The organism is Pseudomonas sp. PB120 (genome assembly GCF_009761815.1).
GTDB lineage: Bacteria > Pseudomonadota > Gammaproteobacteria > Pseudomonadales > Pseudomonadaceae > Aquipseudomonas.
In genome coordinates this window covers 1-54,948 of record NZ_RWIN01000117.1, presented here as the reverse complement: position 1 = coordinate 54,948, position 54,948 = coordinate 1, and the positions used below count along the sequence as shown (strand labels likewise).

General features: G+C 60.8%; 45 protein-coding genes and 1 riboswitch. Of the genes, 34 read left to right on the top strand and 11 right to left on the bottom strand.

The features are described 5' to 3' along the window. Both EJA72_RS21515 and aceE read right to left on the bottom strand, forming a co-directional pair. The coding region (locus tag EJA72_RS21515; protein ID WP_372240730.1) for a biotin/lipoyl-containing protein at positions 1-927 on the bottom strand (927 nt) is incomplete at its 3' end. 11 nt (positions 928-938) lie between these two features. Beyond that, positions 939-3,584 carry a pyruvate dehydrogenase (acetyl-transferring), homodimeric type gene (gene aceE / locus EJA72_RS21510; RefSeq protein ID WP_157713402.1) on the bottom strand — a complete coding sequence of 882 codons (2,646 nt, stop codon included), beginning with the start codon at positions 3,582-3,584 and terminating at the stop codon, positions 939-941. A gap of 190 nt (positions 3,585-3,774) precedes the next feature. On the opposite strand from aceE, the gene EJA72_RS21505 reads away from it, so the two are divergent. The 13 genes from EJA72_RS21505 (at position 3,775) to EJA72_RS21445 (ending at position 19,125) form a co-directional block, all read left to right on the top strand. Then, positions 3,775-3,972 (top strand): hypothetical protein, encoded by a 198-nt coding sequence (locus tag EJA72_RS21505; protein ID WP_157713401.1) that lies wholly within the window; start codon positions 3,775-3,777, stop codon positions 3,970-3,972. Next, a complete protein-coding gene (gene glnE / locus EJA72_RS21500) occupies positions 3,969-6,908 on the top strand; it encodes a bifunctional [glutamate--ammonia ligase]-adenylyl-L-tyrosine phosphorylase/[glutamate--ammonia-ligase] adenylyltransferase (protein ID WP_157713399.1) in 2,940 nt (979 codons plus the stop codon). Before EJA72_RS21505 ends, glnE begins: the two co-directional genes overlap by 4 nt. A 342-nt stretch (positions 6,909-7,250) precedes the next feature. Next, positions 7,251-8,285 (top strand): lipopolysaccharide heptosyltransferase II, encoded by a 1,035-nt coding sequence (gene waaF / locus EJA72_RS21495; protein WP_157713397.1) that lies wholly within the window; start codon positions 7,251-7,253, stop codon positions 8,283-8,285. A 1-nt stretch (position 8,286) separates the two neighbouring features. After that, complete coding sequence (gene waaC, locus EJA72_RS21490) at positions 8,287-9,348, top strand: lipopolysaccharide heptosyltransferase I (protein ID WP_157713395.1); 1,062 nt, start codon at positions 8,287-8,289, stop codon at positions 9,346-9,348. Continuing rightward, positions 9,348-10,469 carry a glycosyltransferase family 4 protein gene (locus tag EJA72_RS21485; RefSeq protein WP_157713393.1) on the top strand — a complete coding sequence of 374 codons (1,122 nt, stop codon included), beginning with the start codon at positions 9,348-9,350 and terminating at the stop codon, positions 10,467-10,469. Before waaC ends, EJA72_RS21485 begins: the two co-directional genes overlap by 1 nt. After that, positions 10,469-11,275 carry a lipopolysaccharide core heptose(I) kinase RfaP gene (rfaP, locus tag EJA72_RS21480; RefSeq protein WP_157713391.1) on the top strand — a complete coding sequence of 269 codons (807 nt, stop codon included), beginning with the start codon at positions 10,469-10,471 and terminating at the stop codon, positions 11,273-11,275. Before EJA72_RS21485 ends, rfaP begins: the two co-directional genes overlap by 1 nt. Continuing rightward, the gene (locus EJA72_RS21475) at positions 11,275-12,009 is read left to right on the top strand and encodes a lipopolysaccharide kinase InaA family protein (RefSeq protein ID WP_157713389.1); all 735 of its coding nucleotides are present in this window, start codon (positions 11,275-11,277) and stop codon (positions 12,007-12,009) included. Before rfaP ends, EJA72_RS21475 begins: the two co-directional genes overlap by 1 nt. Next, a complete protein-coding gene (locus EJA72_RS21470) occupies positions 12,006-12,758 on the top strand; it encodes a lipopolysaccharide kinase InaA family protein (RefSeq protein ID WP_157713387.1) in 753 nt (250 codons plus the stop codon). Before EJA72_RS21475 ends, EJA72_RS21470 begins: the two co-directional genes overlap by 4 nt. Beyond that, positions 12,758-14,206, top strand: a complete 1,449-nt coding sequence (locus tag EJA72_RS21465) for a lipopolysaccharide kinase InaA family protein (RefSeq protein WP_157713385.1) — start codon at positions 12,758-12,760, stop codon at positions 14,204-14,206. The genes EJA72_RS21470 and EJA72_RS21465 overlap by 1 nt, the downstream gene beginning before the upstream one ends. Positions 14,207-14,432: 226 nt before the next feature. Further along, positions 14,433-14,768 carry a YceK/YidQ family lipoprotein gene (locus EJA72_RS21460; protein WP_157713383.1) on the top strand — a complete coding sequence of 112 codons (336 nt, stop codon included), beginning with the start codon at positions 14,433-14,435 and terminating at the stop codon, positions 14,766-14,768. Positions 14,769-14,943: 175 nt separating this feature from the next. After that, positions 14,944-16,698: a carbamoyltransferase gene (locus EJA72_RS21455; RefSeq protein WP_178129511.1), complete on the top strand. Its 1,755-nt coding sequence runs from the start codon at positions 14,944-14,946 to the stop codon at positions 16,696-16,698. Next, positions 16,691-17,596, top strand: a complete 906-nt coding sequence (locus EJA72_RS21450) for a glycosyltransferase family A protein (protein WP_157713381.1) — start codon at positions 16,691-16,693, stop codon at positions 17,594-17,596. Before EJA72_RS21455 ends, EJA72_RS21450 begins: the two co-directional genes overlap by 8 nt. A 68-nt stretch (positions 17,597-17,664) precedes the next feature. After that, complete coding sequence (locus EJA72_RS21445; protein ID WP_178129510.1) at positions 17,665-19,125, top strand: hypothetical protein; 1,461 nt, start codon at positions 17,665-17,667, stop codon at positions 19,123-19,125. Between the two features lie 3 nt (positions 19,126-19,128). Here the strand turns inward: EJA72_RS21445 and EJA72_RS21440 are convergent, their stop codons facing one another. Beyond that, the gene (locus EJA72_RS21440) at positions 19,129-19,782 is read right to left on the bottom strand and encodes a lipopolysaccharide kinase InaA family protein (RefSeq protein WP_157713379.1); all 654 of its coding nucleotides are present in this window, start codon (positions 19,780-19,782) and stop codon (positions 19,129-19,131) included. A gap of 126 nt (positions 19,783-19,908) precedes the next feature. Here EJA72_RS21440 and msbA point away from each other — a divergent pair, with 126 nt between their 5' ends. The 7 genes from msbA to EJA72_RS21405 all read left to right on the top strand — a co-directional run bounded on the left by msbA (position 19,909) and on the right by EJA72_RS21405 (position 28,183). Then, positions 19,909-21,729, top strand: coding sequence for a lipid A export permease/ATP-binding protein MsbA (msbA, locus tag EJA72_RS21435; RefSeq protein ID WP_157713377.1), 1,821 nt, complete (start codon positions 19,909-19,911; stop codon positions 21,727-21,729). Beyond that, entirely contained in the window at positions 21,723-22,619 is an 897-nt protein-coding gene (locus EJA72_RS21430; protein WP_157713375.1) for a GNAT family N-acetyltransferase, read from the top strand. The genes msbA and EJA72_RS21430 overlap by 7 nt, the downstream gene beginning before the upstream one ends. A gap of 4 nt (positions 22,620-22,623) precedes the next feature. Further along, complete coding sequence (locus tag EJA72_RS21425) at positions 22,624-24,024, top strand: PIG-L deacetylase family protein (protein ID WP_157713373.1); 1,401 nt, start codon at positions 22,624-22,626, stop codon at positions 24,022-24,024. 64 nt (positions 24,025-24,088) lie between these two features. After that, entirely contained in the window at positions 24,089-25,510 is a 1,422-nt protein-coding gene (gene hldE, locus EJA72_RS21420; RefSeq protein ID WP_157713371.1) for a bifunctional D-glycero-beta-D-manno-heptose-7-phosphate kinase/D-glycero-beta-D-manno-heptose 1-phosphate adenylyltransferase HldE, read from the top strand. A gap of 111 nt (positions 25,511-25,621) precedes the next feature. Further along, a complete protein-coding gene (locus tag EJA72_RS21415) occupies positions 25,622-26,596 on the top strand; it encodes a glycosyltransferase (protein WP_157713369.1) in 975 nt (324 codons plus the stop codon). After that, positions 26,597-27,304 (top strand): hypothetical protein, encoded by a 708-nt coding sequence (locus EJA72_RS21410; RefSeq protein WP_157713367.1) that lies wholly within the window; start codon positions 26,597-26,599, stop codon positions 27,302-27,304. Between the two features lie 69 nt (positions 27,305-27,373). Next, a complete protein-coding gene (locus EJA72_RS21405; RefSeq protein ID WP_178129512.1) occupies positions 27,374-28,183 on the top strand; it encodes a hypothetical protein in 810 nt (269 codons plus the stop codon). A gap of 30 nt (positions 28,184-28,213) precedes the next feature. On the opposite strand, the gene EJA72_RS21400 is transcribed toward EJA72_RS21405, so the two are convergent. The 4 genes from EJA72_RS21400 to EJA72_RS21385 form a co-directional block, all read right to left on the bottom strand. After that, positions 28,214-29,176 carry a metal ABC transporter ATPase gene (locus EJA72_RS21400; RefSeq protein ID WP_157713365.1) on the bottom strand — a complete coding sequence of 321 codons (963 nt, stop codon included), beginning with the start codon at positions 29,174-29,176 and terminating at the stop codon, positions 28,214-28,216. 33 nt (positions 29,177-29,209) lie between these two features. Next, positions 29,210-30,022, bottom strand: coding sequence for an aldo/keto reductase (locus tag EJA72_RS21395; protein WP_157713363.1), 813 nt, complete (start codon positions 30,020-30,022; stop codon positions 29,210-29,212). Further along, positions 30,019-31,194: an FAD-binding oxidoreductase gene (locus tag EJA72_RS21390; protein ID WP_157713361.1), complete on the bottom strand. Its 1,176-nt coding sequence runs from the start codon at positions 31,192-31,194 to the stop codon at positions 30,019-30,021. Before EJA72_RS21390 ends, EJA72_RS21395 begins: the two co-directional genes overlap by 4 nt. 234 nt (positions 31,195-31,428) lie before the next feature. Further along, entirely contained in the window at positions 31,429-31,761 is a 333-nt protein-coding gene (locus EJA72_RS21385; protein WP_157713359.1) for a multidrug efflux SMR transporter, read from the bottom strand. 102 nt (positions 31,762-31,863) lie between these two features. On the opposite strand from EJA72_RS21385, the gene EJA72_RS21380 reads away from it, so the two are divergent. Together EJA72_RS21380 and waaA are read left to right on the top strand one after the other, a co-directional pair. After that, the gene (locus EJA72_RS21380; RefSeq protein WP_157713358.1) at positions 31,864-32,784 is read left to right on the top strand and encodes a LysR family transcriptional regulator; all 921 of its coding nucleotides are present in this window, start codon (positions 31,864-31,866) and stop codon (positions 32,782-32,784) included. Continuing rightward, a complete protein-coding gene (waaA, locus tag EJA72_RS21375) occupies positions 32,777-34,051 on the top strand; it encodes a lipid IV(A) 3-deoxy-D-manno-octulosonic acid transferase (protein ID WP_157713357.1) in 1,275 nt (424 codons plus the stop codon). The genes EJA72_RS21380 and waaA overlap by 8 nt, the downstream gene beginning before the upstream one ends. Positions 34,052-34,206: 155 nt before the next feature. Here the strand turns inward: waaA and EJA72_RS21370 are convergent, their stop codons facing one another. Next, positions 34,207-35,640 (bottom strand): TolC family outer membrane protein, encoded by a 1,434-nt coding sequence (locus tag EJA72_RS21370; protein ID WP_157713356.1) that lies wholly within the window; start codon positions 35,638-35,640, stop codon positions 34,207-34,209. 191 nt (positions 35,641-35,831) lie between these two features. Next, a riboswitch (TPP riboswitch) is annotated at positions 35,832-35,937 on the top strand. A gap of 168 nt (positions 35,938-36,105) precedes the next feature. On the opposite strand from EJA72_RS21370, the gene thiC reads away from it, so the two are divergent. Continuing rightward, on the top strand, positions 36,106-37,995 hold the full coding sequence (gene thiC, locus EJA72_RS21365; RefSeq protein WP_157713355.1) for a phosphomethylpyrimidine synthase ThiC: 1,890 nt from the start codon (positions 36,106-36,108) through the stop codon (positions 37,993-37,995). 152 nt (positions 37,996-38,147) lie between these two features. Further along, the gene (gene cytX / locus EJA72_RS21360; protein WP_157713354.1) at positions 38,148-39,440 is read left to right on the top strand and encodes a putative hydroxymethylpyrimidine transporter CytX; all 1,293 of its coding nucleotides are present in this window, start codon (positions 38,148-38,150) and stop codon (positions 39,438-39,440) included. On the opposite strand, the gene EJA72_RS21355 is transcribed toward cytX, so the two are convergent. Next, positions 39,409-40,155, bottom strand: coding sequence for an RsiV family protein (locus tag EJA72_RS21355; RefSeq protein WP_157713353.1), 747 nt, complete (start codon positions 40,153-40,155; stop codon positions 39,409-39,411). The genes cytX and EJA72_RS21355 overlap by 32 nt on opposite strands. Positions 40,156-40,361: 206 nt before the next feature. On the opposite strand from EJA72_RS21355, the gene EJA72_RS21350 reads away from it, so the two are divergent. The 9 genes from EJA72_RS21350 to EJA72_RS21310 all read left to right on the top strand — a co-directional run bounded on the left by EJA72_RS21350 (position 40,362) and on the right by EJA72_RS21310 (position 49,799). After that, positions 40,362-40,979, top strand: coding sequence for an NUDIX domain-containing protein (locus EJA72_RS21350; RefSeq protein WP_157713352.1), 618 nt, complete (start codon positions 40,362-40,364; stop codon positions 40,977-40,979). Then, the gene (locus tag EJA72_RS21345) at positions 40,970-41,422 is read left to right on the top strand and encodes a DUF1249 domain-containing protein (protein ID WP_157713351.1); all 453 of its coding nucleotides are present in this window, start codon (positions 40,970-40,972) and stop codon (positions 41,420-41,422) included. The genes EJA72_RS21350 and EJA72_RS21345 overlap by 10 nt, the downstream gene beginning before the upstream one ends. Before the next feature lie 98 nt (positions 41,423-41,520). Next, positions 41,521-42,336 carry a 3',5'-cyclic-AMP phosphodiesterase gene (gene cpdA, locus EJA72_RS21340; protein ID WP_157713350.1) on the top strand — a complete coding sequence of 272 codons (816 nt, stop codon included), beginning with the start codon at positions 41,521-41,523 and terminating at the stop codon, positions 42,334-42,336. A 219-nt stretch (positions 42,337-42,555) separates the two neighbouring features. Then, positions 42,556-43,164: a YqiA/YcfP family alpha/beta fold hydrolase gene (locus tag EJA72_RS21335; RefSeq protein WP_157713349.1), complete on the top strand. Its 609-nt coding sequence runs from the start codon at positions 42,556-42,558 to the stop codon at positions 43,162-43,164. A gap of 54 nt (positions 43,165-43,218) precedes the next feature. Next, entirely contained in the window at positions 43,219-45,123 is a 1,905-nt protein-coding gene (gene parE / locus EJA72_RS21330) for a DNA topoisomerase IV subunit B (RefSeq protein ID WP_157713348.1), read from the top strand. Next, positions 45,123-46,112 (top strand): esterase-like activity of phytase family protein, encoded by a 990-nt coding sequence (locus tag EJA72_RS21325; protein ID WP_157713347.1) that lies wholly within the window; start codon positions 45,123-45,125, stop codon positions 46,110-46,112. The genes parE and EJA72_RS21325 overlap by 1 nt, the downstream gene beginning before the upstream one ends. Beyond that, complete coding sequence (locus EJA72_RS21320) at positions 46,109-46,633, top strand: TIGR02281 family clan AA aspartic protease (RefSeq protein ID WP_178129509.1); 525 nt, start codon at positions 46,109-46,111, stop codon at positions 46,631-46,633. The genes EJA72_RS21325 and EJA72_RS21320 overlap by 4 nt, the downstream gene beginning before the upstream one ends. A gap of 7 nt (positions 46,634-46,640) precedes the next feature. After that, positions 46,641-48,908 (top strand): DNA topoisomerase IV subunit A, encoded by a 2,268-nt coding sequence (parC, locus tag EJA72_RS21315; RefSeq protein ID WP_157713346.1) that lies wholly within the window; start codon positions 46,641-46,643, stop codon positions 48,906-48,908. Positions 48,909-49,085: 177 nt separating this feature from the next. Next, positions 49,086-49,799 carry a membrane integrity-associated transporter subunit PqiC gene (locus EJA72_RS21310; protein WP_157713345.1) on the top strand — a complete coding sequence of 238 codons (714 nt, stop codon included), beginning with the start codon at positions 49,086-49,088 and terminating at the stop codon, positions 49,797-49,799. 236 nt (positions 49,800-50,035) lie between these two features. On the opposite strand, the gene EJA72_RS21305 is transcribed toward EJA72_RS21310, so the two are convergent. Next, positions 50,036-51,559: an AhpA/YtjB family protein gene (locus EJA72_RS21305; RefSeq protein WP_178129508.1), complete on the bottom strand. Its 1,524-nt coding sequence runs from the start codon at positions 51,557-51,559 to the stop codon at positions 50,036-50,038. Between the two features lie 135 nt (positions 51,560-51,694). On the opposite strand from EJA72_RS21305, the gene serB reads away from it, so the two are divergent. After that, the gene (gene serB, locus EJA72_RS21300; protein WP_157713344.1) at positions 51,695-52,909 is read left to right on the top strand and encodes a phosphoserine phosphatase SerB; all 1,215 of its coding nucleotides are present in this window, start codon (positions 51,695-51,697) and stop codon (positions 52,907-52,909) included. A gap of 129 nt (positions 52,910-53,038) precedes the next feature. Here serB and EJA72_RS21295 read toward each other — a convergent pair whose 3' ends face one another. Then, entirely contained in the window at positions 53,039-54,802 is a 1,764-nt protein-coding gene (locus EJA72_RS21295; RefSeq protein WP_157713343.1) for a molecular chaperone, read from the bottom strand. Between the last annotated feature and the right edge of the window lie 146 nt (positions 54,803-54,948).

Genomic DNA, 54,948 nt, shown 5'->3' with positions numbered 1-54,948 from the left:
AGGAGCAGCAGCGGCTGGCGCAGGAGCGCTCGCAGCAGCGGCAGCGGGAGCCGGGGCCGCAGCAGGCGCCGCGCCTTTGACTTTCAGCTTCAGGATCAGGTCGCCGGTACCGACTTCGTCATCCAGCTTGACGGAAACGCTTTCCACCACGCCAGCGGCTGGCGATGGAATTTCCATGCTCGCCTTATCGGATTCCAGGGTGATCAGCGACTGGTCGGCTTCAACGGTGTCGCCGGCCTTGACCAGGACTTCGATGATCTTGGCCTTGCCGGCCGAGCCGATGTCCGGGACATGGATGTCCTGAACGCTGTCGGCAACCGGAGCTGCCGGAGCGGCAGCCGGTGCAGCAGCACCCGCCACTTCCAGATCCAGGATCAGGTCGCCGGTGCCGACTTCGTCGTTGAGCTTGACGCTGATGCTCTTGACCACGCCAGCGGCAGGAGAAGGGATTTCCATGCTGGCCTTGTCGGATTCCAGGGTGATCAGCGACTGATCAGCCTCGACGCTGTCGCCGACCTTGACCTGGATCTCGATGATCTGGGCCTTGCCCGCCGAACCGATGTCCGGCACGTGCACTTGCTGAACCGAGGCGGCAGCCGGAGCTGCGGCAGGCGCGGCGGGTGCAGGCGCGGCAGCGGGGGCAGCCTCTGCTTTCGCAGCAGGAGCAGCGGCAGCCGCAGGGGCAGCAGCGGCACCTTCGACTTCCAGTTCCAGCAATTCGTCGCCTTCTTTCAGGCGATCGCCCAGCTTCACTTTCAGGCTCTTGATGATACCGGCCTTCGGCGCAGGCACTTCCATGCTCGCCTTGTCCGACTCAAGTGTCAGGATGCTCTGGTCGGCTTCGATACGGTCGCCGACCTTCACAAACAGTTCAATTACTTCACCTTCACCGCTGCCGATGTCAGGTACGCGAATGAGTTCGCTCACAGAATCTCTCCTCAGCAGTCCAGTGGGTTGCGTTTTTCCGGGTTGATACCGAACTTGGCGATGGCTTCAGCCACCACTTTAGGTTCGATGTCACCACGGTCAGCCAATGCTTCCAGGGCTGCCAACACCACGAAATGACGATCGACTTCGAAGAAGTGACGCAGCTTCTTGCGGCTGTCACTGCGGCCGAAACCGTCGGTGCCCAGGACTTTGAATTCCTTGGACGGGACCCACTGACGAATTTGCTCAGCGAACAGCTTCATGTAGTCGGTAGACGCGATGACCGGACCTTTACGGCCGTTCAGGCACTCTTCGACGTAGCTCAGTTTAGGCTTCTGGCCCGGGTGCAGACGGTTGGTGCGCTCGACGGCCAGGCCATCGCGACGCAGTTCGTTGAAGCTGGTCACGCTCCATACGTCCGCACCGACGTTGAACTCTTCACGCAGAATCTTCGCCGCTTCACGGACTTCACGCAGGATGGTGCCGGAGCCCATCAGCTGTACGTGGTGCGCCGCTTCGCGGGTGTCTTCTTCGAGCAGGTACATGCCCTTGATGATGCCTTCCTCGACACCGGCCGGCATGGCTGGCTGCTGGTAGGACTCGTTCATCACGGTGATGTAGTAGAAAACGTCCTGCTGCTCTTCGGTCATCTTCTTCATGCCGTCCTGAATGATCACCGCCAGCTCGTAGCCGTAGGTTGGATCAAAGGTGCGGCAGTTCGGGATGGTGGCAGCCAGGATGTGGCTGTGACCGTCTTCGTGTTGCAGGCCTTCGCCGTTCAGCGTGGTCCGGCCGGCGGTGCCGCCGATCAGGAAGCCACGGGTACGGCTGTCGCCAGCGGCCCAGGCGAGGTCGCCGATACGCTGGAAGCCGAACATCGAGTAGAAGATGTAGAACGGCAGCATTGGCTGGTTGTGGCTGGAGTACGAAGTACCGGCAGCGATGAAGGAGCTCATGGCGCCCGCTTCGTTGATGCCTTCTTCGAGGATCTGGCCCTTCTTGTCTTCCTTGTAGAACATCACCTGGTCTTTATCGACTGGCTCGTAGAGCTGGCCGACGGAGGAGTAGATGCCCAACTGACGGAACATGCCTTCCATACCGAAGGTACGGGCTTCGTCCGGGATGATCGGAACGATGCGTGGGCCGATGTCCTTGTCCTTGACCAGCTGCGCGAGAATCCGCACGAAAGCCATGGTGGTGGAGATTTCACGGTCGCCCGAGCCGTCCAGGATTGCCTTGAGGGTATCGAGCGACGGGGTCGGCACGCTGAAGCTTTGCGCGCGGCGCTGTGGCACGAAACCGCCCAGTGCAGTGCGGCGCTCGCTCAGGTAGCGGGCTTCGGCGCTGTTCGGCTCCGGCTTGAAGAACGGCAGGTTTTCCAGTTCGGAATCCTTGACCGGAATGTCGAAACGATCGCGGAACAGCTTCAGGCTTTCAACATCCACTTTCTTGGTGTTGTGCGCGGTGTTCTTCGCTTCGCCGGCACCGGTGCCATAACCCTTGATGGTCTTGGCCAGGATAACGGTCGGTTGTTCTTTGTGGTTGACCGCTTCGTGGTACGCCGCGTAGACCTTGTACGGGTCGTGGCCGCCACGGTTGAGTTTCCAGATCTCGTCGTCGGACAAGTCTGCAACCATCGCCTTGAGTTCTGGCGAGTTGAAGAAGTGTTCACGCACGAACGCGCCGTCTTTGGCTTTGTAGTTCTGGTACTCGCCGTCGATGACTTCGTCCATGCGACGTTGCAGGATACCGTCGACGTCCTTGGCCAGCAGTGGGTCCCAGAAGCGGCCCCAGATGACTTTGGTCACGTTCCACTGAGCACCGCGGAACACGCCTTCGAGTTCCTGGATGATCTTGCCGTTGCCGCGAACCGGGCCGTCGAGGCGCTGCAGGTTGCAGTTGATGACGAAGATCAGGTTGTCGAGCTTCTCGCGGCCAGCCAGCGAGATCGCGCCCAGGGATTCCGGCTCGTCGCACTCGCCGTCGCCCAGGAAGCACCAGACTTTCTGCTTGCCTTCCGGGATGAAGCCTCGCGCTTCCAGGTACTTCATGAAGCGTGCCTGGTAGATCGCCTGGATCGGGCCCAGACCCATGGATACGGTCGGGAACTGCCAGAAGTCAGGCATCAGCCAAGGGTGCGGGTAGGACGACAGGCCCTGACCGTCGACTTCCTGGCGGAAGTTGTTCATCTGGTCTTCGGTGATGCGGCCTTCCATGAACGCACGGGCGTAAACGCCTGGCGAGGTGTGGCCCTGGAAGTAGATCAGGTCGCCGCCGTGTTCGTCGGTCGGGGCCTGGAAGAAGTAGTTGAAGCCGATGTCATACAGCGTGGCGCTGGAGGCGAAGCTGGAAATGTGACCGCCCAGGTCCGAATCTTTCAGGTTCGTACGCATCACCATGGCCATCGCGTTCCAGCGCACCAACGAGCGAATGCGGCGTTCCATGAACAGGTCGCCAGGCATGCGTGCTTCGTGGGTCACAGGGATCGTGTTGCGGTACGGCGTGGTGATGGCATAAGGCAACTGCGAGCCGCTGCGGGTCGCGAGTTCGCCCATACGGGTCATCAGATAGTGAGCGCGGTCTTCGCCTTCTTTGTCGAGAACCGATTCCAGGGCGTCCAGCCATTCCTGGGTTTCGACGGGATCGAGGTCTTGCATGGCTTGCTCCAGGGCGGAAAGGCTTCCAGAATCGGTTGCCTGAGTTTGCGACTGGCCTTGTGGGCAGACGATATAAATTCTTGGATTGCCGAGAGGTAGGTGTCGGCGGCGTGTAGTTTTACTACAAATCATCGGGCATTTCAGCTATCCGAATGTATATACGAGTAGTAAAACTACAGATGAGCGGCTTGTGGCCTCCGGCTACGTTGTGAGAATAATCGTTAAGGTTGGTCTTTTACCAACCGAAAAAGGTGAAAGCTTGATGCTGCCTGCCAAAATAAAAGAAATTTCAGCTATTTCTAACCTTTGTTCGACAGTCGATCAGGTAGTGCATTTTGAAAATTCACTACATGCCGTCATCTACACGCCGATCAAGGATAGACCATGAGCCTTCCCTCGCTTGCCGAACTGCCCGGCATTCTCCTGCCGTTTGTCACCCGCGCCGAGCAGTCGTTCCGTACGGCCGCCGCCGGGCTGGACGACGACCATGGCCTGTCGACCTGGACACCTGAACGCTGGGCGCAATTCGCCCGCGTCACCGCCGCCAGCGACTTCGTGATTGAACAGTGCATCCGTGACCCTTTGATGTTGCTGTCGCTGGTGCAGTCCGGCGAACTGGATCGCCGTTTTGCCCCCGGCGAGTTGTGTGCGCAGATTGCCGCGGCCGCGAATGCGGCGGAAACCGAAGATGAGCTCGGTCGCGTCCTGCGCCGCCAGCGCACCCGTCATCAAGTGCGGATCATCTGGCGCGATTTGACCCGTCAGGCCGATCTGGTCCAGACGTGCCGCGACCTCTCGGACATGGCCGATGCCAGCATCGATCAGGCATATCAGTGGCTGTACTCGCGGCATTGCCAGCAATTCGGCGTGCCGACCGGCCGGCGCAGCGGCGAGCCGCAGCAGATGGTCATCCTCGGCATGGGCAAGCTCGGCGCGGTGGAGTTGAACCTGTCGTCCGACATCGACCTGATCTTCGCCTACCCCGAGGGCGGTGAAACCGTCGGCGTGAAACGCTCGCTGGATAATCAGGAATTTTTCATTCGTCTCGGCCAGCGCGTGATCAAGGCGCTGGACCCGATGACAGTCGACGGTTTCGTGTTCCGCGTCGACATGCGCCTGCGGCCCTACGGTTCGGCTGGCGCCCTGGTGCTGAGCTTCAATGCGCTGGAGCAGTATTACCAGGATCAGGGCCGCGACTGGGAACGCTACGCGATGATCAAATCGCGGGTGGTGGCCGGCGATCAAGTGGCCGGTGCGCAATTGCAGGACATGCTGCGCCCGTTCGTTTACCGGCGTTATCTGGACTTCTCGGCCATCGAAGCGCTGCGCACCATGAAGCAGCTGATCCAGCAGGAAGTGCGGCGCAAGGGCATGGCCGACAACATCAAGCTCGGCTCCGGCGGCATCCGTGAAGTGGAATTTATCGCCCAGGCGTTCCAGCTGATCCACGGCGGCCGCGACCTGAGCTTGCAACAACGTCCGCTATTAAAAGTCTTGAGCACGCTGGAAGGTCAGGGTTACCTGCCGCCGGCGGTGATCAGTGAATTGCGCGAAGGTTACGAGTTCCTGCGTTACACCGAACACGCGATCCAGGCGATTGCCGACCGCCAGACCCAGATGCTGCCGGACGGCGCTCAGGACCAGGCGCGCATTGCCTTCATGCTGGGCTTCGCCGATTGGGACGCCTTCCATGAGCAACTAATGTATTGGCGCGGCCGTGTGGCCTGGCACTTTGGCCAGGTCATCGCCGATCCTGATGAAGAGGAAGGCACCGAAAGCGAAGTCGTCGTCGGCGGCGAATGGCTGCCGCTGTGGGAAGAAGCCCAGGACGAAGACGCGGCTTGCCGCCAATTGGAAGAGGGTGGTTTCGCGGACGCCGGCAAAGCGCTGAAAGCCTTGGCGAGCTTGCGCAGCAGTCCACAACTGCGCGCCATGCAGCGTCTGGGGCGTGAGCGTCTTGATGCGTTTATCCCGCGGTTGCTGGCTCAGGCCGTGGAGCACGCCAATCCTGATCTGGTGCTTGAGCGGGTGCTGCCACTGGTTGAAGCCGTGGCGCGACGCTCCGCGTACCTGGTGCTGCTGACCGAAAACCCGGGTGCCTTGCGACGTTTGCTGACCCTGTGCGCCGCGAGCCCGTGGATCGCTGAGCAAATCACCCGTTTCCCGCTGTTGCTCGACGAATTGCTTAACGAAGGTCGGCTCTTCAAGCCGCCCTTGGCGCCGGAACTGGCGGCCGAGTTGCGCGAGCGTCTGACGCGGATTCCCGAGGACGACCTCGAACAGCAAATGGAAGCCTTGCGCCACTTCAAGCTGGCGCACCGCTTGCGGGTTGCCGCCTCGGAAATCGCCGGCAGCCTGCCGTTGATGAAGGTCAGCGATTACCTGACCTGGCTGGCCGAAGCGATCCTCGAGCAAGTGCTGGCCCTGGCGTGGCGGCAGACGGTGGCCAAATACGGCACGCCGCTGCGGACCGATGGCACTTTGTGCGATCCGGGTTTCATCATTGTCGGTTATGGGAAAGTCGGTGGCCTGGAGCTGGGCCATGGTTCGGATCTGGATCTGGTGTTCATTCACGATGGCGATCCGCAGGCGGAAACCGACGGGGCAAAGCCCATCGATGGCGCGCAATTCTTCACCCGGCTCGGGCAGCGGATCATCCACTTGCTGACCGCCCAGACCAACTCCGGCCAGTTGTATGAAGTGGACATGCGCCTGCGACCGTCCGGTGCGTCGGGCCTGTTGGTGAGTTCGCTCGGGGCGTTTGCCCGTTATCAGGAAAACGAAGCCTGGACCTGGGAGCATCAGGCGCTGGTACGGGCGCGGGTGCTGGTGGGTAGTCAGGACGTCGGCCAGGCGTTCGAGAAGGTGCGCGCGGCAATTTTGGGCAAGCACCGGGATTTGCCGACCCTGCGTCAGGAGGTCAGCGAGATGCGGGCCAAGATGCGCGATAATCTTGGCAGCAAGAGCACCGCGGCGGGCACCGGGGCAAACGCCTTCGAGGCCACGGTGCCGTTCGATCTCAAGCAGGACGCCGGAGGTATCGTCGATATTGAATTTATGGTGCAATACGCGGCCTTGGCGTGGTCGGAAACACACCCGCCACTGCTGCGCTGGACTGACAATATCCGCATTCTGGAAGAGCTGGAGCACGAAGGGCTGATGCCCGCCGAGGACGCCAGCCTGTTGCGAGAGGCCTATAAAGCCTACCGCTCCGCTGCCCATCGGCAAGCCTTGCAGAAGAACCCCGGGGTGATCCCGGGCGATCAGTTTGCGGACGAACGGCGGCAGGTATTGCGGATCTGGAAAGAGTTGGGTTTGAACTGAAATCGGGTACTTGAAACACCGATACCCCCTGTAGGAGCGAGCTTGCTCGCGATGGTCGTTAACGATAACTCGGCTAATCTGATGCCCCGCAGCGATCTCAGGTTCATCGCGAGCAAGCTCGCTCCTACAGTTGGATCTGCATTGTTTTGTAGATCGAGGCAGCTAAGCTGCACCGCACTGGATGTGCACCAATACCCAATGTGGGGGCGGGCTTGCTCGCGATAGTGGAGTGACAGTCGACAGCAATGTTGAAGGTAATGACCCATCGCAAGCAGCCCCGCTCCCACAGTGATTATCGAGGCGGGGAGGCGTATGCCTCCCCGGTTCGTTTTTGGAAACCACATGAAAATTCTGATCGTTGGGCCCAGCTGGGTCGGTGACATGGTGATGGCGCAGACACTGTTTCAGTGTCTCAAGCAGCGCCACCCGCAATGCGAAATCGACGTGCTGGCCCCCGAGTGGAGCCGGCCGATTCTTGAGCGCATGCCCGAAGTGCGTCAGGCCTTGAGCTTTCCGCTCGGTCACGGCGCCCTGGAGCTGGCGACACGTCGGCGCATCGGCAAATCCCTGGCCGGCCAGTACGACCAGGCGATCCTGTTGCCCAACTCCTTGAAGTCGGCGCTGGTGCCGTTCTTTGCCGGTATTCCCAAGCGCACCGGTTGGCGCGGCGAGTTCCGCTACGGCCTGCTCAATGACGTGCGCACGCTGGATAAGGAACGTTACCCGCTGATGATCGAGCGCTTCATGGCCCTGGCTTACGAGCCGGGGGCTGAGTTGCCGAAACCCTATCCACGCCCGACCTTGCAGATCGACCCAGTCACCCGCGAGGCGGCCCTGGCCAAGTTCGGCCTGGCCCTGGACCGTCCAGTGCTGGCGCTGTGCCCCGGTGCCGAGTTCGGCGAATCCAAGCGCTGGCCGTCCGAGCACTACGCCAAAGTGGCCGAGGCGAGAATCCGCGAAGGCTGGCAAGTCTGGCTGTTCGGCTCAAAAAACGATCACGCTGTCGGCGAAGACATCCGCGCGCGGTTGATTCCCGGTCTGCGCGAAGAGTCGGTGAACCTCAGCGGCGGCACGTCCCTGGCCGAAGCCATTGATCTGCTGTCGTGCGCCGATTCGGTGGTGTCCAACGACTCGGGTCTGATGCACGTAGCGGCGGCGTTGAACCGCCCGCTGGTGGCGGTGTACGGCTCGACTTCACCAGGCTTCACCCCGCCATTGGCCGAACACGTCGAAATCGTGCGCCTGGGCATCGAATGCAGCCCGTGCTTCGACCGCACGTGCCGCTTCGGTCATTACAACTGCCTGCGCCAGCTCATGCCGCAAGCGGTGAACGAAGCCTTGCAGCGGTTGCAGGGCACTGTGGTCGAGGTCAAATAGTTTGCGGGTTCTGCTGATCAAGACTTCATCGCTGGGCGACGTGATTCACGCGTTGCCGGCGCTGACCGACGCGGCACGGGCGATTCCCGGCATCAAGTTCGACTGGGTGGTGGAAGAAGGCTTCGCCGAAATCCCGACCTGGCACCCGGCGGTGGGCAAGGTGATTCCAGTGGCGATCCGTCGCTGGCGCAAGAACCTCTGGCAAACCATCAAGAGTGGCGAGTGGAAGCGTTTCAAGCAAAGTATTCGTGCCACGAAATATGATCTGGTGATCGACGCCCAAGGCTTGATGAAAAGCGCGTTGCTGACTCGCTACGTCAAGGCGCCGGTGGCGGGCCTCGACAAAGGCTCGGCGCGGGAGCCGATCGCTGCACGTTTCTACAATCGCCGTCTGGCGGTTGCCCGTGGCCAGCACGCGGTGGAGCGAGTGCGTCAGTTGTTCGCCATTGCCCTGGGCTACGACCTCCCAAAAGGCCTGGGCGACTATGGCCTGAACGTCGAGCGTCTGGTGGAATTGCCGCGCAAAAATCCCTATGTGCTGTTCCTGCACGGCACCACCTGGGACACCAAACACTGGCCCGAAGCCTACTGGCGTGAGCTGGCCGAGCGTGTCGGCTATCTGGGTGTCGGGGTGAAACTGGCGTGGGGCAATCCGGCGGAGAAAGCCCGGGCCGAGCGCATTGCCAAGGACATGAAACACGTCGAAGTGCTGCCCAAGCTGAACCTGGCAGGCATCGGCAAAGTGCTGGCGGGCGCACAAGCCTGCGTGGCCGTGGACACCGGCCTCGGTCATCTGGCCGCCGCGCTCGACGTGCCGACCCTGTCATTGTTCGGCCCGACCAACCCGGGCCTGACGGGCGCCTACGGCAAAGTGCAGATTCACATGGCCAGCGATTTCCCCTGCGCGCCGTGCCTGCAAAAGAAATGCACCTATCAACCGACGGCCGATGATGCCCGCCGGTTTGACCTGAAACGCGAGTGGCCATTGTGCTTCACGCGTCTGAATCCCGAGCGTGTCGCGACCCGACTGAGCACGTTGTTACTGGCTGAGGAGCTGCGCTGATGCAATTGGCATTCGTCCTGTACAAATATTTCCCCTTCGGCGGCTTGCAGCGCGATTTCATGCGCATTGCCCTGGAATGCCAGCAGCGCGGCCATCAGATTCGCGTCTACACGCTGATCTGGGAAGGTGACGTGCCGCCCGGTTTCGAAGTGTTGGTGGCGCCGGTCAAGGCGTTCTTCAACCATCGCCGTAACGAAAAGCTCACCGAGTGGATGGAGGCCGACCTGGCCAAGCGCCCGGTTGATCGCCTGATCGGCTTCAACAAAATGCCGGGCCTGGACGTTTACTACGCCGCCGACGGCTGTTTCGAAGACAAGGCGCAAAACCTGCGCAATTCGCTGTACCGGCGCTGGGGCCGCTACCGGCACTTCGCCGAATACGAGCGCGCGGTGTTCGCCAAGGACGCCAAGACCGAAGTGTTGATGATTTCCGAAGTCCAGCAGCCGCTGTTCATCAAGCATTACGACACGCCGCTGGAGCGCTTTCATTTGTTGCCGCCGGGCATCTCCCAGGACCGTCGTGCGCCACCGAATGCGGCTGAAATTCGTGCCGGGTTCCGGCGTGAATTCAACCTCCAGGACGATGAATTGCTGCTGGTGCAAATCGGCTCCGGGTTCAAGACCAAGGGGGTGGACCGCAGCCTCAAGGCGCTGGCCACGTTGCCCGCTGATCTGAAGAAACGCACCCGGCTATTTGTAATTGGCCAGGATGACCCCAAATTATTCCAGGTGCAGAGCGCCGCATTGGGGCTCGGCGATAACGTGACGTTCCTCAAGGGGCGCAGCGATATCCCGCGTTTCCTGCTGGGCGCCGATCTGTTGATCCACCCGGCGTACAACGAAAACACCGGGACCGTGCTGCTCGAAGCCCTGGTGGCCGGCTTGCCGGTGCTGGTGAGTGCGGTGTGTGGCTACGCCCATTACATCGCCGAAGCCGACGCCGGCCTGGTGCTGGACGAGCCCTTCGATCAGGCGCAGCTGACGCAATACCTGACCGGGATGTTGAACGACGCTCAGGCACGGGCGGCCTGGAGCCGCAACGGCCTGGCTTATGCCGAAACGGCCGACCTCTACAGCATGCCGCAACACGCGGCCGATGTGATTCTGGCGGAGCACGCTTAATGAAGTTGATGCTGGCTGAACCGTTCAAGAGCCTTTGGGCCGGACGCGATGCGTTCACCGAAGTCGAAGGCCTTCAGGGTGAGGTTTACCGTGAGCTGGAAGCGCGTCGGACCTTGCGTACGGAAGTGAACGGCAGTGGCTTTTTTGTGAAGATCCACCGAGGCATCGGCTGGGGCGAGATCTTCAAGAACCTGCTCACCGCTAAATTGCCGGTCCTTGGCGCAGGCCAGGAGTGGAAGGCCATTCAGCGCCTGAAAGAAGTCGGTGTGCCGACCATGACCGCCGTCGCTTATGGCGAGAAGGGCAGCAACCCGGCGGATCAACATTCCTTCATCGTCACCGAAGAACTGGCGCCGACCGTCAGCCTTGAAGATTTCAGTATCGACTGGGTCAAGCACCCGCCCGAGCCGACACTCAAGCGTGCCCTGATCGCTGAAGTCGCGCGCATGACCGGCATGATGCACCGCGCCGGGGTCAACCACCGCGACTGCTACATCTGCCACTTCCTGCTGCACACGGACAAACCGGTGACCGCCGACGATTTCAAACTGTCGGTGATCGATCTGCATCGCGCCCAGACTCGCCCGGCTATTACTCAGCGCTGGCGCAACAAGGATCTGGCGGCGCTGTACTTTTCGGCCTTGGATATCGGCCTGACCCAGCGCGATAAATTGCGCTTCCTCAAGGGCTATTTCCAGCAGCCGCTGCGCCAGATTCTGGCGGAAGAAGCGGCGCTGCTCGCCTGGCTCGAAGGCAAGGCCAACAAGCTCTACGACCGCAAACTGCGATACGGGGACGCGCTCTGATGTCGGGTTGGAACCTGGAACCTGCTTACCGCGAGCTGGCAGAAGATTTCGGCAGCCTGGATGCGGTGTTTGCGCTTCAGGGTGAGCGTTTGACCCACGACCTGCTGTCAGAGGTCATTCGTGTTCAGCGCAATGGTGTCAACTATTACGTCAAGCGCTACGTCGGCGCGGGCAAAGGCCTGCGCCGCTACCTCGGCAAACCACGGGTGAAAATGGAGTGGCAAAACCTCAAGCGTTTTGCCAAATGGGGCATTCCCACCGCCGAAGTGGTCGCCTGGGGACTTGAGCGGCACGGCGCAACGTACAGTCGCGGGGCGATGATCACGCGTGAATTGCCGCACACCGAAGACTTGTCGGTGCTGGCCGAGCGACATGATCCAAAGCTGTCGGATCGCGCCTGGGTCGACAGTGTCAGTCGGCAGCTGGCTGAATACACGCGTACCATGCACGACCACCGCTTTACCCATAACGATTTGAAGTGGCGCAACCTGCTGATCGACGACGAAGCCCGGCTGTTCCTGATCGACTGCCCGAATGGTGATTTCTGGCGCGGCTTCTGGCTCAAATACCGGATCACCAAGGATCTGGCGTGCCTGGACAAGGTAGCCAAGTATCAATTGTCGTCCACCCAGCGCTTGCGCTTTTACCTGCAATACCGCCAACGGACACGGCTCGACGCTGCCGATAAAAAACGGATCCGGCATGTGTTGAGATTTTTCGAGGGACGCGAATGACTGATTTTCTGGCCGCTGAGGACCGTGCGCTACTTGAACGCCACGGACTCGGTACCTTCGACGCGCTTTGGGCCAAACAGCTCGAAGCGGTGGATGAACCCAACACCGCGCGCGGAGGCTGGAGCAGTGTGTTCCGCCTGGATCTGGAAGGGCGCGGCTATTACCTCAAGCGCCAAAGCAATTACCAGACGCGTACCTTGCATGCGCCCTTTGGCGAGCCCAGTTTTGCCCGCGAGTTTCGCAACATCAGTCGCTATGAAAAGCTCGGCATTCCTGCGCTGAAAGCGGTGTACTTCGGTGAGCGCAAGGTCGACGGCGAAGTCCGGGCGATTTTGCTGACCCGTGCGCTGGACGGTTGGGATGACCTCGAATCGCTGCTGCAGCGCTGGTCGGACCTCAGTGCGGCGCAGCATTCGGCGATTCTCAAAGCCTGTGGGCAACTGGCTCGGCGCCTGCACGGCGTGCGCCAGGTTCATGGCTGCTTCTACCCCAAGCACATTTTCCTGCAGGCCACCGGTGACGGTTATTCGGCCCAACTGATCGACCTGGAAAAGACCCGGCCCCTGTTGTTCGGCAGGCATGACCGAGTCAGGGACCTGGAGCCGCTGGTGCGTCGGGCGCCGGAATGGAGCGAAACACAGTTGCGCGAATTGCTGGCCGCCTACCTGGATCAGTCGCTGGACAGTTCGCTCATCGACCGCTGGCTGGAGCGGCTGACGGCGCGGCGCAGTCAAAAGGAGACGCGCTGATGCGATTGTCCGAGCTGAAAAGCGCCGGCCGCACTCCGGGCCTGCCGCTGAGCATTTCACTGGCCGATGCTGCCGGGCCGGCCGAGTTGCAGTTGCTGAGCCTGCTGCGGGTATTGCCGGGGCAGCGCTATGTCGGTGCCGGCGTCTGGCGCGGCCGGCCGGTGCTGGCCAAGTTGTTGGTGGGCAGTAAAGCGGCACGGCATTTTCAGCGCGAACGCGACGGTGTGCGCTTGCTGGCTGATCAGGGCCTGACCACGCCGCAGTTGCTGGCGGATGGCCTGAAGGACGGCGAGGGCGGCTGGTTGCTGTTCGATTTCCTTGAGGGCGCTGACAGCCTGGGGGATGCCTGGAAACAGGTTGAGCACTTGCCGGCACTGGCCGATGAGCAATCGGCGGTGTTGGCCGCCGCACTGGGTGCGATTGGCCAGTTGCACCGTAAAGGGCTGTGGCAGGAGGATCTGCACCTGGACAACCTGCTGCGCCAGGGCGGGCGGCTGTATTTGATCGATGGTGCCGGGATCTGTGCCGAAACGCCGGGTCAGCCGTTATCACGGCAAAAAGTCCTGGAAAACCTTGGGGTGTTTTTCGCTCAGTTGCCCAAATCGCTGGAGCCGTTCACCGAAGAGTTGCTGGTGTATTACCTCCTGAGCAATGGCGAGCACGCCTTGCCCATGGAAGCGCTGCAGAAGCAGATCGACAAGGTTCGCAGCTGGCGTCTCAAGGACTTCCTGAGCAAGGTCGGCCGCGAATGCACGCTTTTCAGCGTCCAGCGCGGGGCGTTCGGTTTGCGGGCGATTCGGCGCGAAGAAGCGTCGATGTTGCCGGTGCTGGAGCAGGCGGATACCTTGCTCGATGAGGGGCATTTGTACAAAACCGGCGGCGCGGCAAGTGTCGGAAAAGTTACCGTGGCCGGTCGGACGCTGGTGATCAAGCGTTACAACATCAAAGGGTTTGCCCACTGGCTCAAGCGCTTCTGGCGCCCGAGTCGGGCCTGGCATTCCTGGTGCGAGGGTAATCGCCTGGCCTTCCTGGGCATTGCCACGCCAAAACCATTGGCTGTGCTGGAGAAGCGCTTTTTGTGGCTGCGCGGTCGGGCTTTGCTGGTGACCGAGTATTTGCCGGGGCCAGACATCATCGAGCGGTTTGCGCCGTACGTTGAGAGCGGTGACGCGCCGGAAGTCGAGTTGCTGGCGCTGGATCATTTGTTTGCCGAGTTGATTCGCGAGCGGATCAGTCACGGGGATTTCAAGGGTCATAACCTGTTCTGGCACCAGGATCGCTGGGCGTTGATCGACCTCGATTCGATGTGCCAGCACCGCACCGCGAACAGCTTTGCCCCAGCGTATGCGCGGGACCGGGCGCGGTTCATGCGTAACTGGCCTGAGGGCAGTGCGTTGTATCAGGTGATTGATCAGCGGGTTCCCAGGGATATCTCCAGCGCTGGTTGAATCGGGTCTTCGACCCATCGCGAGCAGGCTCACTCCCACAAGGGAACGTATTTCAAATGTGGGAGCGAGCCGGCTCCGGGCGGCGTTCCGACGATGGGGCCATCACAGTCACCAGAGATTAAGGGACAACTTCTTATGAATTGTCCTACGTGATCCGCAGAAACCATGAACTGTGCCCCGAATAACCCCAATGCTAGCTTGCCTGACGTTTTTCGGAGGGCACGCTATGACGATCAAAATGGCCGTTGCATCGGTGGTTATCTCAGGGGTTCTGGCAGGGTGCGGAACCGTCACGACGGTACTGCAGGATGACGCACAGGCTACTCAGACTTTACGCCGGCAAAAAACCTACTGTCAGTCCATTCCGCGCATCTACAGCGGCCTGGCCCATGATTTCTGCCTGTTGCATGCGCCACCGGACGCGACGGGGTTTCTGGTGCCGTTCGTCTTGCTGGACCTGACCTTGTCTGGCGTTCTGGATACGGTTGCCTTGCCGTACACGGTTTATCGGCAGGGCGTCGACGGCAGTATCCGGGTTTACTGGCAGTCGGCCGGTGGGTGAACCGGGGTGGGTGATTTGGCCCGAAATGCCCTGTTTTCTACGCTGATAACCGTAGGGTCATTTCCGCCCTGTTTACGCTATAATCCCGCCCTTTAGCTGTCTCTCGCCCTTTGAGAGACACATTAATTTTTTAGGCGCATTGCGCCTGCATGCAGACTAAAGAGGCTAGACCCCTGTGGCATTGACGATTCTTGGCCTGTCCGGCGCCCTTAGCCATGATCCTTCCGCAGCCCTGTACATCGACGGCAAGCTGGTCGCGGCGGCTGAAGAAGAGCGCTTTGTGCGCGATAAACATGCAAAGAACCGCATGCCCTACGAATCGGCGAAGTTCTGCCTCGAGCAGGCCGGCATCAAGCCGTCCGACGTTGATGTGGTCGCGATTCCGTTCGCACCGATCAGCTTGTTCGGCAAGGCTCGCTGGCACTACGCTAAGCGCTACTGGTACGCCCCGGACCGCGCCCTCGACGCGATCCTGATGGGCAACCGTCGCTACAAGCGCTATCGCAACAAGATTGTCTGGTGCCTCGAGCAACTGGGCTTCGATCCGAAGAAAATCAAGATCGAGCCGGTCGAGCACCACTTGGCCCACGCCTCCAGTGCCTACCACTGCTCCGGTTTCAAAGAGAAAACCGCGATTCTCGGGATCGACGGCAAGGGCGAGTACGCCACGACCTTCTTCGGTTATGGCGAAAACGGCAAGATCCACAAGATCAAGGAATTCTTTGATCCGGACTCCCTCGGCGGCCTGTATGGCGCGATCACCGAGTTCCTCGGTTTCGAGATGCTCGACGGTGAGTTCAAGGTCATGGGCATGGCGCCGTACGGCGACGCCAGCAAGTACGATTTCTCCCGGCTGGCCTCGTTCGAAAACGGCGAGCTGGTGATCAACACCGATTACGCCAACGTTATCGGCCTGCGCCGTTATAAAGAAAAGGGCAAAGGCTTCTACTTCTCGCCGAAGCTGATCGAGTGGCTGGGTCCGAAGCGCGAAGGCGACATCGCCGACGAGCCGTACATCCACTACGCCGCGAGCATGCAAGCGCTGTTCGAAAAAATCTCGCTGCAGATGATCGACTATTACCTGGGCGACGTGTTGAAGGAAACCGGCAAGCTGGCGTTCGCCGGCGGCTGTGCGTTGAACGTCAAGCTGAACCAGAAAATCATCGCTCGCGATGACGTCAAGGAACTGTTCGTCCAGCCTGCGTCCGGCGATGCCGGCACCGCAGTGGGTGCAGCGGCTTACGTGTCCCACGCCCGTGGCGTACCGGTCGAGAAGATGGAGCATGTCTACCTCGGCCCGTCGTACAGCAACGAAGATGTGATCGCCGCCTGTGCTCGTCATGCTGACAAGCCGAAGTGGCGCAAGCTCGACAACATGCCTGAGCAGATCGCCAAAATCATGGTCGATGGCAACCCGGTGGCCTGGTTCCAGGGTCGCATGGAGTTCGGCCCGCGTGCGCTGGGTGGTCGTTCGATCATCGGTTGCCCGAGCGTGGCCGGCGTGGCCGATCGCATCAACCACCAGATCAAGTTCCGCGAGCGCTGGAGGCCTTTCTGCCCGTCGATGCTCGACACCGTCGCACCGCAGATGATCAAGGTCGATCACCCGGCGCCCTTCATGACGTTCACGTTCGAAGTGTCTGAAGAGTGGAAGACCCGCGTGCCGGAAGTCGTCCACGAAGACGGCACGTCCCGGGCACAAGTACTCAAGCGCGAATACAACCCGCGCTATTACGACATGATGAAAGCGCTGGAAGTGCTGACCGGTAACGGCGTGTCGCTCAATACCTCGCTCAACCGTCGTGGCGAACCGATGATTTGCTCGCCGACGGATGCCCTCAACATGTTCTTCGGTTCCGATCTACAGTATCTAATCATGGAAGACATCCTGGTGGTCAAAGAGGGCGCGGAAGGGTACGGTTTTGACTGAAACACTGATCAGTGTCGTTATTCCGGCTTACAACTATGCCCATACACTGCCACGGGCAGTGGAGTCGGTATTGTCACAGCTGGATGAAGCTGGAACGGAGCTGCTGGTCATTGATGACGGGTCAACCGACGCAACGCCTGAGGTGGTGGAAAAGCTGCTAGCGCAGCATGCCGGACGTTTTCGTGCCTTGCGTAAATCCAATGGAGGCCTTTCTTCGGTTCGCAATCTCGGGATTGAAGAGACGGCCGGGCGCTACCTGGTTTTCCTCGACGCCGATGACGAAATGGCACCGGGCGCGCTGGCAGCGCTGACCCGGCACATCGCCGACAACCCCGATACCCGTTTGGTCATCGGCGCCCACTGGTCGGTGTTCGCGGATGGCAAGCGCAGTTTGCAGAGCGTAAAGCCGTTACCGGTCACGGCGCGTGCGCGTGTGCGTGGTTACTTGCTGGATAAGACGGTATCGATTTGCAACGGCGCGTGCGCGATGCATCGAGACGTGTTCGTGCCCGGCAACTATCCCGAGCACCTGCGCAACGTCGAAGATATTCCAGTCTTCGCTCAGGTATTGGCCCGTTTCCCGTGCAGTGTGCTCGATCAACCCCTGGCACTTATCCACAAGCATGCCGACAGCATGCGGCATGATCTGGCCCAAAGCCTTGCGGCGGGTTCGGAAATGGTCCACGACGTTTTTGCCCGCGAACGCATGCCTGAAGACTTGCAGGATTTGCGTCAGGCGTTTCTTGGGCAGCGTTGCCTCTCTTTGTTTCGCGATTGCTACGTCGGCGGCGAGTACGTGCTGGCCAAAAAATTCTATCTCCAGGCATTGCGTGCAGACTGGCGCACCGTCACACGTTGGTCCTACACGCGTAAGGCGGCACGACTGCTGTTCAGGTGAGTGGGGAAGTCGCGTCGATTCGTTGGACTGATTTGCGCAAACGTTGCGCGTGCTATTGAGGGGGCAGGGTGGTCGGTACTGGCAGCAAGGTGGTAGCTCAGATCTCGCGGATTATCGGTGAATATCCGGTCCGGTTGGCGTTCTGGGGGAGTTTGCTGCTTTCCCTTATTGCGGTGTTGGGAACGGCGACTGTCGGACGTGACGCTGCGTTCTACATCGATATTGCTCAGCGGGTCACCGAATACGGCCCCCAATTGGCCTGGCAAGCCTTCGATTGGCCGTGGTTCGTCTTCCTGCTGGCCGGAACCCATGTTGTTCTGCATTTGCCGTTGGAGCTCAGCGCCTACCTGTGGTGTGGTCTCTTTCTGGCGGGCACCTGCGCGCTGATGGTTGATTGTGTTCGACAGCGTTCTCCCGATGCCGCTCGTTGGGCGTGCCTGGTCGTGCTGGCAATGCCAGCGGTCAACGCTTTTCGCAACGACATCATTCGTGAGTACGGGTTTTGGTTTTTTTGCACGCTGACGCTTTGGCTTGCGTTGAGATGGCAGGCGCGTGGCGGCTGGTTTCAAGCGATCCTGATTCACCTGGCGATTTTGGCGGCGGCTTTTTTTCGCCTGGAGGCGGTGCTGTTGTGGCCCGCACTGGGGTTGTGGCAGCTGCCTAATCTTTGGTCACCGGCGCGGCGCAAGCAGTTCTTTCAGTTCATGCTGTTGCCGGTGTTAGGGTTGGTGGTCGCATCGCTGACGGGTGTTTTCTCGGCCGCACGTTTCGCGCTGTATCTGGACATGATTAACCCGCGCAATGTTTTTGCGTCGTTCAATTTACTGTCCGAGCAATTTGCCAATTCGCTGATCAATAAATACTCGCGGGATGAGGCAGGCCGGATCATTTTCTTCGGAACGCTGGCGTCCTTGCTGATCACCTTTGTCAAAATGATGGGGCCATTCGCGGTTCCATTTGTAGTACGAGGCAACTGGAGCGTGCTGCGCACTTATTGGCGCGACTATCGGCCGTTCGCCTGGGCGGCATTGCTGTATCTGGTGGTGCTGATGCTGTTCTTCATCAAGGAACAGTTCATGAACGGCCGCTACCTGAGCTTCCTCAACCTGCTGTTCGTCCCCGTGCTGGCGATGGCGCTGACGGCGTTTGTCCATCAGTTTCCACGCTGGGGCAAGGCGCTGGTGGTGGTGGGGTTGTTGATGATGGCGTCCAACGTGATTTCCTTCAGTCCCGGAAAGACTCACTACATCGAGGCAGGACATTGGGCTGCTGCCAATATAGAGCCGGGTGCGTCGGTTTATTACGAGGACGGTCGTATCAGCTATTACGCCGGTCGCGGTTATACGCTGGGCAGCCTGCCCCGGGAGGAGGCGATGTCACCGGCGCACGCGGGGGATTTTCGTTACTTCCTGATCGATGCGCGCCCCGACGAGCCTTGGCTGAGTGGGTGGCTGGCGGAACACAACCAGCGCATCATTGCCCGTTTTGCCAATCGTAAAGGCGCCACGGTATTGGTCATTGGCAAGTAACGCTTAGCCGATCAACTTGCGCAGGCGCTCAATCAGCAGCGCCTGCCGGTTAGCGGGCAGCCCCTGGCGATAGCCTTCAAGAAAGGTGTTGCCGGCATCCTGGCCCAGCAGCCATTTCCGGTCCTCTTTATAGCGCAGCAGGTGAGCGAAGTTGCGCAGGCGCTTGCTCTCGCTGAGGGCGCCTTTTTGGCAGCGCAGATCCGCGATGTCGATCAGCCCCAAGGTGTTATCGGGCGTGAGCACCACGTTGCCAAAATGCAGCGAGCGGAAGTAAACCCCTTTCTCATGCAGTCGGGCGATGAAGCGCCCCAGCTGGAATCTCAGGGTCTCGGTTTCTTCGGGGCTGGTTTTCAGCTGGCGTACTGTCGCGCCTTCAAGGGGGTTGTAGTACACGCCATCGCGTTGAATGCTGGGGATGCGATACACCGCGATCACTGTCGGGCAGGGAATGTCGCGCTGCTCCAAAGCCTTGGTGTTGTTGGCGAAGCGCTGGGCGTAGGGATAAAACAGCGCGGAGCTGAGCAGGCGTTTGCGGCGAAACAGTTTGAGCATGCGACCATCGGCCAGCCTGAGCACCTTGTCACCGGAGCCGTCGGCTTCCAGTACGTGCGCACCTTTGCGCAGTGCCTCGTAGGTGCTGTGATCAATCGCTTGCATGCCTGACTCCCCCATCATAAGCCGGGTATCTTAACCGACTTGCTCGCAGGCTTGCCCCTGTCATGTTTATTGGGGGAAAAGGGGCATGTGATATCATCCGCTCCTCACTGATTTGCGCGGATTCCCATGAGCAGTCCTGAACCGAAAGCCCAGTCTACGCTGGCGATCTATTTCCGCCTTTTGGCTTACGTGCGGCCTTACGTGGGCTTGTTCATTCTGAGCATCGTAGGTTTTCTGATCTTCGCATCGACCCAGCCGATGCTCGCTTACATCCTCAAATATTTCGTCGACGGCCTCGCCAACCCTGAGGCCAGCCTGTTCCCGGGCAACCCTTACCTGGGCAAGTTGCAACTCCTTGAATCGGTACCGCTGCTGATCGTCCTGATCGCAATCTGGCAAGGGGTGGGGTCCTATCTGGGTAACTTCTTCCTGGCCCGGGTTTCCCTGGGGCTGGTCCATGATTTGCGGATTGTGTTGTTCAACAAGTTATTGGAGTTGCCCAACCGCTTCTTCGACAAGAACAACTCCGGTCACCTTATTTCCCGAATCACGTTTAACGTGACCATGGTCACCGGTGCCGCCACCGATGCCATCAAGGTTGTGATTCGTGAAGGCATGACCGTGATTTTCCTGTTCTGCACCCTGTTGTGGATGAACTGGAAACTCACGCTGGTGATGCTGGCCATCCTGCCGCTGATCGGCATGATGGTGAACAGCACCAGCCGTAAATTCCGCAAGCAAAGCAAAAAGATCCAGGTCTCGATGGGCAACGTCACCCATGTTGCTTCCGAGACCATTCATGGCTATCGCGTGGTGCGCAGCTTCGGCGGCGAAACCTATGAAAAAGTGCGCTTCAAGGAAGCCAGCCAGAGCAACACCGACAAGCAACTGGCAATGACCAAGACCGGCGCGGTGTACACGCCGATGTTGCAGTTGGTGACCTACACCGCCATGGCCGTGGTCATGTTCCTCGTGTTGTACCTGCGTGGCGATGCATCGCCCGGCGATCTGGTGGCTTACATCACCATGGCGGGCTTGCTGCCCAAGCCGATTCGCCAGCTTTCCGAGGTCAGCTCTACCATCCAGAAAGGGGTGGCGGGTGCCGAGAGTATTTTCGAGCAACTGGATGAGCCCGCGGAAATCGACCAAGGCACCGTGGAGCACGATCGCCTCGAGGGTCGCCTGGAAGTGCGCAACCTCAGCTTCCAGTACCCCGAGAGCGACAAGCAGGTGCTCGACGACATCAGCTTCATCGTTGAGCCTGGGCAGATGGTTGCCCTAGTGGGGCGTTCGGGCAGTGGCAAGTCGACATTGGCAAGCCTGATTCCGCGCTTTTATCAGCACGAACAAGGGCAGATTCTGCTCGATGGCGTCAGGATTCAGGATTTCACCTTGCGCAGCCTGCGCCGGCAGATTGCTCTGGTCACCCAGCAGGTCACCCTGTTCAACGACACCGTGACCAACAATATTGCTTACGGTGATCTGGCTGGCGCGCCGATTGAAGAAGTGCGCAGAGCGGCGATGGAAGCCTATGCCAATGAGTTCATCGTCAAGATGCCTGAGGGCTATGAAACCATGGTGGGCGAAAACGGCGTGCTGCTTTCCGGCGGTCAGCGCCAGCGCATCGCCATTGCCCGCGCCTTGCTCAAGGATGCGCCGCTGCTGATTCTCGACGAGGCGACTTCTGCACTCGACACTGAATCCGAACGCCATATCCAAGCCGCCCTGGATCAAGTGGTGAAGAACCGCACGACCTTGGTGATTGCTCACCGTTTGACCACTATCGAGGAAGCCGACCTGATTCTGGTCATGGACGAAGGCAAGATCGTCGAGCGCGGCACCCATGTCGAGCTGCTGGCGCTCAATGGCTATTACTCGCGCTTGCACGCCAAAGAGTTCGAAGAGAGTGACGAAGCGCAACCGACGCACGTGATCGGCGCATGTTGAAACTGTTTCGGGCCTGGCGTGAGCGTGGCTGGGTAGAAGTTGATCATCACGCCTACGAGCAGGCCTGGCAGCGTTTTGGCGGGAGCTTTGCGACCCATCCTCAAGTGGTGGAGCGCCTGTCAACGTTCCTGCGCATCGAGCTGCGTTACCTCGGCTGGATCGTCGACGACGAGGTTGTGGCGGCCGTTCCTTGTTGGGGTCGCCATATCGCCTTGTCCAAGGAAGTGCTCAAGCGTGAGGGCAAACGCGGGCTGCTGGATATGGGCAACGCGGAGATCATCCTGCCCATCGCGGCGGAGGTTGAGGTGCCGGTGCGCCAGCGCATGGCGTACGTCTCGGACCTCAATGCCGGGCGGATCAGCACCTTGCGCAGTCAGCCCGAAGGGCTGGCCATGGCGCGAGCGCCTGAAGACTATTCGAAAAAATTCCGCTACAACCAGCGTCGGGAGCAGCGTCTGCTGGAAGAGGCGGGTGGCACGCTGGTGCCGATGAGCCAGCTGACACCGCAGGAACAGGCCGCTGCATATGGCGAGTTATTCCAGCGTCGTTGGGGGTTTGAAGTGCCGGGCAAGGCGGGGTTGGTGGACGTGTTCACCTTGCTGCGCGAGTTCATGACCGGCTCGCTTGTGATGCTGGACTCGGCGCCCATTGCGGCCCAAATTCTGTACCGCGTCGAAGCGCCCCAGTGGGTTTCCCTGGAGTACATCAACGGTGGCGTCGACCCGCAGAACCGCGAGTTCAGCCCCGGCAGTGTGCTGAGTTTCGTCAACACCCAGCAGGCCTGGGAAGAGGCGCGGGCGCTGGGCAAGACGTTGCGTTATTCATTCGGTCGTGCCGACCGCGAGTATAAGGATCGCTGGTGCCAGAAGGTGCCGGCCTATCAGGTCTGAATTCATGAGTGCTCGCAAACAACGGCTTCTCAAGGCTCACCGACGTAACAAGCGCGTCTTTCTGGTCGCTTTTCTCCTGACGCTGGTGGTCCTCGGTTTCTGGCTGGGCGCTTGGGTGGTGCCGGTTTTGCTGGTCCTGGCATGGGTCGCCCACGAAGCCTGGTTTGCCGATCACCTGTTTTATCGGGCATCTGACGACTATCTGTATACATTCCCCGCAGGCACTCCGTGTCAGGCCGTAAGCCTTAAGCAAGGCGTTGTCCGCCTCAGCGAGCCGCTGGCTGAAGGCGAGACGCTCATTCTCGAACTTGAGTTGAAGTCGTCGTGGCCAGGACGCTGGCTGGACCCGTTTGTCGAGATTGGCGACGATCGCCAGGACTTCGAACGCGGGGTCAAAGGGCGGCGTTTCCTTAACCTGTCCGGGCAAGGCGCCGAACTGGCTCAAGGCTCGCTGACGGTGCGCGGACGTTATTGCGCCGTGGCCGCCAAAGGGACGTTGTGGGTCATGGCCAATCCGGACTATGCGCAGCAGCGTCTGATGGTCATCGCCCCTCACGCCGATGATGCCGAGCTCGCCGCGTTTGGGCTTTACAGCCGCAGCGAGGAGGTCAGCATCGTCACCCTGACCCAAGGTGAAATCGAGGCTGAGGCCTATCGGCGCCTGGGCTTGAGCGAGCCTCAGGCTGCGCGTCTGAAAGGGCGCCTGCGCAGTTGGGACAGCCTGGTCATTCCGCTGTGGGGCGGTGTGCCCGTCAACCGCTGCGTGCAATTGGGTTATTACTGCCTGCAATTGCCGTCGATGGCCGAGGAGCCGGGTAAAGCGTTCGGCTCGCGCGAGTCCACTGACAGTGATGTCCGTTCAGTGCGTCGACACAATCCGATGCGTTTGCCGGCCGATGCCGATGGCCTGCCGACCTGGCACAACCTGATCGCCGATCTGGTCGCGCTGCTGGAGCATTTTCGCCCCGAAGTGGTGGTGACGCCTCATCCGGAGCTGGACCCCCACAGTGATCACGTCGCGTCGACCCGCGCTGTTCTTGAGGCCATCGCCGCCAGCTCGTGGAAGCCAAAGACCCTGCTGATGTACGCCAATCACCTGCATGACAACGATCGCTGGCCCATGGGCCCGGCCGGTGCCGGTATCGCCTTGCCGCCGGCCATCGAGCCGTTGCCTGCCGACAGACTCTGGAGTCCGCTGCTGTCCGCAGAGGTGCAACTGGATAAGGCCATGGCGCTGGCCATGGAGCACGATTTGCAGGAGCAGCCGGTTTTCAAGCGGCAGCTACGGCGTTTGATTCAGCAGGCATTGGCCGGTCGGCGATGGCCAGCCACGGGGAGCAACGAGTTTTTCCGCAAGGCCGTGCGGCGCCACGAATTGTTCTGGGTGCGCGACCTTTCAGAATGAAGCGGACGGCGCATTCCCCTGTGTTAGTATCGCGCCCCTGTTAATTTTGTATGCGGGTTGCTCCATGAAGTTGTCCATGCCGCGATTCGATCAAGCCCCTGTCTTGGTGGTCGGCGATGTCATGCTCGACCGTTATTGGCATGGTGGTACCTCACGGATTTCCCCTGAGGCGCCAGTGCCGGTGGTCAAGGTCGAGCAAATCGAGGACCGCCCGGGCGGTGCCGCCAACGTTGCGCTGAACATTGCCGCCCTCGGTGCGCCTGCCTCCCTGGTCGGTGTGACCGGTGATGACGAAGCTGCCGACAGCCTGGTCAATAGCCTCAAGGGCGCCGGCGTGCGCGCGCTGTTCCAGCGCATTGCGCACCAGCCCACCATCGTCAAGTTGCGGGTCATGAGCCGCCACCAGCAGTTGCTGCGTATCGACTTCGAAGAACCCTTCGCCACCGACGCCCTGGCGTTGGGCGAGCAGGTTGAAGAACTGCTCGAGGGCATCAAGGTGCTCGTGTTGTCCGACTACGGCAAGGGTGCGCTGAAAAACCATCAAGTGTTGATCCAGGCTGCCCGTGCACGTGGCATCCCGGTGCTGGCCGACCCCAAGGGCAAGGATTTCTCGATCTACCGTGGCGCCAGCCTGATCACCCCGAACCTCAGCGAATTCGAAACCATCGTCGGCCGTTGTGCCGATGAGCACGAACTCGTGAACAAGGGCGCGCAGTTGATGCGCGACCTGGACCTCGGCGCCTTGCTGGTGACTCGTGGTGAACACGGCATGACCCTGCTGCGCCCGGATCATCCGGCGCTGCACCTGCCGGCGCGCGCCCGTGAAGTGTTCGACGTGACCGGTGCCGGCGACACAGTGATTTCCACCCTGGCCGCCGCGATTGCTGCGGGCGAGGAACTGCCTCACGCCGTAGCACTGGCCAACCTGGCCGCCGGCATCGTGGTCGGCAAGCTCGGTACCGCCGCCATCAGTGCGCCGGAACTGCGCCGCGCCATCCAGCGTGCCGAAGGGTCTGAACGCGGTGTGCTGGGCCTTGAGCAATTGCTCCTGGCGGTCGACGATGCGCGAGCGCACAAAGAGAAGATCGTCTTCACTAACGGCTGCTTCGACATTCTGCATGCTGGCCACGTGACCTACCTCGAACAAGCGCGGGCCCAAGGCGATCGACTGATCGTTGCGGTCAACGACGATGCCTCGGTCAGCCGACTGAAAGGTCCGGGACGCCCGATCAACAGCGTCGACCGTCGTATGGCTGTGCTGGCAGGCCTGGGGGCGGTGGATTGGGTGATCAGCTTCTCCGAGGGCACTCCTGAAAACCTGCTGCGCGAGGTTAAACCGGATGTGCTGGTCAAGGGGGGCGACTACGGGATCGACCAGGTTGTCGGTGCGGACATCGTGACCGCTTACGGCGGAACGGTGAAAGTGCTCGGGTTGGTGGAAAACAGTTCGACAACGGCGATTGTCGAGAAGATTCGCAGCCATTGATAAGGTGATTGCACACTTATGTACTGTGTGGGGGCGGGTTCTGTCGTGAGAAAATTCCCGTCTCCTGCTGTTACTGGCCGGTACAGAACCAGTGCATTGGTAAATTAAACTATGAAAGTCATGCTCCTGGTGATGGACGAACAGCGAGTCATACTGGATCGCCTGTATGAAATCGTGCAGCAGAATTGCGATGATTGTGTTGTCTATCGCCTGAGCAAACAGCAACAGATGAACCTCGGGCCGTTCCTCTCTTCGGTCAACTATCAAGACTTTGACCGCATTGTGATTTTCTCGAGGCTCAAGCGCCTGGCCAGGCAACTTAGCGTGCTGAAGTGCATTCGCGGCCTGGTCTTTCTTGAGCATGATGCTTATCAGAATTACATGCCCGCCAGTAAGTACCAAGGGCTGTACTCGCGCCTTTATAGCCGACTTCCCAGCTCCCGGGCACTGGTTTCGGGCGCTGTTGTCGCTCGTCGCCTGCAAGCTGAAGATATTGATGCGGTGTTCGTATCCAAGGGATATGACGAACAGATGCTGCGCAATACCGGTGGCGTGCGCGACATTCCGATTGGCTTTCTGGGCAGCCTGAAAAGTACCGAGTATGCGCAGCGCAAGGCGGTCCTTGAATCCTTGGCAAAGCGTACCGGTTTGCTGGTGACCCGCACCAAGTCGGGCGCCGAATACATGGAAACACTCAATCGCATCAGGATTTTCGTCAGTGCCGACATCGGCATGGGGGAATTCATGATCAAGAACTTCGAAGCGATGGCCTGTGGCTGTGTCGTGCTGGCCTGGAGCCAGGGTGAAGAAGACGATTTGCTGGGTTTTCAGGACATGCACAACACGGTGTTCTACCGCTCTGAAGATGAAGCCGTGGAAAAAATCCGGGTGCTGCAGAGTGACCCGGAGTTGGCCGCGCGTATCGCCAGTAACGGCCAGGCATTCGCCGAGAGCCAGTACTCCTTCGCCCGTGTGGGGCGCACGCTCGCTGAGGAAATTCAGCGTGAAATGCGCCCTTGGCAGCCACCTTCGGCGTTTACTCGTTTGTGGGCCAGGATACGCCACAGGATGAAGGTTGCCGGATAGATGACGCATTCACGACCGCCCCAGTCCTCTGAAGAGATGGTGCTGGATGCGTTGCCCGGTGGGCACCAATCTGTTTTTGACGCAATACCGGCGGAGCTGCAGGCGTGTTTGCGCCGCGCGCCACGTGTGGTACTGGTGGCAAACAATCCGGCGATTACGGCGGCCGACTTCGACGCGCTGAATATCGGTGCTGATGACGTGGTGGTCAGCTTCAATCACTGTGTGAAATCCGCACTGCTGACGCCACAGAGCGTCAATGTCTTCGTGCATGGTTTCAATGCGCCGGACGCTTACTTCTTTGGTCTGCCTTACGGTCCTCACGTGCAGCGGATGTTCGAACTGCCAGGTGCGCGTTGCTTCACGATGCTGGTGGGTTGCACGCTCGCGATGTGTCCTTTGCCGCGAGTGGCGCTGTATTGGGAGCGCATTCCGCTCCCGCCCTTGTGGAATTACCCGGTTGATCGACCGGGCGGCAAACGTTATGTCGGCCCGACAACGGGTTTCAATGCGCTGGTGGTGTTCGACTGGCTGCGAAGCCATGCCGGTTATCCCTATCAGCTCATGACGTTGGGGTTTTCCAACGAGGCCGGAAAGTTCTGGGGCGGGCATGCCTGGGACTATGAGCGGGCGTGGTTGACCCAATCGGATGTGATCGTCGTGCCGCTGCAGCGTCGGCGTTGGTGGCAGGCATTGCTTCGGCGCAAATGAGTCATCGCTTCTCCGCTGTTGCCAACAAGGCGCGCTGGAAGGGCACATTATTTTCTGGGGTGTAATCGAGTGTTAAAAGTCGCAGTCGCTTTTTTTGGTATCCCCAGGAATTCGGCAATCTGTTTTCCTTCCATCCAGGAAAACGTGCTGGCACAACTCCCTGCGAACAGCCAGGTAAAGTGCTTTTATCACCTCTATAAAATCGACGAAATCCAGAACCAGCGCTCGGGCGAACAGGGTGAACTGAGCGCCGACAACTACGAACCCTTCCACGCCATGACCGGCAGGCTCGACTCAACGGACGGCGTGCTGGAGCGGTGGGACTTTGAGCGGGTGAAAGCGCTCGGCGATACCTGGGCTGACGAGCATGCGTCGCTGCGAAACCTGATCTATCAGCTGAACTCCCTGCACACCGTCACCGGCATGATGGAATCCTTCGATCCTGATTTCGTCGTATTCGTGCGCCCGGATAATTTCTTTCACTCGCCGCTACCCACCTATGTGTTTAAGCACCCCAGCGCTCGGCGCCTCAATGCCTACATTCCGGATTGGCAATGGTGGGGTGGGCTGAACGACCGTTTTGCCATTTGTGGGCGTGATGCCTACAAGGCGTACGGCAAGCGGATCGAACACATCTTCGATTTTTGTGAAGCGACGGGACGCAAGCTGCACTCCGAGCGGTTGCTCAAGTACGTACTGCAAAAGGCCGGCGTGAAGGTTTGTACCCTGGACACCACTGCTTCGCGTGTTCGTATTACCGGTGCATTCGCGGATGAATCGTTCTCACCCAAGCGAGGCATGGGCAAGCGGGAAAACCGCTACTTCCATCTGTTTGCGCGGATACGCACGCTGATCGACCGCCAGCGTTCGGACAAATAACCAACGAGTCCTGATCACGGCAAGTCCTGGTTACTTTTCTGCTCCGCGCACCATCCGCACCAATCGCAGGGCTTTGGCTTTAAGTCGAATCAACCCCTGGTGCTGGGCTTTCGGCGCTCCCAGCCCTTGTTGCACGACCCAGTCTTTCCAGCGGATACGCTCTTCCCGGACCACCCAGCCTTCCTGGGTCGCAAAGCTCTCTGCCAGATAAAGCCCCCGGGTGCTGGCCGGTAAAAGCTTGTCGCGTTTGAGGGTGTAAAGCTCCGGAACGGGTACGCCATCTTTGAGCGGCATCAGGTACAGATCGGGGCGCTTGCGATCGAGGCGGGCCACCAATTGATCGCCTTCCAGTCGCTCATCGACATGAAACAGGCTCAAGGATTTGGCTTCTTTTGGCACGTCCAGGCGCAAGTCGTAAATCAATTGCAGCGAAGCCGTCGGCAAGTGCACATACGCGCGGGGCCGTTCGATCAGCTGCATTTTTGCGCAACGCACGGGCCGCGCGGCGCCTGACAACGGGGTCAGGCGAAACGGCAAGGCTTCGCGGTAATGCAAGGCGCTGGCGTAAGGCGCTGGCAGCCAGGTGTCGTTGAAACGCCCGCCGAGCCAGCCTTCCGGGGTTTCCAGCAGGCACTCTTCGGCAATCTCCTGAATCGCGGTGTGCAGCGGCAGGTTCAGCTCATGGGCCGGCACGTACCCGGAAATCAGCTTGAGCACCACGTCGCCACGGTCTTGCCGCCGCTGGCGCACCAGTACCCAGTAATCGCGATTTTGCCAATGCAGCGTCAAGCGTACCGAGACCCCAAGGTTCGCCAGTTCCACGGCAAACCGTTCGCTGTCGGCCACCGTGACCGGGCGGCGACGTTGCAGGGTCTGGGAAAAATTGAGCGGCATCCCGACGCTTTGGTAACTCAAGCCTTCGGGAGTCGCTTCGACGAATAACGGCAGGGTCTTGAAGTTGCTCGGGTTCTTTCTGATAAGCGTACGCGGCATGTCGGCTCCTGCTTAAGGCCGCGTGGGGCGGCGTCAGTTTCTACGTAGGACCTGGGCAACGGTCGCGACGTTGTGGGCGAGGTGCAGCGGATTGATGGTCCCGACAATAGCACTGGCCACACCGGGATGTTCGAACAACAACTCGAAACTGGCGCGCACCGGGTCCACGCCCGGGCTCAGGCAGACGTGACCGCTGGCGAGGGCTTTTTTGACCAGAATGGCTTTGCCGTGAGCAGCAGCATAGTCAATGACCGGCTTCTCGTTCTGTTCGTTCAGATTGTAGGTGACCATCGCGCAATCACCCTGTTCCAGAGCCTTCAAACCGCCTTCGACGGTTTTGCCGGAAAAACCATAACCGCGAATCTTGCCTTCGCGCTTGAGCTCGGCCAGGGTCGCATAGACGTCGCTACCGTTGAGGATCGCCAGGTCGTTGCCGTCGGAGTGCACCAGCACCAGGTCGATAAAATCCGTTTCCAGGCGTTGCAGGCTGCGTTCAACCGAGAGGCGCGTGTGGGCGGCGCTGAAGTCGTGGCGGGATTGGCCGTCGGCAAACTCTTCGCCGACCTTGCTGACAATCACCCACTCCTGGCGTTGACCACGCAGTAAAGGGCCGAGGCGCTCTTCGCTGCGACCGTAGGCCGGCGCGGTGTCGATCAGATTGATGCCCAGGTCGCGTGCGAGCTTGAGCAGCATGCGCGCTTCGTCATCGTCGGGGATCTGGAAACCGCTGGGGTATTTCACGCCCTGGTCGCGGCCCAGTTTCACCGTGCCCAGGCCGAGGGGCGAAACCAGCAGCCCGGTACTGCCCAGCGGGCGGTGAAGATCGTGCAGGGTCGGTTGGCTCATGGCAGCAGTTGCTCCCAGGCGGGAACGCCCATCGGTGGCTTCGGCAGCTCCGGCAGCGGGGCGACCGGGCCGGGTTGAATACCGTCGCGGGCCAGGCTGGCGATGACCCGGTCGGCGAAGTCCGGTGCCAGCGCCAGTTTGGTTGGCCAACCGACCAGCAGCCGGCCTTCTTCGGCCAGAAACGCGTTGTCCGGGCGAGTCAGCCCTGATTGCAGCGGCTCGGCGCGGTCCACGCGCAGGGTTGCCCATTGCGCGGTGCTCAGGTCGATCCAGGGCAGTAACTGGCCGAGCTCTTTCTGCGCGGTGGCGATTTGCTCGGCGGGTTCGCGGGCCACGCCTTCGGCTTCGGCAATGTCGCCGCCCATATACCAAACCCATTGGCCATCGGCGGCCGGGTGGGTGGTCACGGTGATGCGCGGCTTGGTGCCGCCACCCAGACAGTGGGCGTACAGCGGTTTGAGGCCTGGGCCTTTGGCGATGATCATGTGCAGCGGCCGGCGTTGCATGGCCGGGTGAGTCAGCCCCAGCGCTTCAAGCAGCGCGGCAGTGCCGGCACCAGCGCTGAAGACAATGCGCTGAGCGCGGATCTCGCGTTCGTCTACCTTGAGGCCCACCAGCAATCCGCCCTCCAGCAGCGGCTCGATCTTCTGGCCGGCGAGCAAGCCATCGCCCGCGAGATCGGCCAGACGCTGAATCAGGCTCGGAACGTCGATCACCAGTTCCGCCAGACGGTAGACCTTGCCCTTGAAGCGTTTGTCTTGCAGGGCAGGTGGCAATTGGTCGCCCTTGACCTGGTCGACACGACCACGCACTGCCTTGCTGGCGAAGAAACTGGTGAGGTTGCCGGCGATCGTGCCCGGGGACCAGAGGTAGTGGGCTTCGGACAACAGGCGCACGCCGGTCAGGTCCAGCTCACCGTTGCCAGCCAGTGCTTCACGCCAGCGGCGCGGCATGTCGGCGATGGCTTCCGAGGCGCCGGTCAGCGCGCCATGCAGCGCGTACTTGGCGCCGCCATGGATGATGCCCTGGGACTTCACGCTTTGCCCGCCGCCGAGGCTGGCGCTTTCCACCAGCACGGTCGAAAAACCCTGGCGGCGCAGGCGCGCGTTGAGCCAGAGGCCGGCGACACCAGCGCCGACAATCAGAACGTCGGTGGAAATAACGGATGGCATGCGGCGACCTCAGTGTTCAAGACGAGGGCGCAGTATACAGACTCGAAGAATTGAGTTTTTGCTGGCGATCAACAGATGACCAGACACCGCACATTTGTGGCGAGGGAGCTTGCTCCCGCTCGACTGCGAAGCAGTCGCAAACCAGTCCATAGGGTCTCCCGGAAAGACGAATGGGGCCGCTTCGCAGCCCAGCGGGAGCAAGCTCCCTCGCCACAGGGGGGGTGATATTTGCAGTTAGTGGCCGGCGGTTTTGGAGAAGAGCTGGATCACTACGACGCCGAGCACAATCAGCGCCATCCCCAGCATCGCCGGCACGTCCAGCTTCTGCCCGTAGATAAACAGCGCCGCGACGCTGACCATCACGATCCCCATGCCGGCCCACACCGCGTAAGCCACGCCGACCGGCACGCTGCGTACCACCAGCGTGAGCATCCAGAAGGCAATGCCGTAGCCGATAATCACCAGGATCAATGGCAGCGGCGTGCTGAAACCCTTGACGGCTTTCATCGAAACAGTGGCGATCACTTCGGCGCAGATGGCAATGGCCAGGTAGTAGTAAGCGGTCATGGGTGCATCCTCGTGTGAAGTGTTGCTTTCTGAGGTCGGCATTTTAGAGAGAATCCAGATGCGGTAAAGTCATTACCTATCTGTTCTGGAGATGGGTCTTTCATGAGCATGCATTGGAATCTGGAACAGCTGCGGCTGTTTGTCAGCGTGGCGGAGCAGCGTTCGTTTTCCGCCGTGGCGCGGGATCAGCGCAAGGCGCAGTCGGCGGTCAGCAGTTCAATTGCCTTGCTGGAAGAGGACCTGGGCGTGAGCCTGTTCGACCGCAGCAGCGGCCGTCAACCGAAGCTCACCGAGGCGGGCACGGCTTTGCTGGACGAGGCGCGCGAGGTGTTGCGTCAGTGTGAGCGCTTGAACGGACGGGCGCTGGCGATGATGCGTGGCCAGGAAGCGCGCCTGCGGGTGGCCCAGGATGAGGCGATGCCGTATCAGCCCATCATCGAAAGCTTCGAGGCCCTGGCGGAAAAATTCCCCAGCCTTGAAGTGCAACTGACCAGCGCCGCCCAAGGTGATGTCGCGCGCAAACTGGTGGAGCGCCGGGCCGATCTGGGGTTGTTGTTCTATCACGACCAGATTCCCGAAGCGCTTGAGCGCCGGGTGGTGGGCAGCGTCGAAATGGTCACGGTGTGTGGCGTCGGCCATCCCCTGGCGCAGCAGGCTCAGGTGAATGGTCAGCAACTGGCGCAACACCGGCAGTTGTTGATGTCGACCCAGTCCAGCGTCTATCCCGGCAGCGAACCGGCAAGCCCCCAGGTCTGGCGCGCTGACAGTTTCTACGTGATGGCCGAGTGGCTGGTGCGCGGCCTCGGTTGGGCCTGGTTGCCACGGCACGTTGTGCAATACCCGGCGTATCAAGGAATGATGGTCGAGCTGATCAGCGAATGGACCCCGCCGGCATTGGTGGTGGAGCTGGTCTGGCGCCGTGATGAGCCGCTGGGCCCGGCGGCGCGTTGGCTGGCGGAACGTTTTGCTGTGCACTTGCAGGCGATCGGCGAAAAAACCGATAAACTCCGCCGCCATGAATAGAACTCTCTACACCGCGCTGTTTTACCTGGGGCTGCCACTGGTAGCGATTCGGCTGTGGCTGCGCTCGCGCAAGGCGCCGGCGTATGCCAAGCGCATTGGCGAACGCTTTTCCCTCGGGCTGCCGGCGATGAAGCCCGGCGGGATCTGGGTGCACGCGGTGTCTGTCGGCGAAAGCATCGCCGCGGCGCCGATGATCCGTGCGCTGCAGCAGCGCTACCCGACCCTGCCGATCACCGTGACCTGCATGACCCCGACCGGTTCGGAACGCATCCAGGCCCTGTTCGCCAATGAGCCGCGCATCCAGCACTGCTACTTGCCGTACGACTTGCCGTGCGCTGCTGCGCGCTTTCTCGACCGGGCCCGGCCGAAACTGGCGGTGATCATGGAAACCGAACTCTGGCCCAACCATATTCATCAATGCGCCAAGCGCGGGATTCCGGTGGCGCTGGCCAATGCGCGGCTGTCTGAACGCTCGGCCAAAGGCTATGGCCGGTTTCACAAACTGACTCAGCCGATGCTGGCCGAGATGAGCCTGTTCGCCGTGCAGACCGAGGCCGAGGCCCAGCGCTTCCGTGAGCTGGGCGCCCGTGCGGACACTGTCGAGGTGACCGGCTCGATCAAGTTCGACCTGACCATCGACCCGCAATTGCTGGAGCGCGCCGCCCAATTGCGTGCGCAATGGCAGGCCGTGGACCGTCCGGTGTGGATCGCCGCGAGCACGCACGACGGTGAAGACGAAGTGGTGCTGGCGGCGCATCGTCAGTTGCTCGCCAGCCATTCGGATGCGTTGCTGATTCTGGTACCGCGCCACCCCGAGCGTTTTAACGCGGTGTTCGAGTTGTGCCAGCAACAAGGGTTTGCCACCGTGCGCCGTTCCACCGGCGAGCCGGTGACTGCCAGCACCTCCGTGCTGGTGGGCGACACCATGGGCGAGTTGCTGTTTCTGTATGCGTTGGCCGACAGTGCTTTTGTCGGCGGCAGCCTGGTGCCGAACGGCGGGCATAACCTGCTGGAACCGGCGGCGCTGGCCAAGCCGGTGCTGAGCGGGCCGCACCTGTTCAACTTCCTCGAAATCGCCGCGCAACTGCGCAGCGCCGGCGCGTTGCAGGAAGTGGAGGATGCTGAAGGTTTGGCGCTGGCGGTGCAGCGGCTGTTCGAGTTGCCACGGGATGCACAGCGGATGGCTGACGCCGGGCTGAAGGTGATGCGCACCAATCAGGGCGCGCTGCAGCGGTTGCTGGAGGGGTTGGGGCGGTTGATCGACTGACTTGTCACAAAACCCTGTGGCGAGGGAGCTTGCTCCCGCTGGGCTGCGAAGCAGCCCCTAAATACCTGCGACACCTGACGAAACTGCTGACGACTGCTTCGCAGCCGAGCGGGAGCAAGCTCCCTCGCCACAGAAAACCACAGGTCCCGTTAACTTCAAGGTCTTGCTTTGAGCTGCTCAGCCGCGGCCTTGGCCAGGTCCGGCGGCAGGAAGTCCTTGTCCGGGTTGTAATCGGCCTTGAGATAACGCGCCAAATCCTGCAAATCCCCAGGGTTCAACGTACCCGCTGACTGCTTCAAGCGCAGGTTGTCGAGGATGTAGTCGTAGCGCGTGTTGTTGTAATCGCGCACCGACGTGTAGAGCTGGCGCTGTGCATCCAGCACGTCGACGATGTTGCGCGTCCCCACCTGATAACCGATTTCGGTCGCTTCCACCGCGCTCTGGTTGGAGATGATCGATTGCTTGCGCGCCTGAACCTGTTCGACGTCGGTGTTCACCGCACGGTGCAGGTTGCGCGTGCTCTCGACGATCTGCCGGCGCAGGGATTCACGTTGCTGCTCGGTCTGGTCCAGCTGCGCGTACGACTGGCGCACCTGGGAGTTGATCAGGCCGCCGCTGTAGATCGGGATGTTCAGTTGAAGGCCAACCGTGGTCTGCGTGACGTTGCCACCGTAAGGCTGGCCGAAGGCATTCGGGTTGCTGAAACCCAGCGCGTCGTTGTCACCTTTTTCGTACTTCGCCACGGCGTCGACGGTCGGTGCATGGCCGGCCTTGCGCTGCTTGAGGGTTTCTTCGGCGGCGCTGACGGCGTAGTTGCTGGCCAGCAGGTTCAGGTTCTGCCGGGCGGCCGTATCGACCCAGGCCTTGGCGTCGTTCGGCGCGGGCGGCAGGATCGGCAACGTGTGGGAAATGCCCCAGATCGAGTTGTACTGACGGTTGGTCAGGGTGATCAGGGCTTCGAAGGCATCATCCACCTGGCGCTGCGCAACGATACGGTTGGCGCGTGCGGTGTCGTAGCTGGCTTGCGATTGCAGCACGTCGGTCTTGTCCGACAGACCGACGTCGAAACGTTCGTTGGACTGGTCGAGCTGGCGCTTGAATGCCGCTTCTTCGGCCTTGGTCGAGGCCAGGTTGTCCTGGGTGCGCAAAACGTTGAAGTAGCTGTCGGCGGTTTGCAGGATCAGGTTCTGCTCGGTCGCCGAGAGTTGCAGCGCGGCCTGTTCGTTGACGTCCTTGGCAGCCTGGAACTGGAACCAGCGATCGGCACGGAACAGCGGTTGCGCCAGGGTCGCTTGATACGAATGGGCATTGCGGTTGGCAGTGGCCGAAGGCTGGTCGAGCGAGGTGCGCACGTTGGCCATCTCGGCACCGCCCGAAAGGTTGGGCAGCAGCCCGGCGCGGGCCTGGGGCACGACTTCTTTCTGTGCGCCATATTGGGCAATGGCGGCGGCCAGGTCCGCGTTGTTGTCCTTGGCTTCCTGGTACACGCTGACCAGGTCGTTCTTGGTCGATAAGGGCGCTTCAGCTGCCCAAGCCATTCCATTGGATGCACATGACACGGCAACGGCCAGTGAGAGTTTGCGCAGCATGAGGCCATCCCTAAAAATTACGCTGATAATTTGAGCGCCAAAGGTAAGGCGCAGACCACGCAGCGTCAATGCACAGCATGGCGTTGCGAGTGTAGTTGCGCATCCGCACGGCAACAATCGTCTGATTACGCCATTCATCATGGTGTTTATCGCGGTGTTGGCGTTCTCTGCCAGTTGTGTCTAGACTGGCCGGGTTCTTGTCGGGGTGCCTTGCTATGAGGCTGAGATCGAATAATTTCGGATCCCGTTGAACCTGATCAGGTTAGCGCCTGCGTAGGGAACAAGATTTCTCGTCACCCGGCGAGTCCTCTTGTGCTTCGTCCGGGATGTTGTTCGACAATCGAACACCCCTCGAGCACTGAGCACGGCACCAACGGCTTTCATACGGCTGATTGGTCGCGTCCATTCGTTACAGGTTCGCTCCGACAAAATTCCACTGCCTGGATGCTGTCTGGAGAGCCCGTGATGACGATAAAACTAAAAGACACTACGAACCTGAGTGATTCGGCGCGAGTCGATCAACAATCGGTTCAGCCCTTTACCCGCTCGCAAAAAATCTACGTTCAGGGCTCTCGTCCGGACATCCTCGTGCCGATGCGCGAAATCAGCCTCGATGTGACACCGACCGACTTCGGTGGCGAGGTCAACGCGCCTGTCGTGGTGTATGACACCTCGGGCCCATACACCGACCCCAACGTCATCATCGACGTGCGCAAAGGCCTGGCCGATGTGCGTTCGTCGTGGATCGAAGCCCGTGGCGATACCGAGCGCCTGCCCGGCCTGAGCTCGAATTTCGGCCAGGAACGCCTGGCCGATGCCGAGCTGACCAAGCTGCGTTTCGCCCACGTCAACAACCCGCGCCGCGCCAAGGCCGGGGCCAACGTCAGCCAGATGCACTACGCCCGCCAAGGCATCATCACCGCCGAGATGGAATACGTCGCCATCCGCGAAAACATGAAGCTGGAAGTGGCCCGCGCCGCCGGCCTGCTGGACCAGCAGCACGCTGGCCACAGCTTCGGCGCCAGCGTGCCGAAAATCATCACCCCCGAATTCGTCCGTGACGAGATCGCTCGCGGTCGCGCGATCATTCCGGCCAACATCAACCACACCGAACTGGAACCGATGATCATCGGCCGTAACTTCCTGGTGAAGATCAACGGCAACATCGGCAACAGCGCCCTGGGTTCGTCCATCGAAGAAGAAGTGGCGAAACTGACCTGGGGCATTCGCTGGGGTTCGGACACGGTCATGGACCTGTCCACCGGCAAGCACATTCACGAAACCCGCGAGTGGATCATCCGCAACTCGCCGGTGCCGATCGGTACCGTGCCGATCTATCAAGCGCTGGAAAAAGTCGGTGGCGCCGCTGAAGACCTGACCTGGGAACTGTTCCGCGACACGCTGATCGAGCAGGCCGAGCAGGGCGTCGACTACTTCACCATCCACGCCGGCGTGCTGTTGCGCTACGTGCCGCTGACCGCCAAGCGCGTGACCGGCATCGTCTCCCGTGGCGGCTCGATCATGGCCAAGTGGTGCCTGGCGCACCACAAAGAGAACTTCCTCTACACCCATTTCGAAGACATCTGCGAAATCATGAAGGCCTACGACGTCAGCTTCTCGCTGGGCGACGGCCTGCGTCCGGGCTCGATTGCCGACGCCAACGATGCTGCGCAGTTCGGTGAGCTGGAAACCCTCGGCGAACTGACCAAGATCGCGTGGAAACACGACGTGCAGTGCATGATCGAAGGCCCGGGTCACGTGCCGATGCAGCTGATCAAAGAGAACATGGACAAGCAGCTGGAGTGCTGCGACGAGGCGCCGTTCTACACCCTCGGCCCGCTGACCACCGACATCGCGCCGGGCTACGACCACATCACCTCGGGTATTGGCGCGGCGATGATCGGCTGGTTCGGTTGCGCGATGCTCTGCTACGTGACGCCGAAGGAGCATTTGGGCCTGCCGAACAAGGATGACGTGAAGACCGGGATCATCACCTACAAGATCGCCGCGCATGCCGCCGATCTGGCAAAAGGTCACCCGGGTGCGCAGATTCGCGACAATGCCTTGAGCAAGGCGCGTTTCGAATTCCGTTGGGAAGACCAGTTCAACCTGGGCCTCGATCCGGACACCGCTCGCTCGTATCACGATGAAACCCTGCCGAAGGATTCGGCCAAGGTCGCGCACTTCTGCTCCATGTGCGGGCCGAAATTCTGCTCGATGAAAATCACCCAGGAAGTGCGCGAATACGCGGCCAACCAGCAGATTGAATCGGTGGACGCCGAAGTCGCCCAGGGATTGGCGGAACAGGCCGAGCGGTTCAAGCAGGAAGGCAGTCAGCTGTACAAGAAGGTTTGATCTGACCTGAAAAGGGTGGGGCCTGCACAGGCCCCATCGCCAGCAGGCTGGCTCCCACACTGGATCTGTGGTGTTCACATGTCCCCTGTGGGAGCCAGCCTGCTGGCGATAGCGATCTACACAACAACAAATGTCCCTCTGAGATAACACCCTTGAGCATTCAACCCAGCACTTATTCACCCGATATCGCGGTGCCGAGCGACAAACGTGTCTTCGGCGGCCGTGATCTGTTTTCCCTGTGGTTCTCCCTCGGCATCGGCCTGATGGTTTTGCAGACCGGCGCCTTGCTCGCGCCAGGTCTTGGCCTGTCCGGCTCGCTGCTGGCGATCTTCCTCGGCACCCTGGTTGGCGTACTGCTGTTGGCCGCCGTTGGCGTGATCGGCAGTGACACCGGCCTGTCGTCGATGGCCGCGCTCAAACTCAGCCTCGGCAGCAAAGGCGCAAGCCTGCCGGCGTTGCTGAACCTGCTGCAACTGATCGGTTGGGGCTCGTTCGAAATCATCGTCATGCGCGATGCCGCCAGCCTGTTGGGGGCGCGGGCGTTCAGCGAAGGCAGCCTGCTGTCGAGTCCGCTGCTCTGGACCCTGTTTTTCGGCGCCCTGGCGACCTTGCTGGCCGTCAGTGGTCCGTTGACCTTCGTGCGTCAGATCCTGCGCAAGTGGGGCATCTGGTTGCTGCTGGCTGCGTGCATCTGGTTGACCTGGAACCTGTTCGCCAAGGCCGATCTGGCCGCTTTGTGGGCCCAGGCCGGTGATGGTTCGATGCCGTTTGCCGTAGGTTTCGATATTGCCATCGCGATGCCGCTGTCGTGGCTGCCGCTGATTGCCGACTACTCGCGTTTCGGCAAGCGTGCGAAAAACGTGTTCGGTGGTACGGCCCTCGGTTTCTTTATCGGTAATTTCTGGCTGATGAGCCTTGGCGTGGCCTACACCCTGGCGTTCGCGCCGAGCGGTGAAGTGAATGCCTTGCTGTTGGCATTGGCCGGTGCCGGACTGGGGATTCCGCTGCTGCTGATCTTGCTGGACGAATCGGAAAACGCCTTTGCCGATATTCACTCGGCGGCGGTGTCCAGCGGGATTCTGTTGCGCTTGAAAGTCGAGCACCTGGCGTTGGCCATCGGCGTGGTCTGCACCCTGATCGCGTGCCTGGCACCATTGGCCCAGTACCAGAACTTCCTGCTGTTGATCGGTTCGGTGTTTGCGCCGCTGTTCGGCGTGGTGCTGGTGGATCACTTCATCCTGCGCAAACGCAGTGCCCGAGTGGCCTCGGCCGCCTTGCGCTGGCCGGCGCTGCTCGCCTGGTTGGGCGGGGTCAGCACGTATCACTTGCTGGCGAATCTGTACCCGGACATCGGCGCAACCCTGCCGTCGTTGATTCTGGCAGGGCTGCTGCAACTCGTGCTGGGTCGGGCGTTCAGTTACGGCCAGGAAACAGCTCGGGCTTGATAATGCCATTCAGGCGAGGGTAGGGGATCTTCAGTTCGACGTGGCCCAGCGCGTAAGGCGCGATGGTGCTCACTTCGTACTTGAGGATCACCCCGCCGTAGGTCAGCGCTATGTTCTGGGTTTTCTGGAACGGCCAGCTCTTCACGAACTCCGGTTCCTGATCGAGCTTGGTGCTGATCAGCCAGCTGTTGTGCGCGACCTGCGCCGCTTTCCAGAATGCCTCTTCCTGTCCCGGCAGCAACATGTCCGACAACGTCAGCACCTTATGCTGCTGGCGCGAATAGTTGATGAAGCCGCGGCCCGGGGTGCCATGGGCGCCGCCCGTGTCCAGGTAGCTCGAAAGCTCAACGATCACCAAGCCGTCATGCTGCTCACGTACCTTGGCTTGCAGGTAGATGCTGTTGCGCGGGCCGGCGGTGCGCAAAAACTCATCGCGATAGGCCGCCAGCGTCGGCGCTACGGGCGCGTCAGGCGAGGTGCGGGTCATTTGCAGCAAGCGTTTTTCGATGATGCCGTCCAGCTGAGGCTCGGCAGGGAAGCGCAGCGTGTCGATATTCACCAACGGGCAGTCGGGGGTGGTGCAACCCGGCTTCAGCTGTTCGGTAGCATCGCGGGTGGTTTCCAGCGGCGTACGGTAATTGGGCTGGAACAGGCTCTGGCAAGCGCCCAGGGTCAGGGCTATTGCGGCCACGGAGGCGATTTTAAAAAGCGACATGGGCGTCCTTCATAAAACAGGGAAAGGCGAAAAGTTATCCGCTTCGACTCTCAACGAAGCAGTCAGTTCGCCACTAAGCTAATTAGAGTTGGTTTCGCCCTCACCGTCTATCCCGCTGACGGGAAAGGGGCTGCATCAAACGGCGCGAGCGCGTTAGGATGGCGCGAAGTCGAGGTTGGAGCCTCGGTGTCGTCACGAGGATTGTCATGACTGATTTTGCCAACGCCATTCCGACCGCCGTTGATATCGTGCGGCGCGAAAAATGCTACGAGGGCTTCTACAAGCTCGACCGCGTGCACTTGCGCCACGAATTGTTCGCCGGCGGCATGAGCCGCGAGATTCATCGTGAAGTGTTCGTGCGCCACGACGCGGTCTGCGTGTTGCCTTACGATCCGCAGCGCGATGAAGTGGTGTTGATCGAGCAGTTTCGTGTCGGCGCCGTGGGCAAGGCCGACAACCCATGGCTGATTGAACTGGTCGCTGGTCTGATCGACAAGGATGAAGTGCCGGAAGAAGTTGCTCACCGCGAAGCGCAGGAGGAAGCTGGGCTTGTAATCGGGGCGCTCTGGCCGATGACCCAATATTTTCCATCGCCGGGCGGCAGCAACGAACTGGTGCATCTGTACCTGGGGCGTTGCCAGACAACCGGGGTTGGCGGCCTGCATGGGCTGGAGGAAGAAGCAGAAGACATCCGTGTGACGGTCTGGGCATTCGAAGATGCCTTGCAAGCCGTTCGCGATGGGCGAATTGCCAACGCGGCCAGCATCATTGCCTTGCAATGGTTAGCTTTGAACCGCGCTGAAGTGAGGGGGTTATGGTCGTAAACAAGCTGCGCGATCGCTATCGTGTCGACCTCGTGGGGCTGCAAGCCTCCTGCGAGGCCAACTATGCGCGCCTGATGCGACTGCTCCCGGACATGCGCAACGAGCCCGATGCGCGACGAATTGCCGTCACCCATGGCGACCAGATGCTGGGCGTGCTGGCGCTGGAAGTGCTGCAGGTCTGTCCCTACACCACGACTCTTCTGGTGAGTCAGGAACACAGCCTGCCCTGGTTGCCGGTGCCGAAGCTGGAAGTCCAGGTCTATCACGACGCGTGCATGGCCGAAGTGGTCAGCGCTGAACATGCACGACGCTTTCGCGGCATCTATCCTTACCCGAATGCCTCGATGCACCAGCCGGACGAAAAGGCCCAGCTGAATATGTTCCTGGGCGAGTGGCTCAGCCATTGCCTGGCGTGTGGGCACGAATACGCTGCTGTTCGATAGATGTGAACTGCGTCAGGTTCGCAGGTTTCCCCTTTTGATCGTCCCCCAGCATAATTGCGGCACTCATCCATCCCGAGATTCAGCCCTGGGAGAACGCCTTGCCGAGCGTATCCACATTGACCACCGCCGACCCGGCGTTGCTGGTGCAACTGTCCGACAGTCATCTGTTTGCCGAGGCGGACGGTACGTTGCTGGGCATGAATACCCGCGACAGCCTGCAAAAGGTCATCGAACTGGTGCGAACGCAGCAGCCGCAGATTGATCTGCTCATTGCCAGCGGCGATCTGTCCCAGGACGGCACGCTGGAGTCCTATCAGCTGTTTCGTGACCTGACACGACCGCTCGATGCGCCCGCGCGCTGGATTCCCGGCAATCACGACGAACCGCAGATCATGGCCGAAGCCGCCGTGCAGAGCGCGCTGCTGGAACCGGTGGTGGATGTCGGCAACTGGCGTGTGACCTTGCTCGATTCGGCCGTGCCGGGTTCGGTGCCGGGGTTTTTGCAGGACGAGCAGCTGCAGCTGCTGGCCCGCGCGTTGAGCGAGGCGCCGGAGCGGCATCATCTGGTGTGTTTCCACCATCATCCGGTGCCAATCGGCTGTGCGTGGATGGAGCCGATCGGGTTGCGCAATCCCGAGGCGTTGTTTGCCGTGCTGGACCGTTTTCCGCAAGTTCGCGCCGTCCTGTGGGGGCATGTGCATCAGGAGATTGACCAGGTTCGCAATGGCGTGCGCCTGATTGCGTCGCCTTCGACCTGCATTCAGTTCGAGCCCGGGAGTGAGGATTTCAAGGTCGGGGACCAGGCGCCGGGGTATCGCTGGTTGCGGTTGTTGCCTGACGGCAGGATTGAAACCGGGGTGGAACGCGTGACCGGGTTCGATTTCCAGGTCGATTACGGCTCCAACGGCTATTAACGCTCTTTGTGGCGAGGGAGCTTGCTCCCGCTCGGCTGCGAAGCAGTCGTAATCCTGATTTCCTTTAAATTCGCGGTGCAAGGTTTTGGGCCTGCTGCGCAGGCCAGCGGGAGCAAGCTCCCTCGCCACAGAGTCCTGCTTATGCCTGGAACACAACAAGTCATTCGCTCCAACTCCCTGTAAACTCCGCCTTCTTTACCCGACGCACAGGGAGCTCAAATGTCCGGTTCGATCCTTTATATCCACGGTTTCAACAGCGCGCCTTCCTCGAAAAAGGCCACCCAGTTGATGCAGGTGATGGAGCGTCTGGGCTTGAGCGATCAATTGCGCGTTCCGGCCCTGCATCACCATCCTCGCGAGGCCATCGGTCAGCTGGAGCAGGCGATTTCGGAGCTTGGGCGGCCACTGCTGGTCGGCAGCTCCCTCGGCGGCTACTATGCGACTCACCTGGCCGAGCGCCATGGATTGAAGGCCCTGTTGATCAACCCCGCCGTCAGTCCGCACCGGATGTTCGACGGGCATCTGGGGACACAGAAAAACCTGTACACCGATGAAACCTGGGAATTGACCCACGACCACGTAACGGCCCTGGCCGAGCTGGAAGTGCCGGCGCCCCAGGACCCACAGCGGTATCAGGTGTGGTTGCAGACCGGCGACGAAACGCTGGACTATCGCCTCGCCCAGCAGTATTACCGGGCCTGTGCCTTGCGTATCCAGGCCGGTGGCGACCACAGTTTTCAAGGCTTTGCCGCGCAACTGCCGGCAATGCTGAGTTTCGCCGGCATCGGCGCCGATGCGTATCAGGCGATCGATTTCACTGCACTGTGAGTCATCGCCCCTAATTTACTGAACACACTTTTTACAGGCGGACGACGAGACCCCATGGCCACTCCCAGCGCTAGCTCTTATAACGCAGACGCCATCGAAGTCCTCTCGGGCCTCGACCCGGTGCGCAAACGCCCCGGCATGTACACCGACACCAGTCGGCCGAACCACCTCGCCCAGGAAGTCATCGACAACAGCGTCGACGAAGCCTTGGCCGGGCACGCGACCTCGGTGCAAGTCATCCTGCACGCCGACCACTCCCTGGAAGTCAGCGATGACGGGCGTGGCATGCCGGTGGACATTCACCCGGAAGAGGGTGTGTCGGGCGTCGAGCTGATCCTCACCAAGCTCCATGCGGGCGGCAAGTTTTCCAACAAGAACTACCAGTTCTCCGGCGGTCTGCACGGGGTGGGTATTTCCGTGGTCAACGCCTTGTCGACCGAAGTCCGTGTGCGCGTGAAGCGTGACGGCAACGAATACCAGATGACGTTCGCTGACGGTTACAAAAAAACCGAGCTGGAAGTGGTCGGCACGGTCGGCAAGCGCAACACCGGCACCAGCGTGTTCTTCGCGCCGGACCCGAAATACTTCGATTCGCCGAAATTCTCCATCAGCCGCCTCAAGCACGTGCTCAAGGCCAAGGCCGTTCTGTGCCCGGGGCTGCTGGTCAGTTTTGAAGACAAGGCCACCGGCGAGAAAGTCGAGTGGCATTACGAAGACGGCCTGCGTTCGTACCTGGTGGACGCGGTCAGCGAATTCGAGCGCCTGCCGGACGAACCGTTCTGCGGAAGCCTGGCCGGTAATAAAGAAGCGGTCGACTGGGCGCTGTTGTGGTTGCCGGAAGGTGGCGACAGCGTGCAGGAAAGCTACGTCAACCTGATCCCGACGGCTCAGGGCGGTACCCACGTCAACGGCCTGCGTCAGGGCTTGCTCGATGCGATGCGCGAGTTCTGCGAATTCCGCAGCCTGCTGCCACGCGGTGTGAAGCTGGCGCCGGAAGACGTCTGGGAACGCATCGCCTTCGTGCTGTCGATGAAAATGCAGGAGCCGCAATTTTCCGGCCAGACCAAAGAGCGCCTGTCGTCCCGTGAAGCGGCGGCGTTTGTCTCCGGCGTGGTCAAGGACGCGTTCAGCCTGTGGCTCAACGCCAATCCGGAAACCGGGATGTTGCTGGCGGAACTGGCGATCAACAACGCCGGCCGTCGCCTGAAGGCGAGCAAGAAAGTCGAGCGCAAGCGCATCACGGCAGGCCCGGCATTGCCCGGCAAACTCGCCGACTGCGCCGGGCAGGACCCGATGCGTTCCGAGCTGTTCCTGGTGGAAGGTGATTCCGCCGGCGGTTCGGCCAAGCAAGCGCGGGACAAGGAGTTCCAGGCGATCCTGCCGTTGCGCGGCAAGATCCTGAACACCTGGGAAGTCGACGGCAGTGAAGTGCTGGCGAGCCAGGAAGTGCACAACATTGCCGTGGCCATCGGTGTCGACCCGGGCGCGGAGGACATGAGCCAGCTACGTTACGGAAAAATCTGCATCCTCGCCGACGCCGACTCCGACGGTCTGCACATCGCCACGCTGCTGTGTGCGCTGTTCGTCCAGCATTTCCGCCCGTTGGTGGATGCCGGCCACGTCTACGTCGCGATGCCGCCGCTGTACCGTATCGACTTGGGCAAAGAAATCTACTACGCCCTCGACGAGGCCGAACGCGACGGGATTCTTGACCGTCTGGTGGCCGAGAAGAAGCGTGGCAAGCCGCAGGTCACCCGATTCAAAGGCCTGGGTGAAATGAACCCGCCACAGCTGCGCGAAACCACCATGGACCCGAACACGCGGCGCCTGGTGCAGCTGACACTGGAAGATTACCCCGCAACCGCAGAAATGATGGACATGCTGCTGGCGAAGAAACGCGCCGGCGACCGTAAATCCTGGCTGGAATCCAAAGGCAACCTGGCCGAGGTTCTTGGCTGATGCGGGTTGGCGTTGCCCTGGCGTTTGCGTTACTTCTGACCTCGGTGTCGGCGCTTGCCGACACCGCCCCGGAGTTGCGCCTGTTGTCCGAGCATCCGGTGGACGGCATGCGCGGCGGCAATCTGTCGGGGCTGGCGCAATGCGGCAAGGACCTGTGGGCGGTTTCTGATCGCGACGATGATCAAATCTACCGCCTCACGACAAGCGAAAACACCTGGCAGGCCGAGACCGTACGCATCGGCGTGCCGGCGGTGCCTGACAGCGGGTTGCCCTGGGGTTTGCGTTCGCGCACCTGGGCGGCGTCTTTTGTGCGTGGCGGCGACCTGGATTTCGAAGGCATTACCTGCGACGCCGCCGGTAATCGCTACATTGTCAGCGAGTCCCATGCCGCCGTGCTGCAAGTGCCGCTGGTCGGGCCTGCGTCCTGGCTGAAAATCTCGCCAATGCTGGTTCGCGAAGCGCGGGCCAGTGGCATGCTGTTGCACTTCAATGCGCTGTTCGAAGGCTTGGCCATCAACCCGGCCGGCGACCAGCTCTGGCTGGCGGCCGAACGTGAGCGCCGGGGTTTATTGCTGATCAAGCGCAAGCAAACGGTGTGGGATTGCGACGGTGGCTGCGTGCTGCTGAGCGAGGCCGGGCTGGAAATGCAGCCGGCGCAGTTTCCCAAGGCCAAGGCGGTGTCACGGGATTTTGCCGATCTGTCCTTGTTCAATGGCAAGCTGTTCACCCTTGAACGCAACGCCTTCCAGATTTGTCGCCGTGACGCGGTGACGGCCAAGGTCGAGCGCTGCTGGTCGTTCGCCGACGAGGCGCTGCAGGAAAATCGTCGTTACGCACAGGCTTATGGCCTGGCGGAAGCCTTGATCGTGGACGCCGATGGCGCTTGGGTCGGCATCGACAACAACGACGGGGCCCGTGCCGATGGCGAGGTCCGGCCGATTGTCTGGCGCTTCGCCGCGCCTGAAGGTGGCTGGAGCGCCAAACCGTGACGCCACAGACGCCGGGGCAACGCGCCGGGCGGGTGTTCATGGTGTTGGCCTGGTGCGCCGCGCTGTTTCTGGCAACGCGGTTTTTTGCCGATTGGGAAGCGCGGCAGCAGAATCCGAACGTCAACGTCAGTTCGGAGCAAGGCGAAGGTTTTATCGAAGTGAAACTGGTCAGCAACAATCAGGGGCATTTCGTCGCCAGCGGCCATATTAACGGCCAGCCGGTGGATTTCATGCTCGATACCGGGGCGACCGATGTGTCGATCCCGGCCAGTCTGGCCGAACGGCTCAAGCTGGAGGAGGGCTTCGGGGTGACCCTGAGTACCGCCAATGGCCTTAGCCAGGGTTATCGAACCCGCATCGACCGGCTGCAAGTCGGCGACATTGTGTTGCGTGATGTTCGCGCCCTGGTTGCGCCAGGCCTGACTGGCAATCAAGTGCTGCTCGGAATGAGCGCGCTGAACAAACTTGAATTTACCCAGCGCGGTGGCACCATGCTGCTGCGCCAGACAACGAACCGATGAGGCCCGCATGAGCGACTCCCTTGATCTCAGCCTGGACGGTGTAGAACGCCGGTCACTGGCTGACTTCACCGAAAATGCCTACCTCAACTACTCCATGTACGTGATCATGGACCGTGCCTTGCCGCATATCGGCGACGGCCTGAAACCGGTACAGCGACGCATCATCTACGCGATGAGCGAGTTGGGGCTGGACGCCGATTCCAAGCACAAGAAGTCGGCGCGTACCGTCGGTGACGTGCTCGGTAAGTTCCACCCGCACGGCGACTCGGCCTGCTACGAAGCCATGGTCCTGATGGCCCAACCGTTCAGCTACCGCTACACGCTGGTCGACGGTCAGGGTAACTGGGGTGCGCCGGATGATCCCAAGTCCTTCGCCGCCATGCGTTACACCGAAGCACGGCTGTCGCGTTATTCCGAAGTGTTGCTCAGCGAGCTGGGCCAGGGCACCGCGGACTGGGGTCCGAACTTCGACGGCACTCTGGACGAACCGCTGGTGTTGCCGGCGCGCTTGCCGAACATCCTGCTCAACGGCACCACCGGCATCGCCGTGGGCATGGCCACCGACGTTCCGCCGCATAACCTGCGCGAAGTCGCCACGGCGTGCGTGCGCTTGCTCGATGAGCCGAAAGCCACGGTCGAACAGCTCTGCGAGCACATCCAGGGCCCGGATTACCCGACCGAAGCGGAAATCATCACGCCTCGCGCCGACCTGCTGAAGATGTACGAAACCGGCAAGGGCTCGGTGCGTATGCGCGCCGTGTACCACATCGAAGACGGCGACATCATTGTCACCGCGTTGCCGCATCAGGTGTCGGGCGCCAAGGTGCTGGAACAGATCGCGGCCATGATGCAGGCCAAGCCGTCCAAGGCCCCGCAGATCGCTGACCTGCGCGACGAATCCGACCACGAAAACCCCTGCCGGATCGTGATCATTCCCGGCGCGCGCAAAAACTTCGACCACGATGCGCTGATGCAGCACCTGTTCGCCAGCACCGAGCTGGAGTCGAGCTACCGGGTCAACATCAACATCATTGGCCTGGACGGCAAGCCGCAGCTGAAAAACCTGCGCGCCCTGCTGGTCGAGTGGCTGGAGTTCCGGGTGCAGACCGTGCGTCGTCGCCTGCAATTCCGCCTCGACAAGGTCGAGCGTCGCCTGCACCTGTTGGACGGCTTGTTGATCGCCTACCTCAATCTGGATGAAGTGATTCACATCATCCGTACCGAGGAGCATCCCAAAGCCGCGCTGATTGCGCGTTTCGCGCTGAGCGAAATCCAGGCTGACTACATTCTCGACACCCGCTTGCGCCAGTTGGCGCGGCTGGAAGAAATGAAGCTGCGTGCCGAGCAGGATGAACTGCTGAAAGAACAGGCCAAGCTGCAAGCCCTGCTGAGCAGCGAAGCCAAGCTGAAAAAACTGGTGCGCACCGAGCTGATCAAAGACGCCGAAACCTACGGCGACGACCGCCGCTCGCCGATCGTCGAGCGTAGCGAGGCCAAAGCCTTGACCGAGCACGATCTGCTGCCGAACGAGAAAGTCACCGTCGTGCTGTCGGAAAAAGGCTGGGTGCGCTCCGCCAAAGGCCACGAAATCGACGCCACCGGGCTGTCCTACAAGGCTGGCGATGGTTTCAAGGCCTTGGCGCCGGGTCGCTCCAACCAGTTTGCGGTGTTTATCGACTCCACCGGCCGCAGCTATTCGGTTGCTTCTCACACCTTGCCATCGGCCCGAGGCCAGGGCGAGCCGTTGACCGGTCGTCTGACGCCACCGCCAGGCGCAACGTTCGAATGCGTGCTGATGCCGGAAGACGATTCGCTGTACGTGATCGCCTCCGACGCCGGTTACGGTTTTGTGGTCAAGGGTGAGGACTTCCAGGCCAAGAACAAGGCCGGCAAGGCCTTGCTGAGCCTGCCGAACAACTCGAAAGTCATACTTCCGCGCCCGGTAACCGATCGCGAGAACAACTGGCTGGCTTCGGTAACGACCGAAGGTCGCCTGCTGATCTTCAAGATCAGCGACCTGCCACAATTAGGTAAGGGCAAAGGCAACAAGATCATCGGTATCTCCGGTGAGCGCGTGGCCAGTCGCGAAGAATATGTCACGGACATCGCCGTACTGCCGGAGGGCGCCACCCTGGTGCTTCAGGCCGGAAAACGTACCTTGTCACTGAAAGCGGACGACCTCGAACACTACAAAGGTGAGCGTGGGCGTCGTGGTAACAAACTGCCACGTGGCTTTCAGCGGGTAGATGCGCTGCTCGTCGAAAACCTCAATTAACCGCGCTAGAGCGCTCGATCTACGATTTAACGCGTAGATCGACGCTTTGGCGCTGGAGTCGGAACGCATATTCACGGATGATATGGCCTTTCCAAGCGCCGGCGTGGCCGAGCGTTCTTCATATTTATTGAGTATTTTCACTGTGGTTAGCCTTGTGGCAACCACCTGGATGGGACGATGACTGCTCTGCGCCTTCCTTTTATTTTGATGCTCGCTGGCGTTCTTGGCCTGGCGGGTTGCAGCGTTCACCAGCCGGTGTCGCTGTACCAACTGGACAGCGGAAGTCCGGTTCAGCCTGCGCAAAGTGCTGGCATGGCTGTATTGCTGGGCCCTGTGACTGTAGCGGATTACCTGCAACGCGAAACCCTGTTGCAGCGCCAGCCGGATGGCAGCCTGCAAGCGTCTACCGATGGTCGTTGGGCGGGCAGCCTGTCGTCCGATATCGATCAGCTGTTGCTGCGCCAGGTCGCGGGTCACCTGGACAGCCAGCGCGTGGTCCTGGCGCCTGCAACCGCCGGTTTCACACCGGACGTGCAAGTTCTGCTGACGATTACCCGCCTGGACTCGGGCGAATCGCAACCGGCGATCCTTGATGCGCAATGGCGGCTGATTGACCGTCGTGGCCAGGTTCGCGACAACCGCATCATTCATCTGCAGGAACAGCACGCGGGCGGTACGGCGGCGCAGGTCCAGGCGCAAGGTGTGTTGTTGCAGCGCCTGGCTGACCAGCTGTCGGTCGCGCTCAAGCCATTGGCCAATCAACCGCCCATCGCTGAAGCGCCGAAAAAACCGGCAGCCAAGCCTGTAGCGCCTGCGGCCGAGCAAGAAAAACAGCCGAAAATCCCGATGGCAGCGCCGATCCGGACCGATATGGAAGTGTTCCGCTTCTAAGGCTGGATGGATTCAACACAAGGCCCGCAGTGATGCGGGCCTTGTTGTTTCTGACAGTTGGAATCTCCAGTGCCTGTCCTGGCCCCATCGCCAGCAGGCTGGCTCCCCCATTGGATCTGTGGCGCACACATTCCCCCTGTGGGAGCCAGCCTGCTGGCGATGGGGCCAGAACAGGCCACAAAAAAGCCCGCAGACGATCACTCGTCTGCGGGCTTCTTCACATCGGGGCTTAAAGCTTACGCCCGACGCTCATGCATCCGCGCCAGTTGCCGCTCAAGCATCGACGGATAAGGCTCCATCAACCGCTCCACGCAGCAAGCGCCTTCAGGGCTGGCGATCGGACGGATCCGCGCACGCTGGCGAATCAGCGGGTCGTCGTTGATCTTGCGCTCTACCAGCAGCAGGTTGCGGCTGTGTTGCGACAATGCCAGGGCGTCCTGGGCCGTGTCGGTCAGCAGCAGGTCGATCTGGCTCAGGCCGAACAGGTCGTCACCGAGGGTCAGGCCCAGTTGCAATTGCAGGGTGATCCCGCTGTCCGCGACTTCGATTTGCAGCTGATGACCCAGCGCCCGCAGCAACTCGCCGCAGCAAATGGCATTGGTCAGGTAGTCGTCGCCGCTGTCTTCGGAGTGAAACAGCATCAACGTGCTGCCATCGTTCAGAGTGTGCAGTTCACTCTCGTACAGCGAGGCCGCCTGATCGAGGCAGTCGCGATAACGTTTAAGCAATTCTTCCAGGCGCGTGCGCGGCAGGCGACGCAGTTGCTCCTGGGAGCCCAGCTGTACGGCCAGCACTGCGCTGTGCTGCGGCACGTTCGACACCACGGGGCGAGCTGCCGGTTTTGGCGCGCCGCCTGCCGAATCATCGCGAAGGTCGGCGAACGGGTCTTCGTCATCTTCGTCTTCGACCGTGCTGACCACGTGCCGCGGCGCCGGCTTCATCGCGGCCATCGGGCGGCTTTCGTCGAAGCTCGGGTCGCGCAGGTTACGCACTTCGAAGCCCGGTTCCGCGTCGTCGTAATCGACGTCGTCGAACTCGGGTTCCGGCACAGGCTCCGGCTCGGCCGGTTCCGGCGCGAAATTGGCGTGCAGCTGGCGAGCGAGGTCGCCGATCTCGTCCTGGCGCTCGGTGGCCGGGGTGAATTCGTCGATATTGCGCAGCCACACGCGCAATTGCAGGAGCGGCGTCGAGATGTGCCGGCCCAGGCGCAAGCTCAAGGCCAGGGACAAGGCCAGCAGAATCGCACTCAAGATGCCCATGCTTTGCAGGCTGATGGTCATCGGCTGCTGGAATTGATCCATGTCCAGGCTGATGCGCAGTTGCCCGGCGGTCACGTCCTGAAACGTGATCTTGCTCTGGTACATGCCTTCGGCTTCGCCCAGCAGGCTGTGCTTTGGGCGCTGACCGGCTTCGGCGAGGATGCGGTTATCCACGCTATAAATAGCGGCGTGGGCCACCAGCTTGTTTTTGGTCAGGTTGTTGAGCAGCACGTTCAGGCTGAGGATGTCGTTAGACACCAACAGCTCCGTGGCGGACGTGGCCGTCTGCGTGGTCAGGCTTTCGCCCAGCGCATCGGCTTGCTCATGCATGGCCTGCTTGAACTGCAAACCCATCACGCAGGCGTAGATCACCAGGGCCAGTGCGACCAGGATCACGTTATGGCTGGCGATGCGCAATGCAATCGGTACACGGCGATGGCGCAGTGCCCGGAAGATCAGCAGAAAGAAGTTATCGGTTTTTACTGGCGTGGGCCGGTTCACTTGAGCTCGGCTCTTTTGTCCGTGAAGTTGACGCGCAGTATAGCGACAGGCCCTAGGGCGGCAAAGCGCTCACGGTGCCCGATGGTCACTGAAAGTGGGTAGAATGCGGTTTTTTTCCACCTGCGGGGGTGCGCCTTGCGCGAAATCGTCCTGATAAACATCACGGGAGTCGACCGTCCGGGTCTGACTGCGGCCATTACCGGCGTTCTGGCCCAGGGTGGTGTGAACATTCTCGACATCGGTCAGGCGGTGATCCACGACACGCTGTCGTTCGGCATCCTGGTTGAAATTCCTGGCACCGAGCAAGGCAAGTCGGTGCTCAAGGACATCCTGTTCAAGGGCTACGAGCTCGATCAACAGGTGCGTTTCACGCCGGTGTCCGAAGAGGATTACCAGCAGTGGGTCGGCAATCAGGGCAAAAAGCGCCACATCGTGACGCTATTGACCCGCAAGGTGACGGCCGGCCAATTGCAGGCCGTGAGTTCGATTACGGCCAAGTACGGCCTGAACATCGATCACATCGATCGCCTGTCCGGGCGCATGCCGCTGGACACTCCAGCCGACAAGGGCAAGGGCTGCATCGAGTTTTCCGTGCGTGGCGAGGCGGCCGATCCGCAAGCGTTGCGCGCCGAATTCCTCAGCGTTGCCCAGGAATTGAACGTTGACATCGCCTTCCAGGAGGATTCGCTGTTCCGCCGCAATCGTCGCCTGGCGGTGTTCGACATGGACTCGACGCTGATCGAAGCCGAAGTCATCGATGAACTGGCCAAGGCTGCGGGCGTCGGTGAGCAGGTGTCTGAAATCACCGAGCGCGCCATGGCCGGCGAACTGGATTTCCGCGCCAGCTTCAAGGAGCGTCTGGCTCTGTTGAAAGGGCTGGATGTCAGCGTGCTGGATTCCATCGGTGCGTCGCTGCGTTTGACCGAAGGTGCGGAAACCCTGTTCGCTGAACTCAAGCGGCTGGGCTACAAGACCGCGATCCTGTCCGGCGGCTTTACCTATTTCGCCAAGCAATTGCAGGCCAAACTGGGTATCGACTACGTGTTCGCCAACGAACTGGAAGTGGTCGACGGCAAGGTCACCGGCGTGGCGGTCGAGCCGATTGTCGATGCTCAGCGCAAGGCGGATTTGCTGAAGGAACTGGCCCACAAGGAAGGCTTGCGCCTGGAGCAGACCATTGCGGTCGGCGACGGTGCCAACGACCTGCCGATGCTGGCGATTGCCGGATTGGGCGTGGCGTTCCGTGCCAAGCCGCTGGTGAAGCAATCGGCGAAGCAGGCGATTTCCACCCTTGGGCTTGATGGTGTGCTGTATCTGCTGGGCTTCCGGGATCGCGACGGGCAGCTCTGAGTTATTGGTTGTTTGAGCTGGCCTCATCGCGAGCAGGCTCGCTCCCACATTGAATCTGCGTCAATTCGAGATCAAGTGTGGGAGCGAGCCTGCTCGCGATGGCGGCGCCGCGGTCCTAAGGCTTCACCCTCAAAGCGTCTTCCACAACGAATCAAAATCATCTTCCGCACCGGCGCCGCTCGCGTTCTCCAGCGGGCGATAAGCAAACTGGTTAAAGCTGTTGGTGCTCGCCACCCGTCGATCCAGCCCGGCCCGGCGTTCCTCGCCATTGGTGTTGATCATCACCTTGTTGCCTTCCTGGAAAGGCAGGCGCGGCGCGAGCAGGGTGGCCGGCAGGTCGATTGCGCTGATGGCCGGCAGCAACAGCCCTCGCAGATAATGACTGTGATCATCCCGGGTACGCACCAGTTGCAGGCCGCAAGGCTCGGCGTAAGGCGCGACCTGCTCGATACCCATTTGCGTACCGCCGCCGCGAACCTGGCGGATCCAGCGCACCACCGCGATGCTCCATCCCTGACCCGATGAGTCCTCGATGCCGACCATCTCGCCGGCCTGCAGTTCGGCGGGCACCTCTGATGGCCACGCCAGACAATAGCCGCCGGGACTGTGATTGATCACCGGCAGAACATACTTCGCAAAGTGCCGGTTGCGGTCGGACGCCTCCTGGCTGTCATCGCTTTGAAGCTGCGGGTACTCGATTTCTTCGTAGGGCAGCATGGCGTCGGCGGTGCCGTGGGGCGCCGCGTCGAAGGCATGGCTCCACTGGTCTTTTTCCCGGCCTGTCGGGGCGGTCGCCGAAAATCGTGCAGGGCGGGTGCCCGGGTTTTTCAGGATGTCGCTGAACGAGCGCTGCCCACCCAGGTAGAAATGCAGCGCGCTCATGCCCACGCATAGCGTCAGGCTGCCTTGGCCGACAGTGCGCTGGAAGCTGCGTTCGGCCGCCTGGCCCCAGGCGGCATGCAGGTGTTGCAGCGTGTCCAGGCTCAACCCCGCCGGCACGGGCAAGGGCGACGCACTGTCGGCATTTTGCAGGTGCGCTTCGATGGCGGCGACCAGTGGCTGCGGGTCTATTCCCAGCAGGCTCTCCTGTTGCTCTGCCCGAAACTTGGAGCGGTAACGTGGTCCGGTGTCGAGGTCCGGTGCGATGGCAAACAGTCCGTCGGCGGGTTTGCCGGGTTGTAACTTGATCCATTTGCTCCAGGGCTCCAGCACCTCGGCCAGCCGGGCGATCTGGTTCTGGCGCAGCTGGTTGCAGCGTGAAGCGCCTAAAAGCAGGGCGACCACGTACGTCTGTTCGATGCTCAGGGTTTGCATCTGGCTGGCGAGCTCGTCGCGCAAACCAAGGTGCTCAAGGCGCTGCGCGCAGGCGATTCGATACAGCTGATGCAGCTCCAGCCATAGACCTTCAGGCACCGGACAATAGAGTTCGGTCGAGCGAATCAGCGGGCCGTTGAGGCAGTGAATCGCGCGTTGCAACGCCAGGCTCAGCAACGGCGCTCGGTCCTTGCTGAAGCGTGGGGTGATGCGTATGACGATCTGCTTGTAGCCGATGGCCAAGTGACTTTGCAGGGCCTGGCAGAGGTTGGCGATCTTGCGTGATCGTTCGTCGAGGACAATCGCCTGATGCAGGAAATGCCGCTCCAGGTGTTTGCAGACGTAATACACCTCGGGCCGCAGCAATTCGAGCAGTTGCAGGCGGTTTTCGCTGGGCGTGAGCAGTTGATTGAGTTCGCTCAAGCCTTGATAAAGCAGGCGAGCGGTTTCGCCGAGGTTGGCTTTGGGCAGGTTGGCGATCCAGCGCTTGAGGTCGCGCGGGGTGGCTTCGCAGAAAGACAGACGCAGTTGCGTCGGGATCGGGGCGCGTAGCAATAGGTGTGGACTGGTCTCATTCATGCCGTGGACGAACTCCAACCGGGAAATGGGCAGTGAATGACCTGACTTTAGCAGCTATGAGCGTTGGAGGGGCACCAGGCTTGCCCCTGTAGCAGCTGTCGAGTGAAACGAGGCTGCGTTCTTTTGACAGGAACGCAGCCTCGTTT

Excerpts from the sequence above, each read along its gene's own strand:
- EJA72_RS21345 (WP_157713351.1), top strand. The coding sequence starts at position 40,970 with ATGGTCGTAAACAAGCTGCGCGATCGCTATCGTGTCGACCTCGTGGGG.
- EJA72_RS21460 (WP_157713383.1), top strand. The coding sequence starts at position 14,433 with ATGACGATCAAAATGGCCGTTGCATCGGTGGTTATCTCAGGGGTTCTG.
- EJA72_RS21390 (WP_157713361.1), bottom strand. The coding sequence starts at position 31,194 with ATGCCATCCGTTATTTCCACCGACGTTCTGATTGTCGGCGCTGGTGTC.
- EJA72_RS21395 (WP_157713363.1), bottom strand. The coding sequence starts at position 30,022 with ATGAGCCAACCGACCCTGCACGATCTTCACCGCCCGCTGGGCAGTACC.
- EJA72_RS21295 (WP_157713343.1), bottom strand. The coding sequence starts at position 54,802 with ATGAATGAGACCAGTCCACACCTATTGCTACGCGCCCCGATCCCGACG.
- EJA72_RS21380 (WP_157713358.1), top strand. The coding sequence starts at position 31,864 with ATGAGCATGCATTGGAATCTGGAACAGCTGCGGCTGTTTGTCAGCGTG.
- thiC (WP_157713355.1), top strand. The coding sequence starts at position 36,106 with ATGACGATAAAACTAAAAGACACTACGAACCTGAGTGATTCGGCGCGA.
- EJA72_RS21415 (WP_157713369.1), top strand. The coding sequence starts at position 25,622 with ATGAAAGTCATGCTCCTGGTGATGGACGAACAGCGAGTCATACTGGAT.
- EJA72_RS21475 (WP_157713389.1), top strand. The coding sequence starts at position 11,275 with ATGTCGGGTTGGAACCTGGAACCTGCTTACCGCGAGCTGGCAGAAGAT.
- EJA72_RS21430 (WP_157713375.1), top strand. The coding sequence starts at position 21,723 with ATGTTGAAACTGTTTCGGGCCTGGCGTGAGCGTGGCTGGGTAGAAGTT.
- EJA72_RS21370 (WP_157713356.1), bottom strand. The coding sequence starts at position 35,640 with ATGCTGCGCAAACTCTCACTGGCCGTTGCCGTGTCATGTGCATCCAAT.
- glnE (WP_157713399.1), top strand. The coding sequence starts at position 3,969 with ATGAGCCTTCCCTCGCTTGCCGAACTGCCCGGCATTCTCCTGCCGTTT.
- EJA72_RS21440 (WP_157713379.1), bottom strand. The coding sequence starts at position 19,782 with ATGCAAGCGATTGATCACAGCACCTACGAGGCACTGCGCAAAGGTGCG.
- EJA72_RS21355 (WP_157713353.1), bottom strand. The coding sequence starts at position 40,155 with ATGTCGCTTTTTAAAATCGCCTCCGTGGCCGCAATAGCCCTGACCCTG.
- EJA72_RS21425 (WP_157713373.1), top strand. The coding sequence starts at position 22,624 with ATGAGTGCTCGCAAACAACGGCTTCTCAAGGCTCACCGACGTAACAAG.
- msbA (WP_157713377.1), top strand. The coding sequence starts at position 19,909 with ATGAGCAGTCCTGAACCGAAAGCCCAGTCTACGCTGGCGATCTATTTC.
- EJA72_RS21335 (WP_157713349.1), top strand. The coding sequence starts at position 42,556 with ATGTCCGGTTCGATCCTTTATATCCACGGTTTCAACAGCGCGCCTTCC.
- EJA72_RS21485 (WP_157713393.1), top strand. The coding sequence starts at position 9,348 with ATGCAATTGGCATTCGTCCTGTACAAATATTTCCCCTTCGGCGGCTTG.
- parE (WP_157713348.1), top strand. The coding sequence starts at position 43,219 with ATGGCCACTCCCAGCGCTAGCTCTTATAACGCAGACGCCATCGAAGTC.
- EJA72_RS21325 (WP_157713347.1), top strand. The coding sequence starts at position 45,123 with ATGCGGGTTGGCGTTGCCCTGGCGTTTGCGTTACTTCTGACCTCGGTG.
- waaA (WP_157713357.1), top strand. The coding sequence starts at position 32,777 with ATGAATAGAACTCTCTACACCGCGCTGTTTTACCTGGGGCTGCCACTG.
- EJA72_RS21385 (WP_157713359.1), bottom strand. The coding sequence starts at position 31,761 with ATGACCGCTTACTACTACCTGGCCATTGCCATCTGCGCCGAAGTGATC.
- EJA72_RS21310 (WP_157713345.1), top strand. The coding sequence starts at position 49,086 with ATGACTGCTCTGCGCCTTCCTTTTATTTTGATGCTCGCTGGCGTTCTT.
- EJA72_RS21410 (WP_157713367.1), top strand. The coding sequence starts at position 26,597 with ATGACGCATTCACGACCGCCCCAGTCCTCTGAAGAGATGGTGCTGGAT.
- waaF (WP_157713397.1), top strand. The coding sequence starts at position 7,251 with ATGAAAATTCTGATCGTTGGGCCCAGCTGGGTCGGTGACATGGTGATG.
- EJA72_RS21350 (WP_157713352.1), top strand. The coding sequence starts at position 40,362 with ATGACTGATTTTGCCAACGCCATTCCGACCGCCGTTGATATCGTGCGG.
- EJA72_RS21465 (WP_157713385.1), top strand. The coding sequence starts at position 12,758 with ATGCGATTGTCCGAGCTGAAAAGCGCCGGCCGCACTCCGGGCCTGCCG.
- EJA72_RS21470 (WP_157713387.1), top strand. The coding sequence starts at position 12,006 with ATGACTGATTTTCTGGCCGCTGAGGACCGTGCGCTACTTGAACGCCAC.
- parC (WP_157713346.1), top strand. The coding sequence starts at position 46,641 with ATGAGCGACTCCCTTGATCTCAGCCTGGACGGTGTAGAACGCCGGTCA.
- aceE (WP_157713402.1), bottom strand. The coding sequence starts at position 3,584 with ATGCAAGACCTCGATCCCGTCGAAACCCAGGAATGGCTGGACGCCCTG.
- rfaP (WP_157713391.1), top strand. The coding sequence starts at position 10,469 with ATGAAGTTGATGCTGGCTGAACCGTTCAAGAGCCTTTGGGCCGGACGC.
- EJA72_RS21400 (WP_157713365.1), bottom strand. The coding sequence starts at position 29,176 with ATGCCGCGTACGCTTATCAGAAAGAACCCGAGCAACTTCAAGACCCTG.
- hldE (WP_157713371.1), top strand. The coding sequence starts at position 24,089 with ATGAAGTTGTCCATGCCGCGATTCGATCAAGCCCCTGTCTTGGTGGTC.